General features: G+C 27.2%; 59 protein-coding genes and 1 riboswitch (1 of these 60 running past the window's edge). Of the genes, 52 read left to right on the top strand and 7 right to left on the bottom strand.

Annotated features, from left to right (window positions below; genetic code table 11):
* The 28 genes from saoB to ACYUEW_RS15120 all read left to right on the top strand — a co-directional run.
* Positions 1-632 carry the 3' portion of an ABC transporter substrate-binding (seleno)protein SaoB gene (gene saoB / locus ACYUEW_RS15255; RefSeq protein ID WP_257412590.1) on the top strand. Its footprint begins 175 nt before the window's first position, so only the last 632 of its 807 coding nucleotides appear in the window; its start codon lies off the left edge, out of view; it ends in the stop codon at positions 630-632.
* The gene (gene saoP / locus ACYUEW_RS15250; RefSeq protein ID WP_239591058.1) at positions 581-1,399 is read left to right on the top strand and encodes an ABC transporter permease subunit SaoP; all 819 of its coding nucleotides are present in this window, start codon (positions 581-583) and stop codon (positions 1,397-1,399) included. The genes saoB and saoP overlap by 52 nt, the downstream gene beginning before the upstream one ends.
* Complete coding sequence (saoA, locus tag ACYUEW_RS15245; protein ID WP_257412589.1) at positions 1,399-2,157, top strand: ABC transporter ATP-binding protein SaoA; 759 nt, start codon at positions 1,399-1,401, stop codon at positions 2,155-2,157. Before saoP ends, saoA begins: the two co-directional genes overlap by 1 nt.
* A 117-nt stretch (positions 2,158-2,274) precedes the next feature.
* Positions 2,275-2,607 (top strand): DsrE-related protein SaoD, encoded by a 333-nt coding sequence (gene saoD, locus ACYUEW_RS15240; protein WP_003490540.1) that lies wholly within the window; start codon positions 2,275-2,277, stop codon positions 2,605-2,607.
* Between the two features lie 111 nt (positions 2,608-2,718).
* Positions 2,719-3,867 carry a double-cubane-cluster-containing anaerobic reductase gene (locus ACYUEW_RS15235; RefSeq protein ID WP_257412588.1) on the top strand — a complete coding sequence of 383 codons (1,149 nt, stop codon included), beginning with the start codon at positions 2,719-2,721 and terminating at the stop codon, positions 3,865-3,867.
* Between the two features lie 128 nt (positions 3,868-3,995).
* Entirely contained in the window at positions 3,996-5,255 is a 1,260-nt protein-coding gene (locus tag ACYUEW_RS15230; RefSeq protein WP_460277134.1) for a double-cubane-cluster-containing anaerobic reductase, read from the top strand.
* A 238-nt stretch (positions 5,256-5,493) separates the two neighbouring features.
* The gene (locus ACYUEW_RS15225) at positions 5,494-5,745 is read left to right on the top strand and encodes a DUF3343 domain-containing protein (protein WP_072586122.1); all 252 of its coding nucleotides are present in this window, start codon (positions 5,494-5,496) and stop codon (positions 5,743-5,745) included.
* Between the two features lie 22 nt (positions 5,746-5,767).
* Entirely contained in the window at positions 5,768-6,526 is a 759-nt protein-coding gene (locus tag ACYUEW_RS15220; protein WP_003483351.1) for an acyl-CoA dehydratase activase, read from the top strand.
* A 254-nt stretch (positions 6,527-6,780) separates the two neighbouring features.
* Positions 6,781-7,704, top strand: coding sequence for an aspartate carbamoyltransferase (gene pyrB / locus ACYUEW_RS15215; protein WP_003483352.1), 924 nt, complete (start codon positions 6,781-6,783; stop codon positions 7,702-7,704).
* A 1-nt stretch (position 7,705) separates the two neighbouring features.
* On the top strand, positions 7,706-8,146 hold the full coding sequence (locus ACYUEW_RS15210; RefSeq protein ID WP_003483354.1) for an aspartate carbamoyltransferase regulatory subunit: 441 nt from the start codon (positions 7,706-7,708) through the stop codon (positions 8,144-8,146).
* Between the two features lie 21 nt (positions 8,147-8,167).
* Positions 8,168-9,358 carry a dihydroorotase gene (locus tag ACYUEW_RS15205; RefSeq protein ID WP_265203996.1) on the top strand — a complete coding sequence of 397 codons (1,191 nt, stop codon included), beginning with the start codon at positions 8,168-8,170 and terminating at the stop codon, positions 9,356-9,358.
* A gap of 23 nt (positions 9,359-9,381) precedes the next feature.
* Positions 9,382-10,233, top strand: a complete 852-nt coding sequence (pyrF, locus tag ACYUEW_RS15200) for an orotidine-5'-phosphate decarboxylase (RefSeq protein WP_042384241.1) — start codon at positions 9,382-9,384, stop codon at positions 10,231-10,233.
* A gap of 142 nt (positions 10,234-10,375) precedes the next feature.
* A complete protein-coding gene (locus ACYUEW_RS15195; protein WP_257412587.1) occupies positions 10,376-11,131 on the top strand; it encodes a dihydroorotate dehydrogenase electron transfer subunit in 756 nt (251 codons plus the stop codon).
* Entirely contained in the window at positions 11,131-12,027 is an 897-nt protein-coding gene (locus tag ACYUEW_RS15190; RefSeq protein ID WP_265203997.1) for a dihydroorotate dehydrogenase, read from the top strand. The genes ACYUEW_RS15195 and ACYUEW_RS15190 overlap by 1 nt, the downstream gene beginning before the upstream one ends.
* A 33-nt stretch (positions 12,028-12,060) precedes the next feature.
* Positions 12,061-12,636, top strand: a complete 576-nt coding sequence (gene pyrE, locus ACYUEW_RS15185) for an orotate phosphoribosyltransferase (protein ID WP_003483363.1) — start codon at positions 12,061-12,063, stop codon at positions 12,634-12,636.
* Positions 12,637-12,855: 219 nt separating this feature from the next.
* The gene (locus ACYUEW_RS15180) at positions 12,856-13,668 is read left to right on the top strand and encodes a tRNA (guanine-N1)-methyltransferase (RefSeq protein ID WP_460277129.1); all 813 of its coding nucleotides are present in this window, start codon (positions 12,856-12,858) and stop codon (positions 13,666-13,668) included.
* A 105-nt stretch (positions 13,669-13,773) separates the two neighbouring features.
* The gene (locus ACYUEW_RS15175; RefSeq protein WP_265203999.1) at positions 13,774-14,559 is read left to right on the top strand and encodes a sugar phosphate isomerase/epimerase family protein; all 786 of its coding nucleotides are present in this window, start codon (positions 13,774-13,776) and stop codon (positions 14,557-14,559) included.
* Between the two features lie 177 nt (positions 14,560-14,736).
* Entirely contained in the window at positions 14,737-16,029 is a 1,293-nt protein-coding gene (tig, locus tag ACYUEW_RS15170; RefSeq protein WP_003483370.1) for a trigger factor, read from the top strand.
* Between the two features lie 124 nt (positions 16,030-16,153).
* Complete coding sequence (gene clpP, locus ACYUEW_RS15165) at positions 16,154-16,738, top strand: ATP-dependent Clp endopeptidase proteolytic subunit ClpP (protein ID WP_003483372.1); 585 nt, start codon at positions 16,154-16,156, stop codon at positions 16,736-16,738.
* A gap of 19 nt (positions 16,739-16,757) precedes the next feature.
* Positions 16,758-18,047: an ATP-dependent Clp protease ATP-binding subunit ClpX gene (gene clpX, locus ACYUEW_RS15160; protein ID WP_003483374.1), complete on the top strand. Its 1,290-nt coding sequence runs from the start codon at positions 16,758-16,760 to the stop codon at positions 18,045-18,047.
* Between the two features lie 129 nt (positions 18,048-18,176).
* A complete protein-coding gene (gene lonB / locus ACYUEW_RS15155; RefSeq protein ID WP_042384248.1) occupies positions 18,177-19,856 on the top strand; it encodes an ATP-dependent protease LonB in 1,680 nt (559 codons plus the stop codon).
* 137 nt (positions 19,857-19,993) lie between these two features.
* Entirely contained in the window at positions 19,994-22,312 is a 2,319-nt protein-coding gene (gene lon / locus ACYUEW_RS15150) for an endopeptidase La (protein WP_003483378.1), read from the top strand.
* Positions 22,313-22,329: 17 nt separating this feature from the next.
* Complete coding sequence (yihA, locus tag ACYUEW_RS15145) at positions 22,330-22,914, top strand: ribosome biogenesis GTP-binding protein YihA/YsxC (protein ID WP_080333660.1); 585 nt, start codon at positions 22,330-22,332, stop codon at positions 22,912-22,914.
* A gap of 23 nt (positions 22,915-22,937) precedes the next feature.
* The gene (locus ACYUEW_RS15140) at positions 22,938-23,663 is read left to right on the top strand and encodes a CPBP family intramembrane glutamic endopeptidase (RefSeq protein ID WP_003483382.1); all 726 of its coding nucleotides are present in this window, start codon (positions 22,938-22,940) and stop codon (positions 23,661-23,663) included.
* A gap of 230 nt (positions 23,664-23,893) precedes the next feature.
* Positions 23,894-24,304 carry a hypothetical protein gene (locus tag ACYUEW_RS15135; protein ID WP_061328319.1) on the top strand — a complete coding sequence of 137 codons (411 nt, stop codon included), beginning with the start codon at positions 23,894-23,896 and terminating at the stop codon, positions 24,302-24,304.
* Positions 24,305-24,355: 51 nt separating this feature from the next.
* Positions 24,356-24,598, top strand: a complete 243-nt coding sequence (locus ACYUEW_RS15130) for a hypothetical protein (protein WP_042384252.1) — start codon at positions 24,356-24,358, stop codon at positions 24,596-24,598.
* Between the two features lie 60 nt (positions 24,599-24,658).
* Positions 24,659-25,060, top strand: a complete 402-nt coding sequence (locus ACYUEW_RS15125; RefSeq protein WP_265204001.1) for a hypothetical protein — start codon at positions 24,659-24,661, stop codon at positions 25,058-25,060.
* Positions 25,061-25,274: 214 nt separating this feature from the next.
* Positions 25,275-26,231, top strand: a complete 957-nt coding sequence (locus tag ACYUEW_RS15120) for a helix-turn-helix transcriptional regulator (RefSeq protein ID WP_003483387.1) — start codon at positions 25,275-25,277, stop codon at positions 26,229-26,231.
* Positions 26,232-26,391: 160 nt separating this feature from the next.
* Here the strand turns inward: ACYUEW_RS15120 and ACYUEW_RS15115 are convergent, their stop codons facing one another.
* Complete coding sequence (locus tag ACYUEW_RS15115) at positions 26,392-27,327, bottom strand: hypothetical protein (RefSeq protein WP_265204003.1); 936 nt, start codon at positions 27,325-27,327, stop codon at positions 26,392-26,394.
* A 100-nt stretch (positions 27,328-27,427) separates the two neighbouring features.
* On the opposite strand from ACYUEW_RS15115, the gene ACYUEW_RS15110 reads away from it, so the two are divergent.
* Entirely contained in the window at positions 27,428-28,663 is a 1,236-nt protein-coding gene (locus ACYUEW_RS15110; RefSeq protein WP_042384255.1) for an ABC transporter substrate-binding protein, read from the top strand.
* 68 nt (positions 28,664-28,731) lie between these two features.
* On the opposite strand, the gene perR is transcribed toward ACYUEW_RS15110, so the two are convergent.
* On the bottom strand, positions 28,732-29,160 hold the full coding sequence (gene perR, locus ACYUEW_RS15105) for a transcriptional regulator PerR (RefSeq protein WP_003490580.1): 429 nt from the start codon (positions 29,158-29,160) through the stop codon (positions 28,732-28,734).
* Between the two features lie 225 nt (positions 29,161-29,385).
* Here perR and ACYUEW_RS15100 point away from each other — a divergent pair, with 225 nt between their 5' ends.
* The 7 genes from ACYUEW_RS15100 (at position 29,386) to ACYUEW_RS15070 (ending at position 38,172) form a co-directional block, all read left to right on the top strand.
* On the top strand, positions 29,386-30,000 hold the full coding sequence (locus tag ACYUEW_RS15100) for a hypothetical protein (protein WP_003483395.1): 615 nt from the start codon (positions 29,386-29,388) through the stop codon (positions 29,998-30,000).
* 165 nt (positions 30,001-30,165) lie between these two features.
* Positions 30,166-30,735 carry a 50S ribosomal protein L25 gene (locus ACYUEW_RS15095; RefSeq protein WP_003483398.1) on the top strand — a complete coding sequence of 190 codons (570 nt, stop codon included), beginning with the start codon at positions 30,166-30,168 and terminating at the stop codon, positions 30,733-30,735.
* Positions 30,736-30,953: 218 nt separating this feature from the next.
* Positions 30,954-31,205, top strand: a complete 252-nt coding sequence (locus ACYUEW_RS15090) for a hypothetical protein (RefSeq protein ID WP_003483400.1) — start codon at positions 30,954-30,956, stop codon at positions 31,203-31,205.
* A gap of 103 nt (positions 31,206-31,308) precedes the next feature.
* A riboswitch (ZMP/ZTP riboswitch) is annotated at positions 31,309-31,399 on the top strand.
* Between the two features lie 315 nt (positions 31,400-31,714).
* Positions 31,715-33,943, top strand: coding sequence for a formate C-acetyltransferase (pflB, locus tag ACYUEW_RS15085; RefSeq protein ID WP_085333945.1), 2,229 nt, complete (start codon positions 31,715-31,717; stop codon positions 33,941-33,943).
* A gap of 178 nt (positions 33,944-34,121) precedes the next feature.
* Positions 34,122-34,820, top strand: coding sequence for a pyruvate formate-lyase-activating protein (pflA, locus tag ACYUEW_RS15080; RefSeq protein WP_003483404.1), 699 nt, complete (start codon positions 34,122-34,124; stop codon positions 34,818-34,820).
* Positions 34,821-35,422: 602 nt separating this feature from the next.
* Complete coding sequence (locus tag ACYUEW_RS15075; protein ID WP_003483406.1) at positions 35,423-35,968, top strand: NADH peroxidase; 546 nt, start codon at positions 35,423-35,425, stop codon at positions 35,966-35,968.
* A 197-nt stretch (positions 35,969-36,165) separates the two neighbouring features.
* Complete coding sequence (locus ACYUEW_RS15070) at positions 36,166-38,172, top strand: methyl-accepting chemotaxis protein (RefSeq protein WP_003483408.1); 2,007 nt, start codon at positions 36,166-36,168, stop codon at positions 38,170-38,172.
* A 95-nt stretch (positions 38,173-38,267) separates the two neighbouring features.
* On the opposite strand, the gene ACYUEW_RS15065 is transcribed toward ACYUEW_RS15070, so the two are convergent.
* Entirely contained in the window at positions 38,268-39,023 is a 756-nt protein-coding gene (locus ACYUEW_RS15065; protein WP_460277116.1) for a glycerophosphodiester phosphodiesterase, read from the bottom strand.
* Positions 39,024-39,152: 129 nt separating this feature from the next.
* On the opposite strand from ACYUEW_RS15065, the gene ACYUEW_RS15060 reads away from it, so the two are divergent.
* The 15 genes from ACYUEW_RS15060 to ACYUEW_RS14990 all read left to right on the top strand — a co-directional run bounded on the left by ACYUEW_RS15060 (position 39,153) and on the right by ACYUEW_RS14990 (position 53,791).
* The gene (locus ACYUEW_RS15060) at positions 39,153-39,518 is read left to right on the top strand and encodes a hypothetical protein (RefSeq protein ID WP_085333947.1); all 366 of its coding nucleotides are present in this window, start codon (positions 39,153-39,155) and stop codon (positions 39,516-39,518) included.
* A gap of 12 nt (positions 39,519-39,530) precedes the next feature.
* Positions 39,531-40,025, top strand: a complete 495-nt coding sequence (locus ACYUEW_RS15055) for a metallophosphoesterase (RefSeq protein WP_085333948.1) — start codon at positions 39,531-39,533, stop codon at positions 40,023-40,025.
* A 207-nt stretch (positions 40,026-40,232) separates the two neighbouring features.
* A complete protein-coding gene (gene lgt, locus ACYUEW_RS15050) occupies positions 40,233-40,994 on the top strand; it encodes a prolipoprotein diacylglyceryl transferase (RefSeq protein WP_096045258.1) in 762 nt (253 codons plus the stop codon).
* Between the two features lie 138 nt (positions 40,995-41,132).
* Entirely contained in the window at positions 41,133-41,285 is a 153-nt protein-coding gene (locus tag ACYUEW_RS15045; protein WP_003483417.1) for a small, acid-soluble spore protein, alpha/beta type, read from the top strand.
* Between the two features lie 67 nt (positions 41,286-41,352).
* Positions 41,353-42,249 (top strand): HD domain-containing protein, encoded by an 897-nt coding sequence (locus ACYUEW_RS15040; RefSeq protein ID WP_460277113.1) that lies wholly within the window; start codon positions 41,353-41,355, stop codon positions 42,247-42,249.
* A 240-nt stretch (positions 42,250-42,489) separates the two neighbouring features.
* A complete protein-coding gene (locus ACYUEW_RS15035; protein ID WP_003483421.1) occupies positions 42,490-43,782 on the top strand; it encodes an NCS2 family permease in 1,293 nt (430 codons plus the stop codon).
* A gap of 268 nt (positions 43,783-44,050) precedes the next feature.
* Complete coding sequence (locus ACYUEW_RS15030) at positions 44,051-45,148, top strand: GIY-YIG nuclease family protein (protein WP_003483424.1); 1,098 nt, start codon at positions 44,051-44,053, stop codon at positions 45,146-45,148.
* Between the two features lie 43 nt (positions 45,149-45,191).
* Positions 45,192-45,410, top strand: coding sequence for a hypothetical protein (locus tag ACYUEW_RS15025; protein WP_003483426.1), 219 nt, complete (start codon positions 45,192-45,194; stop codon positions 45,408-45,410).
* Between the two features lie 417 nt (positions 45,411-45,827).
* On the top strand, positions 45,828-46,610 hold the full coding sequence (locus ACYUEW_RS15020) for a short-chain-enoyl-CoA hydratase (protein WP_003483427.1): 783 nt from the start codon (positions 45,828-45,830) through the stop codon (positions 46,608-46,610).
* A 19-nt stretch (positions 46,611-46,629) separates the two neighbouring features.
* Positions 46,630-47,460 (top strand): 3-hydroxybutyryl-CoA dehydrogenase, encoded by an 831-nt coding sequence (locus tag ACYUEW_RS15015; RefSeq protein WP_003483429.1) that lies wholly within the window; start codon positions 46,630-46,632, stop codon positions 47,458-47,460.
* Positions 47,461-47,484: 24 nt separating this feature from the next.
* Complete coding sequence (locus ACYUEW_RS15010; protein ID WP_003483430.1) at positions 47,485-48,663, top strand: acetyl-CoA C-acetyltransferase; 1,179 nt, start codon at positions 47,485-47,487, stop codon at positions 48,661-48,663.
* 193 nt (positions 48,664-48,856) lie between these two features.
* Positions 48,857-49,996: an acyl-CoA dehydrogenase gene (locus ACYUEW_RS15005; protein ID WP_043032537.1), complete on the top strand. Its 1,140-nt coding sequence runs from the start codon at positions 48,857-48,859 to the stop codon at positions 49,994-49,996.
* Positions 49,997-50,007: 11 nt separating this feature from the next.
* Positions 50,008-50,787 carry an electron transfer flavoprotein subunit beta/FixA family protein gene (locus tag ACYUEW_RS15000; protein WP_003483434.1) on the top strand — a complete coding sequence of 260 codons (780 nt, stop codon included), beginning with the start codon at positions 50,008-50,010 and terminating at the stop codon, positions 50,785-50,787.
* 15 nt (positions 50,788-50,802) lie between these two features.
* Positions 50,803-51,807, top strand: coding sequence for an electron transfer flavoprotein subunit alpha/FixB family protein (locus tag ACYUEW_RS14995; protein WP_003483436.1), 1,005 nt, complete (start codon positions 50,803-50,805; stop codon positions 51,805-51,807).
* 358 nt (positions 51,808-52,165) lie between these two features.
* Entirely contained in the window at positions 52,166-53,791 is a 1,626-nt protein-coding gene (locus ACYUEW_RS14990; RefSeq protein ID WP_003483438.1) for a sigma-54 interaction domain-containing protein, read from the top strand.
* 84 nt (positions 53,792-53,875) lie between these two features.
* On the opposite strand, the gene ACYUEW_RS14985 is transcribed toward ACYUEW_RS14990, so the two are convergent.
* The 3 genes from ACYUEW_RS14985 to ACYUEW_RS14975 are packed head-to-tail and all read right to left on the bottom strand — an operon-like array spanning position 53,876 to position 56,824.
* Positions 53,876-54,850: an acyl-CoA dehydratase activase gene (locus tag ACYUEW_RS14985; RefSeq protein ID WP_085333952.1), complete on the bottom strand. Its 975-nt coding sequence runs from the start codon at positions 54,848-54,850 to the stop codon at positions 53,876-53,878.
* Positions 54,831-55,928, bottom strand: a complete 1,098-nt coding sequence (locus ACYUEW_RS14980) for a 2-hydroxyglutaryl-CoA dehydratase (RefSeq protein WP_042384268.1) — start codon at positions 55,926-55,928, stop codon at positions 54,831-54,833. Before ACYUEW_RS14980 ends, ACYUEW_RS14985 begins: the two co-directional genes overlap by 20 nt.
* 2 nt (positions 55,929-55,930) lie before the next feature.
* Complete coding sequence (locus ACYUEW_RS14975; RefSeq protein ID WP_003483443.1) at positions 55,931-56,824, bottom strand: acyl-CoA dehydratase activase-related protein; 894 nt, start codon at positions 56,822-56,824, stop codon at positions 55,931-55,933.
* Positions 56,825-57,066: 242 nt separating this feature from the next.
* Here ACYUEW_RS14975 and ACYUEW_RS14970 point away from each other — a divergent pair, with 242 nt between their 5' ends.
* Entirely contained in the window at positions 57,067-57,261 is a 195-nt protein-coding gene (locus ACYUEW_RS14970) for a ferredoxin (RefSeq protein ID WP_030036802.1), read from the top strand.
* 177 nt (positions 57,262-57,438) lie between these two features.
* On the opposite strand, the gene ACYUEW_RS14965 is transcribed toward ACYUEW_RS14970, so the two are convergent.
* On the bottom strand, positions 57,439-57,671 hold a 233-nt coding region (locus tag ACYUEW_RS14965), incomplete at its 5' end, for an ornithine cyclodeaminase family domain (RefSeq protein WP_458249815.1).

Raw genomic sequence — 57,671 nt, 5'->3', positions numbered from 1 at the left:
ATTTAGATGAAAATTTTGAACCATATTTTATAAAGGACTGCTGAGGTAATACTTCTCAATGGGCTTTAAGCTCAGATGTTTTAGATATAGCAATAATGTGTCCAGAAGCAGCTAAAAATTTAATTGAAAATGATGATAGATTTGAAATAATATGTCCTTTAGTTAGTAATTCGGACATATTTGTTTTAAAGGATGAAAATAAAATTAAAAAAATAGCCATGACACAAAATAGATTTTATCAAGAAAAAATTATTAAAGATGAATGTGGAGAAAAAGTACAAATACATCCGATGATATATTCATCTTTGCCTTATGCATTGGAAAAAGGTAGGGTTGATGGGATTATAATAGATTCAATAAAAGCATTAAAGTTAAATGGACAAAAAAAAGCTTTAAGTATAAATAAAAATTATACAAACTATGTATTAGTTATTAAGAAAAAATTTAAAAAGGATAAAAAATTTAAAGAGTTTATAACTAATTATAATAAGTCCGTTATGGAATTAAAAAGAAAAGATAGAATTAAAAACTCTATAGAAGATTATAAAAAAATTAACTTATCTAATGAGGAGGTGGAACAATGGCTGAAATTGAAAGTAAAGTTCTTTCTAATACCTCAACAGGAATATTAAAAGAAACCAGTAAAAATAAGATTAAAGAATTAATGTACAAATTAATTATGATGGTTATTTTAATAATAGTTTGGTATTTGTTAGCAGAACATTATGGTAATGAATTAATATTACCAACACCTAAAAGAACAGGAAAAGCTTTTATAAAGTGTTTGACTAGTAGTGAAATTATGACCAATTTACTTATTACATTAAATAGGGTTTTAAAAGGTTTTATGTATGCCATGATAATAGGCGTTCCCTTAGGTCTTTTTATGGGAGCTTTTAAAATGGCTAATAATCTTATAGGAGGATTTATAGATTCCATAAGGCAAGTTCCTATAATGGCATGGGTTCCTCTTACGATTGTATGGTTCGGAATAGGGGACGGACCTACCATATTTTTAATTACGTTTTCAGGAATATTCCCAGTAATATTAAATACTATAGCTGGAGTAAAAAATATTTCTAAAGATTATTATAATGCAGCTAGAAGTATGGGAGCAGGCCCTTGGAGCATATTTAGTAATATAATATTACCAGCTTCTATACCTGATATATTAACAGGAGCTAGAATAGCTATAAGTGGAGGATGGATGTCCGTAATCTGAGCGGAGTTTATAGCAACGAGTGCCGGTCTCGGTTTCTCTATGGTAGAAGCTCAAACAAAAATGCAAACAGATATGTTAGTTGCATTAATGATATTAGCAGCTTTAATTGGATTCTTTATAGACAGGGGACTACTTCAATTAAATAAGTTACTTACTAAGTGGAGGTATGTTCAATAATGAGGTTAGAAATAAAGGATGTTAGTAAATCTTACATAAATAATAAGAAAAAAAATAAAGTTTTAGATAATGTAAGTTTTAATATAGAAGAAGGAGAATTTGTAACATTACTAGGTCCATCCGGTTGTGGAAAAACAACGCTTTTAACAATGATTGCAGGTTTTCATAATTCAGATTCTGGTGAAATAATTTTAAATGATAAGAGGGTAATGAAACCTGGTCCAGACAGAGGCTTTGTTTTTCAAAATTATGCATTATTCCCATGGATGACTGTAAAAGATAATATAATGTACCCTATGAAACAACAAAAAATTGCTAAAAAGGAATCTATAGATAGGTTAAATTATTTATTAGAGATGTCTAAGCTAAAAGGAAAAGAAAATTTATACCCTAATCAATTATCAGGTGGTATGAAACAAAGAACTGCAGTAGTAAGAGCACTAGCCAGTAAACCAGAGGTATTACTTATGGATGAGCCTTTGGGTGCTATAGATTTTCAAATGAGGCAAATGATGCAAGAAGAGTTAGAAAGTTTATGGTTAAAGGATAAAACTACAGTTATAATGGTAACTCATGATGTTGACGAAGCAGTATACCTAAGTGATAGGGTAATTGTTTTTGCAGCTAAGGGAGGAAAAATTATAAAAGATATGAAAATTAGTTTACCAAGACCAAGAAATAGGGATAACCATAAATATCTAGAATTAAAAAAGGAATTAACTAAAATATTAAAGGATTCATTAAGTCAAAATTTATAAACAGAGTTTTTGGCTTCAGAGGGAGTTTTTACTCCCACTTTGAAGAAGATGGGAGTATTAGAGCGGGTAGTCATTGGATAAATATATTAAATTAAAAATAATTAGGAGGATTTTAAGATGAAAGTAGCTTATGTATTAGAGTCACCACATGCTCAAAATATTTTAACCAATATGATTATTCCACAAATGGAAAAGGAAATGCATGGTGCAGATGTAGTTGGAATGTTTTTTATAATGGATAATACATATTTCTTAATGGAGGGTACAGAAACAGCAGAAAGATTAAAAAAATTAAGTGAAAAAACTGGACTTGTTTTATTAGCTTGTGATAAATGTGCTAAAGAAAGAAAAATTGAGGACAAGTTAATTAAAGAAGCGGCAATAGGTTGTTTCCCAGTATGTTATGCAGCATTAGATTCTGCAGGAGTAGACCATATAATAACAATATAATAAAAGAAAAGAAAGGGTGTCTCAAAATGAAATAGATTTAATTTTAAAATCCCAAATATAAAATTAAATCTATTTTGAGGTATCCCATTTTTATCTAGAGGGGGATATTATATGAATAAATTACCAGATTTTATTAAGGATTTTAGTGAAGCTAAAAGAAATTCATTTGTAAAAATGAAGGAAATTAAAGATGAAGGTGGAAAAATAGTGGGAGTTTATTGTGGATTTGCTCCCTGGGAAGTTATAGCTGCATCAGGAGCAGTGGGGGCTTGGCTTTGCGGAATGGATGAGGAACCTATAGATGATGCAGAAAAACATTTGCCAAGAAATCTATGCCCACTAATAAAATCAAGTTATGGTTTTGCATTAACAGAAAAATGCCCATTTTATTATTTTTCAGATATGCTTTTAGGAGAAACTACTTGTGATGGAAAAAAGAAAATGTATGAAGCATTAAGTAAAATGAAACCTATGCATGTTATGAATATACCCCAAACCCCTTATGGAAAGGATTCCTATAATTATTACAAGAAAGCAATTATAAAGCTTAAAGAGGAATTAGAAAAGAATTTGAATGTAGAAATTACGGAAGAAAAGTTAAAAGAAAAAATTAAATTAAGAAATAGGGAAAGAACGGCTTTAAGAGATTATTATAGCTTATCTAAACTTTGTCCACCACCTATGACAGGTTATAATTTGAGAAGGGTAATACAGGGAACTTTATATTTATCAGATAAGGAAAAGGAAATAGAGGATATAAATAATATAATAAGAGAAACAATGAAAAAATATAATGAAGGTGAAAGGCCTGTTTCTAAAGAGGCTAAAAGAATACTTGTAACAGGTTGTCCTCTAGGAGATTCTACTGAAAAAATAATTGAGGTTATAGAAGATAATGGAGGAGTAGTAGTTTGTTATGAAAATTGTAGTGGTGCAAAAGATGAAAGTTTATTAGTAGATGAAGAAAAAAATCCAATGGATGCATTAACAGAAAGATATTTAAGAACAGCCTGTGCTTGTATGAGTCCTAATGATAATAGGATAGAATATTTAGATTATTTAATAGATGAATATAGGGTGGAAGGTGTAGTAGAAGTTATATTACAAGCATGTCATACCTATAATGTAGAATCTCATAGAATAAAAACTTTTGTTACAAATAATAAAAAAGTACCTTATTTAAAAATAGAAACAGATTATTCTAAAAGGGATTTAGGCCAACTAAAAACTAGAGTAGAGGCTTTTATAGAAATGTTATAATATGAAAATTAAATTTGTATAAAAAAATATGATAAGTATAACTGTAACCATTACATATTCAAATAACTTGCTATATATTAACTATGGTAAAATTGATATGAAGTAATTGATTTGGAGGGATTTTATTAATGGGAGATTATAGAAAACTATGGACGGATTTAGGAGTAAACCTAGAAAAGCATGATCAATTATGTGCTGTTTTACCAGAATTATATGGCTCTACATATTTGACACAAGAAAATAGACCAGAGGGAATGAATTATTTTAATTTTGTTGTGTCAGAAGTTCATGGACTTAGAATTCAAGAATTAGACGAACATAGAAAAAAAGGTGGAAAAGTAGTAGGAACTTTTTGTGTATTTGTTCCTGAAGAAATTATTGTAGCAGCAAAAGCATTAAGTGTTGGTTTATGTGCAGGTTCTCAGTTTTGGATTGAAGATGGAGAAAAGGTTTTACCAAGAAATATGTGTCCTCTTATAAAGGCTTTTATGGGTGCTAAAATAGGTGGTACATGCCCTTATTTCCAATCCTGTGATATGGTTATAGGAGAGACTACCTGTGATGGAAAGAAAAAAGCATGGGAAATATTAGATGAATATGTACCAGTACATGTAATGGATCTTCCTCAAATGAAGAGAGATAAAGACTTCAAAAAATGGGGAGAAGAAATTAATGACCTTATTAAAAAAGTCGAAGAAGTTACAGGCAATAAAATAACAGTAGAAGCACTAAAAGAAGGTATAAGAGTAACTAATGCTAAAAGAAAAGCCTTAAAAAGATTATATGATTTAAGAAAATATAAACCATCACCAATAAGTGGATTAGACTGCTTATTAATAACTCAAATAGCTTTCTACGATGATCCAAAGAGATTTACAGAAAAAGTTCATGAATTATGTGATGAATTAGAAGAAAGAATTAAAAACTCTCAAGAAAGCAATAAAAAGAGAATATTAATAACAGGAACTCCAATGGCACTACCAAACTGGAAGCTTCATTCAATAATAGAAAGTTTAGATGCTGAAGTTGTAGTAGAAGAAACTTGTACAGGAACTAGATATTTTGAAGGAGAAGTTTCAGAAGAGGGCGAAACTTTAGAAGAATTAATTAAAAATTTGGCAGATAGATATTTAAATATAAATTGTGCCTGTTTTACGCCAAACACAGGCAGAATAGATGATATAATAAAATACACTAAAGAATATGAAGCAGATGGAGTTATAGATACTAATTTATCTTTCTGTCATACTTATGCAGTTGAACATAGGGATGTAGAAGCAAATTTAAAAGAGAAGAATATTCCAATAATGCATATAGAAACAGATTATTCAACAGAAGATTCAGGACAGATAAAAACAAGAGTAGAAGCATTCCTTGAAATGATATAAGATAAAAAGGGATTAAAAATATAATTAATTTAAAAAGTTTGAAATTACATCTACAAATTTTATCCAGGAGATGCACCGCTTTGGTTCTCTCCTGGTTTCTCATGTTTTATAATAAATATATAATGTATAGCTAATAATTATTCAATTTTAGTTACATATTTATTAAATATGGGTTATATTAAAACTAGGTTATTTTTTTAATACATATAATTAAATATTGTGAAAGGAAGTGTATAAAATGGAGCAAACAAATTACTATATTCTTTTTCCTTCACATACAGAAGGTATGAAAATGGATAGTTTACTTAGCAAAAATAAAATAAAACATACTATTGTTCCTACACCAAGAGAACTATCTAAATCCTGTGGTATATGTATAATGTATAATAAAGATGATGAAAATTTTATAAAAAAATTAATAGAAAATAATGGAGTGAAGACTTCGGGATTACATTCATTAGCTAAAACTATAAAAAATTTTTATGCTTAATTGATAGAAAAGGTGGGGTTAAATGTTTTATATAGGTATAGACATAGGATCTACTGCATCTAAGGTTTGTGTATTTGAAAATGATAATATAAAGGATGTATTTGTATTGCCAACAGGTTGGAGCAGTGTTAAAACTGCAGAGGAAATTAAAAATAAATTAAAAGAAATAGGAGCAGATAAAAAAAATTCTAAAATAGTTGCTACAGGTTATGGACGAGTTTCTGTTCCTTATGCGGATAAAACTATAACAGAAATAACTTGTCATGGCAAGGGAGCTTACTATCTATTTAAGAAGGATTGCACAGTCATAGATATAGGAGGCCAAGATACAAAAGTTATAACAGTGGAAGATGGTAATGTTACTAATTTTACTATGAATGATAAATGTGCTGCAGGAACAGGAAGATTTTTAGAACTAATGGCAAATACATTGGGTTTTGATATAGAAGAAATGTGTGAAAGAGCAAAAAATGGAGAAAATGTAACTATAAGCTCTATGTGTACAGTATTTGCAGAATCAGAAGTTATAAGTTTAATAGGTAGTGGTAAGAAAAGAGAAGATATAGCTTATGGAGTATTAGATTCTATAACCGGAAAAGTAAAATCTTTATGCCAAAAACATTCAGATAATGGACAATATTTTTTAACTGGAGGACTAAGCGAAAATAATTACATATTAGAGAGATTATCAGAAAAATTAGGCTCAGAAGTAAAAGCCCATGAACTTGGAAGATATGCTGGAGCTATAGGAGCAGCTTTAATGTCACAAAGATTAAAATAATAGTTGACTTAGTTTAATTTCTGTGCTAACATTACCAATAAAGATTAATAAAATTTTTATAAGACCTTTAAAATTAGTCCTGTGAGACTAAAAAGGAAGAGAAAAGCATATTTTATAAAAAGAGTATAATTATAAATATTATATGAAAGTATAATATTTTAAACTAGAGTATAATTGTGCCTTCCTTTAAAAAAGGAAGGCATTTTTTATACCTTTAAATTTAATCCAGAGAGATTAAAAAGGAGGAATTGTATATGTTAAAAGGAAGAAATTTATTAGACCCAATGGATTTTTCATTAGAGGAACTAGAAGAGGTATTTAAATTAGCAGATGAAATAATTGAGGACCCAGAAAAATTTTTACATGTATGTGATGGAAAAATATTAGCTACATTATTTTATGAGCCAAGTACAAGAACAAGATTTAGTTTTGAAGCTGCTATGCTTAGATTAGGTGGACAGGTAATAGGATTTTCAGAGCCTAATTCAAGTTCAGTAGCAAAAGGAGAAAGTGTTGCAGATACTATAAGAACTGTAGGTTGTTATGCAGATATAGTAGCTATGAGACATCCCAAAGAAGGTGCACCAGCAATAGCTGCAATGTATTCAGAAATACCAGTTATAAATGCTGGAGATGGTAGTCATCAACATCCAACTCAAACATTAACAGATCTATTAACAATAAGATCCTTAAAAGGAGATTTATCTAACTTAACTATAGGTTGCTGTGGAGATCTAAAATTTGGAAGAACAGTACACTCATTAGTAAAGGCCCTATCAAGGTATAAAAACAACAAATTTATTTTTATGTCCCCAGAAGAATTAAAGATTCCTGATTATATAAGAAAAGAAATATTAGAAAAAAATAATATAGAATATAAAGAAGTTTCAAAAATGGAAGATGCTATGGCAGAACTAGATATACTTTATATGACAAGAGTTCAAAGAGAAAGATTCTTTAATGAAGATGATTATGTAAGATTAAAGGATAGTTATATATTAGATGGTGAAAAGATGAAATATGCCAAAAAAGATATGATGGTTCTTCATCCACTACCAAGAGTTAATGAAATAGCTTATGAAATAGATCAAGACCCAAGAGGATGTTATTTTAAACAGGCTAAATATGGAATGTATGTAAGAATGGCTTTAATAGCAAAATTATTGGGGGTAAGATAATATGTTAACAATAAATAGTATAAAAAATGGTATAGTAATAGATCATATACAAGCGGGATATGGTATAAAAATATTTAAATACTTAGGATTAGAAGAGGCAGACTATAGAGTAGCTCTTATAATGAATGCGGAAAGTTCAAAACTTGGTAAAAAAGATATAATAAAAATAGAAAATATTATGGAGATAGATTATAAAGTATTAGGATTTATAGATCCTAAAATAACAATAGATGTTATTGAAAATGAAAAAATAAAGGAAAAAATAAAGTTAGAACTACCTAAAACAATAGAAAATGTTATAAAATGCAAAAATCCACGTTGCATAACATCTATAGAAAATTATATACCTAATGAATTTTACTTAGTAGATGAAGAAAATGGTGAGTATAGATGTAAATATTGTGACGAAATATATTCAGGAGGAGATATAAATAAAATATAAAATTTATGGAGGAGTGCACAAATGAATGAACTACTAATTAAAAATGTCAATATAATAGATTGGTGTCAAAACTTCCATGGAGATATTTATATAAAAAACGGAATTATAGAGGAACTAGGAAAAGATTTAAATAAAAATTGTGAAATATTTGATGGAAGAGGATTAACTCTTCTTCCATCTTTCATAGATATGCATGCCCACTTTAGAGAACCAGGTTTTACATATAAAGAAGATATATTGACAGGAAGCAGAGCGGCAGTAAAAGGTGGGTATACTATGGTAAACTTAATGGCTAATACTAAACCTATATGTAGTTCTAATAAAGAAGTAGAATATGTTTTAGAAAAAGGGAAAGAAATAGGGTTGGTAGATATCCATCAATGTATGTCCATTACAAAAGATTTTTCTGGTGATGATATAAGGCATATAGATTCTATAGATAAGAAAGTAAAAATAATATCAGAAGATGGAAAAGATGTAATGAACACAAGGGTATTAATAGATGCTATGTTTAAAGCTAAAGAAAAAGATCTTATAGTAATGTGTCACTCAGAGGAACATGATGTAACAAATCTAGATACTAGGCTTTCAGAAAATTTAATGACTTGGAGAAACATAGCCCTTTCAGAATTTACAGGGTGTAAGGTCCATATAGCTCATGTAAGCACTAAAGAATCTATGGAATATATAAGTGATGCTAAAAAGAAAGGTTTAAAAGTAACTTGTGAAGTAGCACCACATCATATAGCACTTACAAATAAAATTTTTTATAGAGTAAATCCACCTTTAAGAGAAGAAGAAGATATAAAAGTATTAATAGAGGCAATAAAAGAAGATATAGTAGATTGCATAGGAACGGATCATGCACCTCATAGTAAAGAAGATAAGCTAAAAGGTAGTCCGGGAATATCAGGAATAGAAACTTCTTTTTCTACATGTTATACAAAATTAGTTCATAATAATCATATTAGTTTAAGCAAACTTTCAAAAATAATGTCTAAGAATCCAGCGGATATTCTAGGTGTAAATAAGGGAGAAATAAAAATAGGAAGAGAAGCAGATTTAGTTTTAGTAGATACAAAAGAAGAATATAAAGTAAAATCTGAAGAGTTTCATTCAAAAGGGAAAAATACTCCTATGGATGGTATGTGCCTTAAAGGAAGAATTAAAGTTACATTTAAAGCAGGATGTATAGTATATAGTGAATTTTAATATAAGAAGAAAGGATGAATAAATTGATTATAGATAAATTGTATGAAAGTGTAGAAAAAAAGGGATGTGTTTGTGTAGGTCTTGATACAGATATAAGTTACATACCAAAAGGATTTTTAAATAAATTTACCAATATAGAAGATGCTATATTTGGATTTAATCAAAGGATAGTTGATTCAACTTTTGATGTGTCAGCTTGTTATAAAGTTCAGATAGCTTATTATGAAGCTATGGGAATTAAAGGAATGATTTTGTACAAGAAAACTTTAGAATATATAAGAAAAAAAGGCGGTATAGTTATAGCAGATATAAAAAGAGGAGACATATCTGCTACAGCTAAAATGTATGCAAAAGCTCATCTTGAGGGAGATTTTGAAAGTGATTTTATAACATTAAATCCGTATATGGGAATGGATACTTTAGAACCCTATAAAGATTATTTCAAAAATAAGGATAAGGGAGCCTTCTTGTTATTAAGAACTTCTAATGAAGGTTCAAAGGATATACAATATTTAGATTTAAAAGACAATAAAAAGGTATACAACAAAGTAGGAGAAAAGATAGAGAATATAGGAAAAGAATTTTTAGGTAATTGTGGATATAGCTCTATAGGAGCAGTAGTTGGATGTACAGCAGAAGAAAATAATATTAGAAAAGAATTAAAACATACATTTTTTTTAATACCTGGCTATGGAGCTCAGGGAGGAAAAGCTGAAGTTGCTAAATCTTATTTAAGTGAAGGTAATGGAGGTATTATAAATTCTTCAAGGGGAATATTGCTTGCATATAAAAAATATGATGAAGAAGGAAAAAACTTTGAAGAATATGCGAGAGCAGAAGTTATAAATATGAAAAAAACTTTACAGATTATATAGATTTACATTAAGTGATTTTAAGTATTAGAAGAACTTATTGAGGAGTGTATTAGCAGTTGATTCCTATTTAAATAAAATAGATGAAGAGCTTGTAGCCATGACATAAATATATTTTTATAGTATTAGATCACGAGAAAGAGTGGTGTGTAAAATAAAGTCTAAAACTTTTAAAGTAAAGGTAATAGAAAATAAAAGTATATCAACAGGTATATTTAAAATGACCTTAGATGGTACTTTTAAAGGAAAGCCAGGACAGTTTTATATGATAAGGGCTTGGCAAGATGAACCTATTTTATGGAGACCTATAAGCATACATGATATAAATGATAATTCCATAGAATTTTTATATAAGTTAGAAGGAAAGGGAACTAAAATTTTATCTAAAATAAAGTCAGAAGAAGAAGTTGAGATAATGGGACCCTTAGGAAACGGATTTGATTTAGAGAACATAAAGGGGAAAATAGCTATAGTAACTGGTGGTATAGGAATAGCTCCTATGAATTATTTAATAAAAAGTATAAAAAATATAAATATGGATATTTATGCAGGATTTAGAGACCAGGCTTATTGCACCGAAAATTTTAGTGATTTAGTAGATAATGTAGTTGTAGTTACAGAGGATGGGAGTGCTGGAGAAAAAGGATATGTAACAGATTATTTTCATGCAGAAGATTATGATTTGGTTCTATGTTGTGGACCAGAAATAATGATGGATAAGGTTATATTAATGTGTAGAGAGAAGAAAATTTCTTTATATGTATCTATGGAAAAAAGAATGGCCTGCGGTATAGGAGCATGTCTTGTGTGTACTTGTAAAACTAGATTTGGTAATAAAAGAACTTGCAAGGATGGTCCCGTATTTAAAGGAGAGGACATTCTTTTGAAAGGAGATATATAATGCTTCAAGTAAATTTATGTGGTAAGATTTTTAAAAATCCTATTATAGCTGCATCAGGAACTTTTGGCTTTGGAGAAGAATATGGGGAATTTTATGATGTTTCTAAATTGGGGGGAATTTCAAGTAAAGGATTGACCTTAAATCCTAAAGAAGGAAATAATGGCATAAGAATTTATGAAACTAGTTCCGGTATAATGAATAGTGTAGGGCTTCAAAATCCAGGGGTAGATAAATTTATAAAAGAAGAGTTACCTAAAATGAAAAAGATAGACACAGTAACTATCGCAAATGTAGGTGGAGGATGTATAGAAGATTATATTGAAATCATAGAAAAATTAAATAAAACAGATGTAGATATGATAGAACTAAATATATCCTGTCCAAATGTAAAGCATGGAGGTATGGCTTTTGGAATAAAGTCAGAAATAGCTTATGAAGTAGTAAAAAAAGTTAAAGAAATATGCCAAAAGCCACTTATAGTAAAGTTATCTCCTAATGCAGAAGATATAGTAGATATGGCTATAAAATGTGAGAAGGCAGGAGCAAATGCAATTTCATTGGTAAATACATTTAAAGCTATGGCTATAGATATAAAAAGAAAAACTCCTGTATTTGAAAATGTAACTGCAGGTTTATCAGGTCCATGTATTAAACCTATAGCATTAAGAATGGTATATGAAGTATGTAAGCAGGTAAAAATACCAGTTATAGGTATAGGAGGAATATGTAATTATAAAGATGTAATAGAGTTTATTATGGCAGGGGCTACTGCAGTACAAATAGGAACAGCTAATTTTATGCATCCATATTCAGCCTTAGATATAATAGAAGAATTAGAAAATTATATGAAAGAAGAAGGCATTCAAACTTTAGAAGAAATAAGGGGAATTATTTAAAATAAATTTTGTGAGTATAAGGAGAAGATATAAATGAGTAATATAAATGTTATAGATATATTAAAAGAATCAAATGCATTATTAGAAGGGCATTTCTTACTATCATCTGGAAGACATAGTAATAGATATTGTCAATGTGCGAAACTACTTCAATATCCACAAAAAGCAGAAAAAGTTATTAGTGTAGTAGCAGAAAAGCTTAAAGATGCAGACTTTAATATAATAGTAGGACCAGCTATGGGTGGTGTAATAGTATCTTATGAATTAGCAAGGCAAACTAATAGACCAGGCATATTTGCAGAAAGAAAAGATGGAATTATGTGTATACGAAGAGGATTTGAAATAAAAAAAGGAGATAAAGTTATAATATCAGAGGATGTAATAACTACAGGAAAATCTTCTTTAGAAGTAGCTAAAGTTATAGAAGAAATGGGTGGAGAAGTAGTAGGTATAGCATGCATAGTTGATAGAAGAGCGGAAGGTATAAAAACAAACTACCCAATATATAGTGCTTGTAAATTAGAAATAGAAACTTATGAAAAAGATAATTGTGAGTTATGTAAAAAAAATATACCTTTTGTAAAACCAGGTAGTAGAGAACAAAAATAAATTTAAAAATAAGGAGTGTCTCAAAATAGATTTAATTTTGAGACATCTTTTTTAGTTTTAACAAATATTAAACAAAAACTTAATTTTACTTTAATAATTATGAAAATGGTTATTAATTTTTGTTGTTTTGAGTTATAATAGTGTTAATTATATATTATAATAATTGATACATTTTATTTATTTTAGTATAGATAGGTATTATATATAGGAGGAATTATTGTGGCAAAACCAAGTATTTTTAGCAAAGATTATGAAAATAGAATGAAAAAGAGAAAAAGAAGGACATTTTTTTCAGTTATAGTTATAATAGTAATTTTTTTAGGAATAATATTCACTAATAATGGTATTGGTAAAAAAATAAAAAACAGTTTAAATCAAATAAAAGAAGAAACTAAGGCTGAAGAAGAACAAAAAAATAAACAACAAGAACAAAAGGAAAATAAAAAAGAAAATGAAAATAAAAATGCAGCCACAGTAAAAAAAGAAAGTGAAGTTCCTAAAGATAATAATATAGAAGTTCAATTAGAAGACAATATAAAAATAAAGTTGATATATATAGAAGATACTAATAAAAATAAGACTATTAAGTCTATAGATTTAAATAAAAATAATTTATTATATGATATAAATCCTTCAAAAAATTCAATAGTTATAACAAATCCTAAAACTCAAAATATTTATTTAGTAAATTTAAATGGTGAAAAGCAAGATATAACAAATAAGCAGTATACATCAACATCTGGAACAACTTTTCAAAAGGATGCTATATTAGCGTCAAAACAAGATTATTTATGGGGAGTTTTACCTAAATTCATAGATAATGATAATATAGCCTATATTTCTCAACTGCCATGGTTTAATAAAACCACTAAATATGTATGGATGTATAATATAAAAAATAAAACTCATTTGTATAATCAAAATATATCAGGAGAAGACATTAAGTTTGATAAATTAACAGAAAAAGGTCTTACAGTAATTTCAGATGGCAAAACTTTATTTTTAAAAGCAGATGGAAGTATAGCTCAGTAAATTAAAAATATTAAATAACTAAAAGTTAATAAGTAGCAATTAAAATATAAAATTTTTAAGAGTGTATGAAATATATACACTCTTGCTTTATTTAAGGAGGTAAATATGGAAATAGGAATGTCTTCTGCTTGTTTGTATCCTAAAGTACCAATAGAAGAAAGCATATCAGTTATGAAAAGTTTAGGATTTAACATTGGGGAAATTTTTTTAAATACTTATAGTGAATATGATGAAAATTTTATAAAAATTTTGCAAGAACAAAAGGAAAAAAATAATTTTTTAATAAATTCAATTCATGCATTTTCAAGTGCTTTTGAGCCATATTTATTTGACCCATATAAAAGAAGGCAAAGAGATATGCTAAAAATATTTAAAAAAGTATGTAGGGCAGGGAGCTTATTAAAAGCAAATTATTATACATTTCATGGTATGAGAAGAAGTAATTTATTAGATTTAAATATGGATCATATTATAGATGTTTATAATGAATTAAATTATATTGCTAATGAAGAGGGAATAAAATTAGCTCAAGAAAATGTAGCTTGGTGTATGTCTTCAAATATAGATTTTTTAAATATATTAAATGAAAAGTGCAGCAGCAAGTTACATTACACATTGGATATTAAACAAGCTTTTAAAATAGGTAAAGATCCTATGGAATACATAAATGTAATGGGAAACAAAATAGTTAATGTTCATATAAATGATAGAGATGAAAATAATATTTGTCTTCTACCTGGAAAAGGGAATATAAATTTAAAAAAAATATGTTGTAAATTAAAGGAAATGGGGTATAATAATGTTTATACTATAGAAGTTTATAATGATAATTATTCCTCATATTCAGAAATAATAGATTCAAAAGATTTTCTTCAAAATATTTTATTATGATGAAAAATATTGTAAACAATATGGAATATGATATATAATAGTTAATAAAGTGTAATTTAGGTAACTATAAGCTATTTTATTTTATGTTAGTGTAATCTATGTTAATAGTTCTAAATATATGATATAATGATATAGTTAAAATGAGCATATAACAAGGAATTGGGAGGAAGAAGTATAATGAACGTTAAAGTGGAAAATATAGAAAAGAATGTTGTAAAATTAGAAATAACAGTTGATAGTGAAAAATTCAATGAAGCTGTTAAAAAATCATTTAAAAAGAATGCTAAAAGATTTAATGTGCCAGGATTTAGAAAAGGTAAAGCACCTTTAAATATAATAAAAAAATACTATGGGGAAGGTGTTTTATTTGAAGATGCTATAAATTTCTGTTGTGAAGATACATATCCTAAAGCTATAGAAGAAAACAACATAAAACCAGTGGATTATCCTCAAATAGATGTAGTTCAAATAGGAGAAGGAAAAGATTTCATATATACAGCAGAAATTACAACTGTTCCTGAAGTTAAACTAGGAGAATATAAGGGTGTAGAAGTTAAAAAAGTTTCATATGAAGTAGAAGATGAAGCTGTAGAAAATGAATTAAAATCTATGCAAGAAAAAAATGCAAGAGTATCCCTAAAAGAAGAAGGAGAAATTGAAAAAGGAAACATAGCAATAATTGATTTTAAAGGATATGTAGATGGAGAAGCTTTTGAAGGTGGAGAAGCTAAGGACTATGAATTAGAAATAGGTTCAGGCACTTTCATAGGAGATTTTGAAGATCAATTAGTAGGTCTTAAAAAAGATGAATCAAAAAAAGTAAATGTAAGTTTCCCAGAAGAATATGGTAGAGAAGATTTAAACGGGAAACCAGCTACTTTTGAAGTAACAATTAAAGATATAAAGGTTAAAGAACTTCCAGCATTAGATGATGAATTTGCAAAAGAAGTTTCAGAATTTGATACATTAGAGGAATTAAAATCAGATATAAAGGATAGAATGAAAAAAGAGCTATCTGATAAAGCTAAAGCAGAATATGAAGAAGCAGTAGTTGAAGCAGTTGCGGCAAATGCTGAAATAGAAATACCAAAAGTTATGATTGAAAAAGAAATAGATAATATGGTAAGAGATTTAGAAATGAGATTAAAATATCAAGGTCTAGACCTTAAATCATATTATGAATTTACAAATAGCTCAGAAGAAAAAGTAAAAGAATATATGAAAGAAACAGCTGAAAAAAGAGTTAAAACAGATTTAATAATGCAAGAAATTGCTAAAGTAGAAGATATAAAAGCTACAGAAGAAGAATTAAAAGAAAAAGCTATGGAAGTAGCTAAACAATATGGTCAAAAGGATGTAGAAAAAACTGCTGAATTAATAGTAAACGCTCAAAAAGCATACTTAGAAATTGATATAGTTAATGGAAAAGTTTTAGATTTATTGGTAGAAAATAGCAAAGAAATAGCTTAGTTCATTTATAATGATAGATAATAATATAGTTGCCAGGATATATTTTCTGGCAACTAAGTTTTAATAATTATAAATATCACATAGGTATCATTAGTATCTTATTTTTATAAAGGAGGAGATATATATGAGTTTAGTACCTGTAGTTGTAGAACAAACTAATAGAGGGGAAAGATCTTACGATATTTATTCTAGGTTGTTGAAGGACAGAATAATAATGCTAAGTGAAGAGGTTAACGACACAACCGCTAGTTTAATAGTGGCACAGCTATTATTTTTAGAAGCAGAGGATCCAGATAAAGATATATATCTATATATTAATAGTCCGGGAGGCTCTATAACTTCTGGAATGGCAATATATGATACAATGCAATATATAAAACCAGATGTTTCTACTATATGTGTAGGAATGGCAGCATCTATGGGCGCATTTTTACTTGCAGCTGGTGCAAAGGGAAAAAGATATGCATTGCCTAATAGTGAAGTTATGATACATCAACCACTAGGTGGATTTAGAGGTCAAGCAACAGATATAGGAATACATGCTGAAAGAATTCTAAAAATGAAGAAAAAATTAAATACTATACTAAGTGATAGAACAGGAAAACCATTAGAACAAGTAGAGCTTGACACAGAAAGAGATCATTTCTTAAGTGCAGAAGAAGCTAAAGAATATGGTTTAATTGATGAAGTTATTGATAAAAAGAAATAACCTTTAGTGAGGTGTAGGAATGTCTAAATTAGATGAAAAAAAACAGTTGAAATGTTCATTCTGTGGCAAAACACAGGATCAAGTAAGACGACTGATAGCAGGCCCAGGGGTATATATATGCGATGAATGCATAGAACTTTGTTCTGAAATAATAAGTGATGAGTTTGAAGATGATATACAAGTGGATTTAACATCATTACCAAAACCTACAGAGATAAAGACTTATCTTGATCAATATGTTATAGGTCAAGAAGATGCTAAAAAATCATTATCTGTGGCTGTGTATAATCATTACAAAAGAATAAATTCAAATACAAATAATGATGATGTAGAACTTCAAAAGAGTAATATTCTTCTTTTAGGACCTACAGGTTCAGGAAAAACATTATTAGCACAAACATTAGCTAAGTTTTTAAATGTACCTTTTGCTATAGCAGATGCTACAACACTTACAGAAGCTGGTTATGTAGGAGAAGATGTAGAAAATATTCTTTTAAAACTTATCCAAAATGCTGATTATGATATAGAAAGAGCAGAAAAAGGAATAGTGTATATAGACGAAATAGATAAAATAGCAAGAAAATCAGAAAATCCTTCTATTACTAGAGATGTATCAGGTGAAGGAGTACAACAAGCATTATTAAAAATTCTTGAGGGTACTGTAGCAGCTGTTCCGCCACAGGGTGGAAGAAAGCATCCACATCAAGAGTTTATACAAATAAATACTACAAATATATTATTTATTTGTGGTGGAGCTTTTGATGGTGTAGATAAGATAATAGAAAGAAGAACAAGAACTAGTTCTTTAGGATTTGGAGCTGAAATTCAATCTAAGAAAGAAAAAGATTTAGGTAAGCTTTTAAAAGATATTATGCCAGGAGACTTATTAAAATTTGGTTTAATACCTGAATTTATTGGAAGATTGCCTATAGTGGTTACTTTAGATAAATTAGATAGAGAAGCTCTAATAAAAATATTAACTGAACCTAAAAATGCTCTTGTAAAACAATATAAGAAATTGTTTGAACTAGATGATGTAGAATTAGAATTTAACCAAGAGGCATTAAAGGGAATTGCTGATGAAGCAATAAATAGAAATACTGGAGCTAGAGGGCTTAGAGCTATAATAGAAGACATGATGAGAGAAATTATGTTTGATATACCATCTCAAGAAAATATAAGTAAGGTAATAGTAAATGAAGATTGTATAAAAACTAGAAAACCAGAGCTTATAGAGGCTGAAGGTGGTAAAAGATTACCTATCAAACCTAAAAAAGGTAAGAAGAGAAAAGATTCTGAAACAGCATAAAAATAACACCAAGATTTTATCTTGGTGTTATTTTTTTATTATTACATGGAACGAATAAGATACTATTTTTGAATATATAAGATGGAAAAAGAACATAATAATAAAAAAAGTATTAAAGGGGTTTTGGATATGACGCAAACATTAATATTAATAGAAATATTTTTTACAGTTATTATGGGATTATATTTTATGAATGCATTAAAGAGTCAAAAATCTAATAAGGTGGTAATTGACAAAGAAAATAAGAAAGAAATAGACACATTAAAAAAGTTGAGAAGCATAAAATTAACAGAACCTTTAACAGAAAAAAGTAGGCCTTCATCTTTTGATGAAATAATAGGTCAAGAAAATGGAATAAAAGCATTAAAAGCTGCTATATGTAGTCCTAATCCACAGCATGTAATAATATATGGACCTCCAGGAACAGGAAAAACAGCAGCAGCTAGATTAATTTTAGAAGATGCAAAGAAAAAAGAATATTCTCCATTTAATCAACAATCTAAATTCATGGAGATAGATGCTACTACAGTGAGATCAGATGAAAGAGGAATAGCAGATCCTTTAATAGGTTCAGTTCATGATCCTATTTATCAAGGAGCAGGAGCATTAGGTCTGGCAGGAGTGCCTCAACCAAAGGCAGGAGCAGTAACTAAGGCTCATGGAGGAATATTATTTATAGACGAAATAGGAGAGCTTCATCCTAGTGAAATGAATAAATTGTTAAAAGTTTTAGAGGACAGAAAAGTTTTTTTAGATAGTGCTTATTATAATTCTTCAGATAATAATATACCAAGTTATATAAAAGATATATTTGAAAACGGTTTGCCAGCGGATTTTAGATTAATAGGGGCTACCACAAGAAGTCCAGAAGAAATAACTCCAGCCTTAAGATCTAGATGTGTAGAAGTATTTTTTAGGGCTTTATTACCAGAAGAAATAAAGAAGATAGCTATGAATGCCATTAAAAAATTAAATTTTACTATAGAAGAAGAGGCTTGTGAATTAATATCTAAATATTGTAATAATGGTAGAGATACTATAAATTTAGTGCAATTATCTGCAGGTTTATCAATAAATAGTAATAGAAATAAGATATTAATACAGGATGTAGAATGGGTTATAGAAAATGGTCAATATTCTCCAAGAATACAAAAGAAGATACCATTAGAACCTAAAGTTGGATATGTAAATGGATTAGCAGTGTATGGAGCTAATATGGGCATGGTTATGGAGATAGAAGCAACCGCTAAGAGAATAAACTTTAGAAAAGGAAATTTATCTATAACTGGGTTAGTTGAAGAGGAAGAAATTAATAGTTCTAATAAAAAAGCAATTAGAAAAAGTACTGCATGGTGTTCTGTCCAAAATGTTATTACTATAATGAAGCAAATATTTGATTTAGAGTGTGATGAATGTGATATACATATAAATTTTCCAGGTGGTATACCTGTAGATGGGCCATCGGCGGGGATAAGTATAGCTACAGCAGTGTATAGTGCTATTACAGGTAAACCTGTAGATAACACCGTAGCTATGACTGGAGAGATATCTATTCATGGGGAAGTAAAACCTGTAGGGGGAGTAAGTTCTAAAGTAGAGGCTGCTATTAAAGCTGGAGCCAAAAAAATTATAATACCTAAGGAAAATTGGCAGGATAAATTTGAAAAATTAGATAAGGTAAAAGTAATACCTGCTTCAAATATAAAAACAGTAATAAAAGAAGCTGTTTGTGTTGGAGAAGAGGATAAATTATTTTTAAATATAGATAAGAGTGTAGAATTTTTATCAGCAGAATCTATGACTAAATAAAATTCATATAGTTAAGTATAATTTTAAAAAAATAATAAATAACCTTATAATAACTATTTGAAAAAAAGTATTTTTATAGGTATAATATATTAGTCTAGCTATATATAAAGCTAAATTTATCAAAGCGAGGGAGATATATGAAAGAAAACTTAGAAGTTCTTCCTTTAATTCCATTGAGAGGAATAATTATATTTCCGTATATGATTTTACATTTTGATGTAGGTAGAGAAAAATCTATTTTAGCTTTAGAAGAAGCTATGGAAAATGAACAAAAAATATTTTTATCTGCTCAAAAAGAGGCTGAAACAGAAGAACCAATTGTAGAAGACATATATGATGTAGGAACTATATGTGAAATAAAACAAATACTAAAATTGCCAGGAGATACAGTTAGAGTTTTAGTGGAAGGAAAAACTAGAGGTAGAATAGTTAATTATTTAGAAGAAGAACCATTTTTAAAAGTGGAGATAGAAGAGATAGAAGATAATCAATATGAAGATGATAAGGAAGTAGATGCTCTTATACGATTAGTAAAAACTAATTTTGATGAGTATATTAAGCTTTCAGGTGATTCATCTTCAGATTTAACTGTAGGAGTAGAAGATTTAGAAGAACCAGGTAAAATAGCAGATGTTATAGGTTCATACATAAATATAAATCAAGAAGAAAAACAAGATCTCATAGGAATTATTGATTCTAAAGAGAGATTAGAAAAAATATTAATCATTATAAATGAAGAGATAGAAATACTAAAAATTGAAAGAAAAATAGGAATTAAAGTAAAGAACAAAATAGATAAAGTACAAAAGGAATATTATTTAAAGGAACAATTAAAGGCTATACAAGAAGAGCTAGGGGAAGAAGAGGAAGATAAAAAAGAAATAAATTTATATAAAGAGAAAATAAATAAAGCAAAACTTCCTAAAGAGGTAAAAGAAAAAGCTATATATGAATTAGATAGGCTAAAAAATTCTGGTAATTTCTCTGCAGAGGGGGGAGTTATTAGGACTTATTTAGACTGGATATTATCATTACCATGGAATAAAGATACTAAAGATAATCTAGATATAAAAAAAGCTAGAGACATATTGGATAAAGAACATTATGGATTAAAGGATGTAAAAGATAGAATAATAGAATATTTAGCAGTAAGAAAAGTTAGTAAAACTCTAAAAGGACCTATATTATGTTTAGTAGGACCACCAGGAGTGGGAAAAACATCTATAGCTAAGTCTATAGCACATTCTTTAAATAGGAATTTTGTAAGAATGTCTTTAGGTGGAGTAAGAGATGAAGCAGAAATAAGAGGCCATAGAAAAACTTATGTAGGAGCAATACCAGGAAGAATAATCTATGGTATGAAGCAAGCAAAATCTAGAAATCCATTATTTTTACTTGATGAAATAGATAAAATGAGTAATGATTTTAGAGGGGATCCAGCAGATGCATTATTAGAGGTATTAGATGCAGAACAAAATGCTACTTTTAGAGATCACTATTTAGAATTAGATTTTGATTTATCTAAAGTGTTGTTTATAACAACTGCAAATACTTTAAGTACAATACCCGGGCCATTGTTAGACAGAATGGAGATTATAGAAGTATCTGGATATACTTCAGAAGAAAAGTTTTATATAGCTAGAAACCATCTTATTCCTAAAAAATTAAAAGAGCATAATATGGAAGATGGGAAAATTACTTTTTCTAACTCCTCTATATATTATATTATAGATAATTATACTCGTGAATCAGGAGTTAGAGGGTTAGAAAGAAAAATATCCTCTATTATAAGAAAGTCTATAACAGAAATGATCGAAAAAAATAAAGATACAACTAACGTTACAGTAAACCATGTTAAGAAATATTTAGGACCAGAGGTATTTTCCTATGAAAAAGCAGATAAAGAGGATAAAGTTGGTGTAGTAACAGGATTAGCTTGGACTGCTTATGGTGGAGATACCCTACCTATAGAAGTTACCGTCATGGAGGGTAATGGCAAATTGCAACTTACAGGAAAATTAGGAGAAGTTATGGTAGAGTCCGCGAAAGCAGGATATAGTTATGTAAGATCAAATGCTAGTGAATATGGAATAGATACTAATTTCTATAAAAATAAGGATATCCATATACATGTACCAGAAGGAGCAGTACCAAAAGATGGTCCTTCAGCGGGAGTAACTATGATAACTGCATTAATTTCTGCTTTAGGTGATAAAAAGGTTAAACATAATGTAGCTATGACAGGAGAAATTACATTGACAGGAAGAGTGCTACCTATTGGTGGATTAAAAGAAAAGTCATTAGCGGCATATAGGGCTGGAATAGATACAATAATAATTCCTAAAGCTAATGAAAAAGATTTAAGAAATATTCCTAAAACTGTAAAAAGTAAAATTGATTTTATTGTAGCTGATAAAATAGAAAAGGTTCTTGATAATGCTTTAATAAAAGAATAATAATGGAGAGATTAAATATGGAAATGGAAATAAAAAAAGCAGAATTTGTAATATCAGCAGTGAAAAAAGCTCAATATCCTGAGGATGGTAGACCAGAGATTGCTTTTGTAGGAAGATCTAATGTAGGTAAGTCTACTCTTATAAATACATTGACTAATAGAAGAAAGCTAGTAAAGGTTAGTTCTACTCCGGGGAAGACCAGATTAATAAATTTTTTCTTAATAAATGAGAATATGTATTTTGTAGATTTACCTGGCTATGGCTATGCTAAAGTTTCAAAAAAAGAAAAAGAAAACTGGGGATATATAATGGAACAGTATCTTGTAGAAAGAGATCAACTAAAAAAAATAGTTTTATTAGTTGATAGTAGGCATAAACCAACCAGTGATGACATAAATATGTATAACTGGATAAAACATTATAATTATGAAGTATTAGTAGTGGGAACTAAACTTGACAAATTAAAAAGAAATGATATAAATAAAAACAAAAAAATTATACGAGATACGTTAAAGATGGACAAAGACGATAAGATTTTGTTAATATCTTCATTAAATAAAGAAGGAAAAGAAGAAGTTCTAGAACAAATATTAGTTTACTAGATTAGATTTAGGGGGAAGATATAATGGAATTAATAAAAAGCATACTTACATTTATAATACTATGGATGCCCCCTATAATATTATTTTTTAGAATAAAGCCAAAGAAAAATAATATATTTATAAGTGTTATTATTTTTATAGTTTATATAATAGGATCTTTATTTACACAAAATCTTTTTCCATTTGTATTAACGCTGATGAATATATTTCAATTAAGAAAACGGCAGGAAATGTCTGAAGAATTACATGAGTTTAGATACAATGATGATTACCATAGGTTTAAATTTAATATATCTAGTTTTTCATTTATAAAGGGTATACAATATGCCCTAATATCCTATTTAGGATATATTCTAATAATGATTATATTTTATATCATTTTTAATTCATTAAAGTTAGATTTAAAAGATCAGGATGTGGTTACCTGGCTTTCTAATATGCCTTTAAATAAATTTTTAATAGTTATACCTGTAACTGTTATATTTGCTCCAGTGGCAGAAGAATTTGTTTTTAGGTGGTATATATTTGAAAAGTTATTAAATAAAAGATTAGGTATAGTATTAGCATCTATTATAAGTAGCATACTTTTTGGGATTGTTCATTTTAATGTAAAAGTATTTCCTGCTCTAGTATTTATAGCTTTATTTAATTGCTATTTAATACATAAAGAAGGGTTTTGGTATGCTGTATTTAATCATTTTGTATTTAATCTTGTTAATACAGCTATGATATTTTTAACTAAGTTATAACATTAAAAATAATATATGTTTATTATAAATTTAATAATATGTTTATTTATTGGATAAAAGCAATAAAATATCTATTTTATGGATATTTTATTGCTTTTATTTTTAAAAATTTTTCAATTATAGTTTTGTGTCAAAAATACATTAGTAGAATACTATATATTAAGAACAAAAGATAATAAAGAAACTAGGTTTAAAAAATAATAAACTAACCTTTGAAGGGGGGATGTAAAGTGGATTTTAATGACATAGCAGGTTTATTAAATGGAGTTACAAATGATAAAGATTGCAAAATTCCAGGCTGTGGACCAGGACTAGGATTTGGTTTTGGCAGTTCGTTTATTTTTATTATAGTGCTTATACTATTGTTCTGTTGCAATGGAAGTGGCTTTGGAGGTTTTGGAAATTTTGGAAACTGTTGTGAATGCGAATGCCGCTGTAGAAGAAGAAGACATAAGAGAAGAGATTGTTGTGATTGCTGTGATGATGATAATTGTTGTTGTGACTGGTCATTTATAATAATCTTAATCTTAATATTATGTTGTTGTTGTAGACAGTCAACATGTACGACAATAAGAGAAGTAAGAGAACCTAGATCATCTGGTAATATAATCAATGTAGATGCTAGGGAAGAAGAATGCTAAGGAAGAAAAATAAAATACAAAAAGCCATAGCCCGGGAAAGGGGGGTTTAGCATGTCAAAAAGATGTAAATGCAAATGCAAATGCAGAAGCAAAAGCAGATGCAGAGAAAGAAGAGGCTCAGGTAATGGGCTAATAATATTAATATTAATATTACTACAATTTGGATGCTGCACAAGAGGTCATGATGACCATCACATAAGCAGAAGAGGGTGCTGTGAAATAGATAATAGTATATTATTTATAATAGTATTATTCTTCTTAAGCTGTTGTGGAGACTTTTCATTGTGCTGCTAATAACTTAAGCAAGGAGGGTTTATTAACCCTCCTTACCATTAATTTAAATGGAGGTATTTAATGTCTAAGCATAAAAAAAAGCATAAACATAAATATGACAATAGAAATGGAAATAACTTAGATATGAATAATATACAAAATATGTTAAATAATATAGATATGAATCAGTTGTCTAATATAATGGCATCATTAAATAAAGGAAATAATAATAGTAATGATGATGATTACGATGATGACTATGATGATGAAAAATATGATAATAATAATGTATTTAATAACATGAATAACAATATGAATAACAATATGAATAATAATATGAATAATATGAACCTTAATCAAATGCAAAATGATTATACATTACAATTTTTAAATATGTTAAGACCTATGGTTAATCCAGATAAGAAAGACCTCGTAGATAAATTAATACAGATATATTATGTCAGTAGATTGATGAAAAAATAAATAGTGCTTTTTATAGAAAGACTTAAAGTTCTTTCTATTTTTTTAGCATAATAATTATAGGAATATAATTATTTAAAAAATTAATCATTATAAATTGTATGTTTATAATAAAATATGTTTATTATATGTAATTAATTTAAAGATATTATTTGGTAAAACTAAAAAATATTATAAATATAACGATATAACTAAAGAATAGAAAAGAGGTGATAATATGTCAAAAATTTCTCATATATTACAATTATTAATTATACTTCAATATAAAGAATTTGTAACAGCTGGGGAACTTTCAGATTTTTTAATGGTGGATAAAAAAACAATATATAGATATATAAATAGTTTAAATTTAGCCAATATACCTATATACGCTAAAAAAGGAAGATATGGAGGTTTTTATATAGATAAAAATTTTTATATGAAAAGTCCTGAGTTAAATGAAAATGAAATAAAAGCATTGTTAATGGCAGGGGAAATTTTAACAGAAGAAAATGGCTTTATTTATGAAAAAGAATATAAAACAGCTTTAGGAAAGATAAAAAATAATTTAAGTAGTAAGGATATAGAATTAGATAATATATATAATTTTAATGATTTTAGGATAAACAGTATAGGAAATAATAAAATTTCACAGGATAAAATATTTAAAATATGTAATTCTATAATGAACAATAAATCTATAAATATAAGTTATTTTAGTATAAATAAGAACGAAATTACTTTTAGAAAAATAGATCCCTATGATATTATGTTTAAATATGGGAAATGGTATATTGTAGGATATTGTCATTTCAATAAATACATAGAAATATTTGATATAAACAGAATTAAAGATATAAAGGATACAAAGGATACTTTTGTTATTTCTAAAAGTTTTTCAATAAATAGTTTTTTAGAAAAATATAAAAGTATATTTATACACAATAAGGTGAAAGTTGAACTAAAGTTTAGTAAAAATAGGGCAGATTTCATAAAAGGGAATAAATGGTATATAAATGAAGAAATAGAGGAACTTGAAAATGGTGAAGTTTTATTTAAAGTATATGTAGAAAATTTACAGGAAATAAAGAGATGGATTTTAGGGTTCGGAAAAGATGTACAGGTTTTAGAGCCTAAAGAATTAAAGTTCCAGCTGATAGAGGAGATATCTGAATTAAATAATATATATAATTAATAAAGTTTTAATAAATTTGAATAATTTTATTTAAATTGGCAATTATATAAATGTAGTTAGGCGAGATAATCTCCCTAATGCATCAAATATATAAAATTTATATATTTGATGCAACAACCCCCCATCCCCCTTGGGACCGTAAAACGGTCCCTTTTTGTTTTTAATTTAAAATAATGGAATAAATCTTAAATCTATAATTATCATCAGGATTATCCACTAACTTTAATAGAACATCTATGTTATAATTTTTTATTAAATTATTGTCTTGTTTTGACATACCTTTAAAATTTAAAGACCATTTTATTTCACTAATTTCTCCATCTCTATTATTTTTTATATCCTTAAAATTGGCATCTTGAAAAGTGTATATGTTATTTTCTTTTACAAGATTGCCTATAACAGATGTGTCTTTGCCACTTATGCTATTTATAAGTATATTTTCAGGTCTATTTTCTTCAGATATAGGAAGACTTTGAATATAATTTATAAATTCTATAATAGTATTGCTTCCCATAAAATCCTCATTAAAGTTATAGTCAAATCTTTGAAGATTGTCTTCCATAAACATAAATGAATCAAAAACTATTTTGCCATTTTTAAGATTGCCAGATATAATTTTGGGAGTTTTATTATTATTATAATCCATTAATCCAATAATATTGTTATTAGATGAATATAGTTTTTTAAATTCATTATTTTGCCATGTAAAAATATATTGTACAGGCATTTTATATTGAGAACATTGTATAAATATTTCAGGAATTTTATCTCTGGAAATATCTTCAAAATTAATACTAATAGGCCAAAATTTATTATGATCTCCTATAAATTTTTTGTTTTCATTGTTTTTTAATGTGTAGTTTTTATTTTGAGATTTTATAGTTATAGAATATTTGTTATCTTTACTAGTAATATTTATACTATCCTCATTTCCATCACCAGTTAAATCTTTTCTTATAGTTTTATTGGATTTTAGTAAGTTAAAAGCAGAAGTATTTTTATACTTAATAGTGGTTAATAAAGTTATTAAGATTAAGCTTAAAAGCAAGAAATAATAAATAGATTTTCTTTTTAGGAAAAATACCCTCATTTTCATATAATTCACCTCTAATTAATTATATGAAGCTATTATATATTTAATTAATTTGTACAAAATAAAAATAGAAGAATATACTTCCGATGGAGGTGAAGTGTTGTTGAAATTTAAAAAAATAATATGTTTCATTCTTATATTAATATTGCCAATAACTTTTGTTTCTTGTAAAAAAGAAAATAAAACCAATAATAAAGAGTTAAATATGTATATAGATATTAAAGATGAAAATTCTTTAAATATATTAAAAATTATTATGGAAGAATATAAAAAATCTAATGAAGATGTAAAAATAAATATAAATAATGCATTAGGTAGTAATGTGGAAGAAGAATTAAAAAAGGAAAAATCTCCTGACTTAATATTTGTATCAAGAAATGAAATGATAAAGCTATCCCAAAAGGGTCTTTTGGATAACATGGAAACAAGTTATGAAAAAAATGATATTACTAAAGATTATTATAATGTTTTTAATAGCTATGGTAGATTTAAAGATAAATATTATGGATTACCTATTATACCTTATACTATAGAAGTTTTATATAACACTGAGGCTTTAGATAAACTAAAAATAGAGGAACCTAAAAATATAAATGATATAAAAAATGTTATGAAAAAGTTAAAAACTTCATCAACTAAAGTACCTGTTATGTTAACAAATGATTTAGATATAAATTCAGTTATGTTTTCAATAATATCAAATAATATAACAAATTCTATGGAATTAGAAAATATTTATAATAAAGAAAAGAAAGAATACCAGAATTTAAAAAATATGCAGGAACCTTTCAATATTATAAATAATATGGTTAAAGATAATACCTTAGATGAGAATTCTTTTGAGGAAGGCAAGGAAGTTACATTAGAAAAATTTAATAATGGAGATATTCCCATTATAGTAAGTACTTCTTATTATAATAATCAAATAAAAAATCCTAATATAAAATCTGTTAAACAATTGTATAATGTAGATAAATTAAATAACACAGAACCTGTAATTATAAATTCTATAATGTGTTTGCCATTAAAAGCTAAAAATTCAGAGGAAGCAAATAATTTTATAGATTTTACTTTTAGTGAAGAAACTCAAAAATATTTATTGAAAAAGGGTTTTGTAACAGGAAATAAGAAAATTAATAAAGAAAAAGAAGGAGAGCTTACTAAACTGAATAAAACTACTGTAGAGAAATTAAGTAATTTAAATGAAAATAGTATATTGATATTATATAATTTACCAAATACTTTTAAGTCTAGCATTTCAGCTTCTATTGATAAGATATTAAACAATGAGTATACAGGAAAAGAGTGGAATAAAATTGTAGAAGATAATTTAAAATAAAATATTACTAATTAAAGTAGCAATATAATAAGCACTTAAATTAGATAAATTTAAGTGCTTATTAATTACTAATTTTCTGAATCTGATTTATTGCTGCAACATTCACATATACCATAAAAGTAAACACGATTATACAAAACGTTATATTTTGTGAAATTTTTTATTTCATCATTTAAGTTTGAAAAAGATACTTCTTCTATATCATCTACTCTTCCACAGTTAACACATTGTATATGTGGATGTGAATGAGTATTGGCATCGTATCTAAAATTACCTTCACCTACATTTAACTCTTTAACTAAATTTACTTCTACTAAGGTTTTTAAAGCTTTATAAACTGTAGCTAAACTCATAGTAGGATAGTCTGGTTGTAAAGCTTTATATATAGTTTCAGCGGAAGGATGTTCTTTAGTAGATTTAAGATACTTGTAGACAGCTATACGCTGAGGTGTTAATTTTAGATTTTTTTCTCTGAAAATACTTGCGATTGTATCCATATTCACCATCCTTTACTCTAAATATAATTAATTATATAATAAAAAAAATTATTTGTCAAAAATGATTATTGTCAAATAAACATTACAATTAATCAAATTATACATTAAGATGACATAACAACAGTTTATCATAGTTATTAACGTAATATTAACATTTTTATAAAAATATAATTATTTCAATTAATAATTTTCAGATTGAAAATTTAATAGAAAGGATGTATTGTTATGCCTAAAGCTTTAATAGGAACTGCTATTTCAGCTACAGCTATAATAATAGGGTCTATAATAGGTGGAATATGGAGTTCTTGCATTAATAGAAAAACTATTACTAAGAATGAAGAAATACAAAAGCATATATTAGAAGAACATAAAAAAATAGATAAAATATATTATAAAGATAAATTTAAGGAAAGTGGAAGAACTGTAAGGCTAGATATATGTACAGCAATTTTTGAGGGAATAAGAACTATAAAAAAGATTAAACAAAATAAAGAAGAGTATTATCCTGTTTGTATTTCTATAAATAGAAACTATTATAAAGATATAGCTGTATTAACTAAAAAATTTACTTTAAGAGAAATAAGCTATATAAATCAATTATATGGAATAATAGATAAAATAAATTATGATGTAAAAAAAATAGATTATAGTAATAAAAATAGTTGGCTTAATATATTGATGGATTATGAAATATTATTAAAAAAAGTATATGGTAGTAATTATAAAAAAATATTAGAGATAGACATAGAAAAATGTAATTATGATAACTTAATAGATAATAATATAATAAAGGAAGGATATAGAGAAGTTCTTATAAAACTGAATGATATTATAGAATAACTATATACATTATAAATGAAGTGTTACTAATATATGAATAAACAGTAAATGTTTGGGAGTTTATATTGAAGTAATTTAAATGTAAATTATACTTATATATAACGATTATAATCTAACAAAAATATAATTACTATGATTTTTGCAATGGGATAGGAGGAGTTTTATATGAGTAATACTTCAATGACTGCTATAATAAGAGAAAAAAGTGGTAAAAAATGCAGAAAAGAAGGATTTGCACCAGGAATAATTTATGGAGCAGAAATGAAAGAAGCTATAAAGGTTAAATTTGAAGTCCCTAGCCTTTTAAGATATTTAAATAAAGCTGGTATCAATTCAAGATTATGGCTTAATATTGGAGATAAAAAAGAGTATGTATTAATTAAGGAAATACAAAAGGAACCAACAACAGGTGAAATACTTAATATAGATATGCAAGCTGTTTCACATGATGAAGTTATAAAAAATAGTATACCAGTAAAATTTGAAGGAAAAGAACAATTAGAACATAAAGGATTTTTACTAGAGGAATTTACTCCATATATAGAGGTAGCTGGGAAAGTAGGGATACTTCCAGAAATAATAGTAGTAAATGTTGGAGAAAATCAGCCAGGAGATAATATAAAAGTATCAGATATAAAATTAGATGAAGATATAAAATTATATACAGATCCAGAAGAATTACTAGCTACAGTATCTTATAATGGAAAAGGTACAGCTGAAGAAACAGTAAGTTAAAATATAAGAAGTTTTAAAGATTAGGTTTTCTAATTTATTTTATGAGATTTATATAGATTTGCTTTTACTTCTCGTAAATAAAATTAGAGAACCTAATTTTATTTTTTTTAGTTTATATATAAAATAAGTTTAGAAGTATTTATTAGATAAGTTAACATTTCTATAAATATACAAATTTATTTTACAAAGTTTAAAATATTTAGAAAGAAGGAAAGTTTATGAAGTATAAAATAGGGCAAGAGATAGAATTTACAAATAGTTTTGTGGTGGAACTACGCAAAGGTGGGGCAGTTAAAGTTGCTCCAGGTGATAAGGCTATGATAGTAAGAAAAATAGATGATAATACAGGAGAGATTGTATACACTAAAGGTAATGCTAAGGGATTAAGTCAAAACATACAGATAGAAGTTGATGAAGCTTTAAATGAGGAAGAGTTAGCAAAAAAAATATTAGAGGGGATATATAAATAAGATATATAATGTGTAATAAATTTCATAAAAAGGGATAGTATGAATAAAATTATTTTATATTGACAGAATGTTCGTAATGATATAAAATAAAATTAAATTTTAGAATAAATCATATGACTGGCGGAGGTGGATTTAACCACAGGGAGTATGATTTAGAAATTTAAGTTAGAATGTCGACCGCCTGGGCAACAAAAAGTCCAGGGGGTTTTTTTATCTTTAAAATACAAATATAAGGATTGAGGAGGGGGATTATGTTTTTTAGTTCATGGGGAAATTTTAATAAAGGTTTATGGAAAAAAATATAGACATAATGCAAGGATATGTATAAAATAGAGAGAAAGATTTGTAATTGACAAAGATTATCAAATGATATAAAATGAAATTAATTAAAAAAGCATAGAGCTGATAGATGTAGAATTTGATTTATAAATTAAAGTTAATACCTGAATCTCTTAGGTAATATAGGCTCTAAGCGGTTTTTAAATATATTAAGTTTTAGGAGGTTTACTATGTTTTATGATTCATGGGAAAAATTTAATGAAGGTTTATGGGAAAATAATATAAATGTAAGAGAGTTTATACAAGATAATTATACTCCTTATTATGGAGATCATACTTTTTTAAAAGATCCTACTAAAAAAACAAAAGATCTTTGGGAACAATGCGAAACATTAATAGCGGAAGAAATAAAAAAAGGAATATTAGGTGTAGATCTAGATAATATTTCTGCTATAAATGCTTTTAATGCAGGATATATAGACAAGGAAAATGAAACCATAGTAGGTCTTCAAACAGATAAACCACTAAAAAGAATTATAAATCCTTTTGGTGGTATAAGAATGGTAAAACAAGCTTTAGAAGCCTATGATTATAAGTTAAAACCAGAAATAAAAGACATATTTACTAAATATAGAAAAACTCATAATGATGGTGTTTTCGATGCTTATACTGAAGAGATGAGAAAAGCTAGAAGTGCAGGATTATTAACAGGACTTCCAGATGCCTATGGAAGAGGAAGAATAATAGGTGATTATAGAAGAATACCATTATATGGAGTAGATTATTTAATAAAAAATAAAGAAGAAGATTTAAAAGCTGTTAAAGGGGAAATGAATGAAACTACTATAAGAAAAAGAGAAGAGATAAGCGAGCAAATAAGAGCTTTAATAGCTATGAAAGAAATGGCACTAAAATATGGAATAGATATAAGCAAACCAGCTAAAAATGCAGAAGAAGCAGTGCAATTTTTATATTTTGGCTATTTAGCAGGAGTTAAAGAAAATAATGGGGCTGCTATGTCTTTAGGAAGAGTAAGTTCATTTATAGATATATATATAGAAAGAGATTTAAACCAGGGAATATTAACAGAAGAAAAAGCACAAGAAATTATAGATCAATTTGTTATAAAACTAAGATTAGTAAGACATCTTAGAACACCAGAGTATAATGATCTTTTTGCGGGAGACCCTAATTGGATTACAGAAGCTATAGGAGGAATGGGGTTAAATGGTGAAACTTTAGTCACTAAAACATCCTATAGATTTTTAAATACTTTAAATAATTTAGGACCGGCACCAGAGCCTAATATGACAGTATTATGGTCACAAAACTTACCAGAAAACTTTAAAAAATTTTGTGCGGATATGTCTATAAAGACGGATTCTATTCAATATGAAAATGATGATTTAATGAGATATATATATGGAGATGATTATGGTATAGCTTGTTGTGTATCTGCTATGACTTTAGGAAAACAGATGCAATTTTTTGGTGCAAGGTGCAATTTGGCTAAAGCTTTATTGTATTCTATAAATGGTGGAGTAGATGAAAAGAAAAATATTAAAGTAATAGATAATATAGATGCAATAGAAGATTCCGTATTAGACTATGAAAAAGTTAAGGAAAATTATTTCAAAGTATTAGAATATATAGCAGATTTGTATGTAAATACTATGAATATAATACATTATATGCATGATAAATATGCTTATGAAGCTGGACTTATGGCACTTCATGATACAGAAGTAGAAAGACTTATGGCCTTTGGGGTAGCTGGATTGTCTGTTGTAGCGGATTCATTAAGTGCTATAAAATATGCAAAAGTGAAACCAGTAAGAGAAAATGGTATTGCTGTAGATTTTGAAATAGAAGGGGATTTCCCTAAGTACGGTAATGATGATGATAGAGTTGATGAAATAGCAGTGGAGATAGTTAATAAATTTATTAATGAATTAAAGAAAAATAAAACTTATAGAGATGCAAAACATACACTTTCAGTTTTAACAATAACTTCTAATGTGGTGTATGGCAAGAAAACAGGTTCAACACCAGATGGAAGAAAAGCAGGAGAAGCCTTTGCTCCAGGAGCCAACCCTATGCATGGAAGAGATAAAAATGGTGCTTTAGCATCATTAAATTCTGTAGCTAAAATACCTTACAAAAATATTTGTGAAGATGGAGTATCAAATACATTTTCTATAGTTCCAGATGCATTGGGTAAAAGTGAAGAAGAAAGAATAAATAATTTAGTATCTATATTAGATGGATATTTTGTACAAAATGCTCATCACTTAAATGTTAATGTGTTAAATAGAGAGTTATTGATAGATGCAATGGAACATCCAGAAAAATATCCATCGCTTACTATAAGAGTATCAGGCTATGCAGTTCATTTTAATAGATTGACTAAAGCACAACAATTAGAAGTTATAAGCAGAACTTTCCATAAGGATATGTAAATTATTTTTGTATTATGGATATTAGGACTATTATTACCAGTCTTTTTAGGAGATATATATTTATAGGGTGTTATACTGTATATAAGGGATACTATAGCCCTAGATAAGTTTTTAATACTCAGGTGGAGAGCAATGTTCTTCATCTGAGTATTATAATTACTTCATAAGGAGATTTAATATGGGTAAAATTCATTCAATAGAAACTATGGGACTTGTAGATGGTCCAGGTATTAGAGTAGTAGTATTTTTTCAAGGCTGTCAATTAAGATGTATTTATTGTCATAATCCAGACACATGGGACTTAAATGCGGGTATAGAGATTAGTAGTGATGAAATATTAAAAAAAGTATTAAGATATAAGCCATATTTTAAGCAAGTTGGAGGAATAACTTGTTCAGGAGGAGAACCTTTAATGCAACCTGAATTTCTTTTAGAAATTTTAAAAAAATCTAAAAATCAAGGTATTCATACAGCACTAGATACATCAGGAGTAGGAAAAGGAAATTATGAAGAAATACTTCAATATGTAGATTTAGTTATATTAGATATTAAGCATATAGAGGAAGAAAAATATATTAATATCTGTGGGAAAGGAATGGAAGAATTCAATAAATTTAAGCATGTTCTAAATAAACTTAATAAAAAATTATGGATAAGACATGTAGTTGTTCCAGGAATAAATGATACTGTAGAACATATATATAAATTTAAAGATTATATAAATACTTTTAACAACATAGAAAAGATTGAACTATTACCCTATCACACATTAGGTGTAAATAAATATGAAAATATGGGAATAGAATATAAACTTAAAAATGTAAGTCCTTTGAGTAAAGATAAGCTTGAAGAATTAAAGAAAATTATTTCAATATAAAAATTATATTTAAATGATTATATTAAAATATAGTAAATGCTTATAAATTTATAAAAATTTAGAGCTTCTTATTTGTTTTTTTTATATATTATATAAAATTATTATTAAGACAGACTTAGTTTTATTTTATAATAATATATTTTAATGAAAAACAAATTAGAAGCTCTTATTAATTTGAAAATTATATATAACAACAAAATGTTCATATAACTAGATTTAAATTCAATATATATTAACCAATAGATTCCTGGAGGCATTCCTCAATAACATCTTCTGTAATTTCAAATTCCTCTTCTCTAGTCATAATATTTCCCCCTAACTACTATTAATACATTAATATATTCTAATAGTTAAAATTTGTTACAAAATATAAAAAGTATTTTAATATGATAATATTTTTTACTTAGTTAGATTAAAAGCTTATAATAGAATTAGTTTTAAAAATTTAGTAATTTTAAAATTGCAGGAATTTATTACATATTTAAAATAAATTTTAGAAAAAGGGTTGATTATTTGTAATTACTATTATATAATAATAATTGTTAACAAGGAAAAAATTAATTAAATAAATTTAAATAAATTTATAGTAGGAGGATGTTAATATGAAAAAATTTATATGTTCAATATGTGGTTATGTTTTTGAAGGAGAGGAAGCACCAGAAAAATGCCCTCAATGTAATGCGCCAAAGGATAAATTTGTAGAAAAGGTAGAAGGAGAAATGGCTTGGGCTGATGAACACAGAATAGGTGTAGCAAAGGATGTAGATCCAGAAGTTATGGAAGGATTAAGAGCTAACTTTATGGGCGAATGTACAGAAGTAGGAATGTATTTAGCTATGAGTCGTCAAGCAGATAGAGAAGGATTTCCAGAAGTTGCAGAGGCATATAAAAGAATAGCTTTTGAAGAAGCAGAACATGCTGCTAAATTTGCTGAATTATTAGGAGAAGTTGTTACAGATAGTACAAAGAAAAACTTAGAAATGAGAGTAGAAGCAGAACATGGTGCCTGTCAAGGGAAAAAGGATTTAGCAACATTAGCTAAAAAATTAAACTATGATGCTATTCATGATACAGTACACGAAATGTGTAAAGATGAAGCTAGACATGGATCAGCATTTAGAGGATTATTAAATAGATATTTTAAATAAAATCTAAATATAATTATAAAAGAGTTACTATTGATTTAGTAGCTTTTTTATTTTTTGTTTTTAGAATTTTGATGAATTAATGGTAAATATAAAAAAATAAAGATAAAAATGTAATTTATGTATTAATTTTTGTAGAATTTAAACGATAACATAAATATTATTATTATTATTTTAACAAAGTTGGGGGAGAAATATATATGAAAAGTATAAAGTCTAAGATAGTAACAATTATAGCTATAGTTTGTGTAGTAAGTGTAGCTTTATGTTCTTCTATAAGCTACTATTTTTCTTATAAAGCTATAATGGCAGAATCTACAAATAAAGTAAGCATGGCATCCCAAAAATATTCAGAAATGATAAATGGATGGCTTTTAACTAAAGCTAAATTAATGGATTCAATGGCGGTAGATTTTCAATATAATAATAAATATGATCAAAAATATATATATAGCTATTTTCAAAGTCAATTAAAGGATAATAAAGACGTTATAGGCATGTATGTTGGATTTGAGGATAAAAAATTTATATCCGGTAATGGATGGATACCAACTAAAGATTATGATTGTAGACAAAGAGATTGGTATAAAGAAGCTGTTAAAAAAGATGGAATAATATATTCGGCCCCATATATAGATAAGAAATTTAATAGTATGGTAATAACTGTAGCTAAACCCATTAGAAAAGATGGAAAGATAATAGGCGTTGTAGGTATGGATGTAGTTGTAGATTACCTTAAAACTCTAGTACAAAAAGCAACACCAGTAAAAAATAGTTATGGTTTTTTATTAGATAGTAATAATGACTTTATTGTTCATCCTAATAAAGAATTTCAACCTAAAGATGAAAAAGTGATTAATGTAAGCAAAATTATGGATGGAAAATTAAAAGATTTAGCACAGTTAGATTCTAGCAATAATAAAGTTTTAAAGTCAAAAGACTATGATAATAAAGAAAAAATATTTACAAGAAGTAAGATACCATCATCAAATTGGTCAGTAGGATTTTCAGTACCTGTAGAAGAGTTTAAAAAACCTTTAAATAATATTATTATAGGCTTTCTATCAGTTATAGCGATATCCTTAGTGGCAGCAGTAATTTTTGCCCTATATGCAGGTAAAAAAATATCTGATCCTATTTTAAAGATAACAGAGTTAGTAAATGAAACAAAAGATCTAGATTTAACTAGCAGGAACAACTATGAAACTATAGCTTTATATAAAGATGAAACAGGAGTAATAGGTAGGGCAGTTATAGATTTAAGAGAAGAATTAAAAAATATTGTAGAAGAACTAAAAAAATCATCAAAGGATGTATTAAAATATTCAGAAATAGTAAATGGAGCTACGGATGAAACAGTTCAATCTATAGAAGCAATATCAACAACAGTAGATGAACTAGCAAAGGGATCTGTAGATCAGGCTAAAGATGCACAAAATGGGTCAGAAAAATTGTTTAGTTTAGCAGAAGAAATTAAAATAACACATAATAGTACGAATTTAGTCAAAACATATTCTTTGGAAACTAAAGAAAATAGTGAAAATGGCATATTATCTATGGAAGAAACTATAGATAAATTTAAAGAGAATAATAGGGTGAATAAAGAATTAGGCAAAAATGTAGAGATGTTATCTAGTAAGTCAGGATCTATAGGAGAAATAATAAATTCCATACAGTCTATTGCAGAACAAACAAATTTATTAGCTTTAAATGCGGCTATAGAAGCAGCTAGAGCAGGGGAAGCAGGGAAAGGCTTTGCCGTTGTGGCTGAAGAAATAAGAAAATTAGCAGAACAAACATCTATTTCAACTAAAGAAATAGAAAATATAGTAAGGGAAATACAATTTGAAATAGATAATACAAAAAATAATATGGATTTATCAGAGAAAGTTGTGGGAGAAGTAAATGATGCTATGAAAATATCAAAGAAATCCTTTGATATCATAACAAAATCTATAGTAGATATAATAAATCAAATAGAAATTTTAGTAGAAAATGTTAATAAGGTAGATTCAGATAAGGAAGAAGTATTAACTGCAATACAAGGAATATCTGCTATAGCTGAAGAATCAGCGGCTTCTACAGAAGAAGTATCAGCTTCCGTTGAAGAACAAACAGCGTCTATGGAAAGTATTTCACAAACAGCTAAAGATTTAAAAGAAATAACAAGTACATTGGATGAATTAGTTAACAAATTTGAAATTTAGAAATAGAAGTAATTCAAATTTTAATAAAAAGGCCTTTCTTTAGTCGGATTTTACATGAATTAGATTTATTAGAGAAAGACCTTTTTATATAATTTTTACTTAAATTTTATAAAGTTAAAGGGATTATATTTAAATAAGTTTAATAATTGTGGTTTATTAGTTATAATGCCATCAACTTTATGTTTAATCATGTATGCCATATCATCCTTTCTATCTACTGTGAAAGTTAGTATTTTTAAATTATTTTTTTTAAAAGTATCAATATTATTTTGTGAAAGTAGTTTAATATAATTTACATCCATGCATAGATAATCTATTTTTAATTTTTTTTTCATGTCTAAAGGGTTAGTTTGAAGGAAGAAAACTAAAAGACCTGTTTTAATATCCTTGCAAATTTCTTTGCATTTTAAAACCGACATTGGATTAAAAGATGTTATTATAGTTTTTTTCTCATAGTTATAATTTTGTATCATAGTTATCACATTTTTTTCTATTCCAGGTTCCCATTGCTTAATTTCTACATCAAGTAAAATGTTAGAAGGAACTATTAAATCTAATGCTTCTTTAAGAGTAGGGATTTTAGAGTATTTAAATTTATTACTAAAATGGCTTCCAGCATCTAATTTCTTTATTTCATTAAGGGTTAAATTTCTAACGGATCCAGTACCATTAGTAGTCCTATCTAAAAATTCATCATGTATAACTATTAATTGATTGTCTCTTGTCATATGAACATCTAGTTCTATTCCATCACATTTCAGCTCTATAGCCTTCTTAAAGCTTTCTAAGGTGTTTTCTGGAGCTAAAGAACTAGCACCCCGATGAGCTATGTTAAGTGGAAAAATTTTCATTATTACCTCTCTTTCCTATTTTTCTATAATATTATTAATATATTATATGATTAACATCATTTTTATGATTAATTATTTGTACATTAAAGTTTGATAACTCATATTATAGAATTACAAAGGGGGGATATAATGACTTTTAAAAATAAATTTTCTAAAATAAAAGACAATATCCAAAAGGAAGGATATAACTTAAAAGAAAAATCAGAGAATGTATATGAGGCTTCGAAAATAACATTTAAAATAAAATCTTTACAAGAAGAGATAGATTATTATTATAAAAGAATAGGAAAAAGAGTATATAAAAAATATAACAAGGGGAAGAATGTAGAGGAAGATTATAAAAAACATTGTAAATCAATAGAAAAAATAAAAAAGGAAGTAAAAGAATTAGAAGAAAAAAGATTAAAATATAGTGACAAAAAATTATGTAAGCACTGCGGAAAGGAAATTTATTTGTATTCTGATTTTTGTAACCATTGTGGTAAAGAGCAGTAGGAAGGTGATATTATCAAAATAGGTGTTGTATCAGATACTCATATGGATAAGCATACTAGTAAAATAGAGAAACTTATAGATAAATGTTTTAAAGATGTAGATTTAATAATTCATTTAGGAGATTTTACTTCCCCAAGGGTTTTAGAAAAAATAAAGAAAAAGAAAAAAGTTATAGGAGTTTGGGGAAACAATGATAGAAGTGGATTAAGACAAGAGTTAAAGGAAAAAGAAATAGTTACTTTAGATGGATATAAGATAGGCTTGTTTCATGGTCATGGAACAGAAAAAAATACATTAGATAGAATTTATAATATTTTTAAAGATGACAATGTAGATATTATATTATTTGGACATAGTCACCAACCTATGATAAAAACTAAAAATAAAACTCTTATTATAAATCCAGGATCACCAAGTAAAAAAATAAGAGAAAGATGGTTTTCTTATGTGGTTTTAAGTCTAAAAAAAGATAAAATAGAAGCTAAAATTTGTTTTTATAATAAGTAAGTAAAATATTATAACATTTCCTTGGAAATAATTAAATATTTGTAGTATTTTATAAAAATTTTAAAAAGGATAATAAGGTTAGAGTTTAATAAATATTAATTTTATGATTAAAATTAATATTTATTAAATTTTAATTATAAAATTTTTATTCATATGGTATTTATAGTATAATTACCATATAAAATATATAGAATAAAGGTGATATAAATGAATCCAATAGCATTTCATGTAGGAAATTTAGCAATTAGGTGGTATGGTGTAATAATATCTATAGGAGCAGCTTTAGGGTTAATATTGGCTATGTATAGTTGTAAAATAAGAGAGGCAAGTTATGATGAATTCATAAATATGTTTTTAATAGCTTTTCCATCAGCTATTATAGGAGCTAGATTATATTATGTAATTTTTGAATTTGAGGATTATAAGGATAATTTAATTAATATTTTTAACATAAGACAGGGTGGTTTAGCAATTCATGGAGGAATAATTTTTGGAGTATTGGCAGTATATATATACCTAAAATACAGAAAAGAAAGTTTCTTTAAATATGTAGATGTGGCTGCCCCTTCTATAATACTAGGTCAAGCTATTGGAAGGTGGGGAAATTTTTTTAATTCAGAAGCTCATGGAGGACCTGTTACAAAAGAATTTATAAGTAAATTTCCCCAGTTTATACAAAAAGGAATGTTTATTGAGGGGACTTACTATCATCCAACATTTTTGTATGAATCAATTTGGAACTTTATAGTATGCATTTTTCTTATTTATCTTTTAAAAAAGACAAGAAAGAAAGGTATAGTTTTTATGGCTTACATAGGATTATATTCTTTAGGAAGATTTTTTATAGAGGGGTTAAGAACAGATAGTTTATATTTGGGATCTATAAGAGTAGCACAATTGATGAGTATAGCAGGTATAATTTTGTCTATATTTTTTATATACAATATTATGAAAAAAGAAGAGAAATAATGATAAATTAGTAGTTTTGAATGATATAATCTAAAATAAACCTTATTTAAAATTTATTTTGTTATACTTCTAATATATTTACTAATAGTGGTTAAAATAAACATATAAAAACTATTATTATATGGGAGGTATAATAATATGGCACATAAGAATAATAAAAATAGTAAAAATAATAAAAAAGTAGGACAAAAGACTAAAAAGGAATTAGCTAAAATGAAAATAGAAACCTCAAATGAGCTGGGAGTTTCTAATGAATCTAAAAAATTAGGGAAGAATAAAAAAAGTAAATAAGATAAAAATAAAGGTGATTTTATATTACCTTTATTTTTTTACAAAATATAAAAGGAGAGCTGAAACAATGAAAAAAATATACATAAAAGAAGTAAAGCCCGGTGAAAAAATAAATTCTCAGTTTATGATACTAAAAAAAATATATAAAGATGGAGATAGCATTATAGCTTATATAGGAGATAGAACTGGAGATATTAAAGTTAAAATTTTAGATAAAAAAGCTGTTCTAGATGCAGGAGATGTTATAGAATGTAGTTTTATATTTTCTAATAACAGTGAGATATTAAATTTTAAAAAAATGGAAAAATTTTTATTGGAAGATTTTTTACCTACTGTAGATAGACCTATAGAAGAAATAATGAATGAAATAGAAGAAATATCAAAAGATGAATTTAAGAGCAAGGAGTGTATAGAACTAAATAATTATTTTTTTAAAGATGAAGAATTTTTAGAGAAATTTAAAAGAGGAATAGGTGGAGTAAGTCAACATCATAATTATATAGGCGGATTAGCGGAGCATACATTGAATGTAATGTATTTAGCTAAAATGTTATGTTATAGATATAATGTTAAGAATAAAGAATTAGCTATATTAGCAGCTAAACTTCATGATATAGGGAAAACAGAAGAATTAAGTACCAGTGGTCCTTTTACTTATACATTAAAAGGAGAAATGGAAGGACATATAGTTATAGGGGTAGAAATGCTTCAAAGAGCATTTAATTATAATGTAAAAGCATATAGTGAAGATTTCAAACAAAGAGTAAAAGCCTGTATAATTCAGCATCATGGAAAAGTAGAATATGGTTCTCCAAGATCGCCTAAATTAGAAGAAAGTTATGTTGTTCATTATGCAGATTATATAGATGCTAATATGAATAAAATTGCTATAGTAAAAAAGGATGTAAAGGAAAATACTTGGAGTCAATATGACAGAAGAATTGAAGGAAAGATATATGTGTAATATATTAAAAATATAGTAATATTCAATATACAAAGATATCTAATATTTCATATTTTTTTGCTGTTGATAGGATTGTTTTATCAACAGTTTTTATTTTTTCAAATTTAAATAATATTCATTTATATAAAAATAATAACAAAGAAAACACTGCTAATGTTCGTATTTTTCATTGACTTTGAAATAAGTATTTGATACTATTTATTAGTGTCAAAAAAAGAAGAAAAATAGAAGGTGAACTATATGGAAAACTATTTTAAGTTAAAAGAAAATGATACAACTTTTAAAACTGAAATATTGGCAGGTATAACTACTTTTATGACTATGGCTTATATTTTAGTAGTAAATCCAGGGATTTTATCTCAGGCAGGTATGGACTTTGGAGCAGTATTTACAGCTACTGCTTTATCAGCAGCTTTGGCTACAATGTTAACAGGTTTATACGCCAAATTACCTTTTGCTCAAGCACCTGGAATGGGATTGAATGCATTTTTTGCTTTTACCATAGTTAAACAAATGGGATATTCTTGGGAATTTGCTTTAACAGCAGTGTTTTTAGAAGGAATAATATTTATATTATTAACAGCATTTAATGTTCGTGAGGCTATAGTAAATTCAATACCAAATAATATAAAGAAATCTATATCTGTTGGTATAGGATTGTTAATAGCTTTTATAGGGTTAGATAATGCTCATGTAGTAATTCATCCTAAAGATGGAGGAACTATAGTAGCTTTGGGGAATATAACCAGTGGAGATGCATTATTAGCTATTATAGGTATATTAATAACTGGGATTTTGTTAGCTAAAAATATAAGAGGAGCTCTCTTAATAGGTATAGTTATTACTACATTAATAGGGATACCTATGGGTATAACTAAAGTTCCAACAAGTTTTTTTAGTATGCCACCAAGTTTAAGTCCAATATTTTTAAAGTTTGAATGGCATAATATATTTACTCCTAATATGTTTATTGCGTTGTTTACATTATTATTTATGGATATGTTTGATACAGTAGGAACATTAGTAGGGGTAGCTACTAAAGCAAAGATGTTAGATGAAAATGGTAATGTGCCAAGAGTTAAAGAAGCTCTATTTTGTGATGCTATAGGAACTACCTTAGGAGCTTGTTTAGGCACAAGTACCGTTAGTACTTTTGTAGAGAGTGCATCTGGAGTAGCAGAGGGTGGAAGAACAGGATTAACAGCAGTATCTACAGCAACTATGTTCTTAATAGCACTATTTATATCACCACTATTTATAATGATACCAGCACCAGCTACAGCTCCATCATTAATATTAGTTGGATTATTTATGATGTCTCCTATAAAAGAAATAGAGTTAGAAGATTTTACAGAAGCTATTCCAGCCTTTCTAACTATAATAATGATGCCATTATCTTATAGTATATCAGATGGTATAGTTTTTGGTGTAGTTTCTTATATAGTAATAAAAACATTAACTGGAAAAGTTAAGGATGTAAGCTTAACTACATTCATAGTAGGAGCATTATTTGTACTAAAATTCTTTATATAAATTCTTATATTAATTAGTAATTGATATTTTAATAAAGAGCTATTAATTTATAAATTATAAAATGTATTTTTTAGAGTAGACAATTAAAAAATCTACCCTGTAGAGTACATTTTAAATTGAACTTAAATTAATAGCTTTTTATTATTGAAAAAATTACGATAAATATATGATTATATTATCTTGGTTAGATAGTTGCAGATTAAAAAAATTGTATTTACATGTAGTTATATATTATAATATTAATTAATTTATATATGGAGTTGGTATATTGAATTTAAAAGATAAAGCTAAATTATTGCCACAGTCACCGGGAATATATATTATGAGAGATTCTTTAAGTAATATAATATATGTTGGTAAATCTAAAAATTTAAGAAAAAGAGTATACAGTTATTTTATAAAATCAAATAATATTACTTCTAAAGTTGAAAAATTAGTAAAAAATATTAAAGATTTTCAATATATATGTACTGATACAGAATTAGAAGCTTTATTACTAGAATGTACTTTTATAAAACATATAAAACCTCAATATAACAGATTGATGAAAAATCATGAAAGATATGTTTATATACAAATAAATATTGAAGACAAATATCCTATAATTAAAGTAGTTTCAGAAATAATAGATGATGATTTATTATATTATGGACCTTTTATAAGCTATAATAGAATTTTAAAATTTATAGAGGGTTTAAATGAAATTTTACCTTTAATAAAATGCAATAATTATCTAAAGCATAAATCAACTTGTATAAACTATGCTATAGGAAAATGTGAAGGACCTTGTATTGAAAGTATAAGTTCTAAACAATATAAAAAATACGTAGACAAAGTTATAAGTTTTTTTCAGGGAGAAAAAGATTTAATTATTTTATTAGAAAAAGCTATGATAGAGCATTCTCAAACTCTAGAGTTTGAAAAAGCTAAAATATTTAAAGAGTATATAGATGTATTTAGTAGTGTGTTTCAGGAATATAAACATATCATTCCATTAAATAATTATAATAAATTTATTATAATTGATGCTACAAGAAAGAATATATTTAAAGTGATTTTTATAAATAATCATAATATAGAGTACATTGATACTATAACTATAGATAATATATCTAAAGAAAATTTAGAAGAATATTTTAAGAATATATATTTAGGATTTTATTTAATAAATTATAATAATAAATCAAAAAATATTGTAAACAAAGAATTTATAGATTATGTGCATATAATATTTTCATATATAAATATGAAAAAGGAAGATATAGTATACAGTAATATAGAACAAGATGATAATGTTTGTGATTTAGGAGAAAAATCCTTAAAATGGTCTAATTATATGATTGATAAATTAAATAAATTTATATAAAATATTATTAATAAAATATAAAATAGGATTAGGGGAGAAGAAGATGCCAATAGTTATAAGTAAAGAAAAAGATGATGACGATAGGCTCTATGTAACTTTTAATTATACTCATAATAGGGTAGAGAGAATAAAGAAAATAGAAGGGCACAAGTGGAATGCTATAAAAAAACATTGGAGTATTCCTAATAACAGAGAAACAATTGATAAAATAGTTTTAACTTTTTATGATGAAGAAGTGATGTTAGACGCATCTTTAATATAAAAATTTTTAAAATAACTTAGAATAAATATATTTATTCTAAGTTATTTTTTTATAGAAAAATAATTGTATAATAAATAAATTTATTGTGATTTTTATAGTAATAACTTAGTTATTTTTTTGTTATTCAATAAAACAGTATATGTAAAAAAGATAAACATGTAATAAATATATACAAAGGCTTATTGAATGGCTGTATATCAAGATATATATATAATTATATCAGTAAAACTAAAGAAGTGTATACATTGTATACAACTTAAAACATGAAAATTAAAGATTTTATAGATAAATTTTTATCATAAATATATTGGAAAATAGGCTATCATTGTTAAAATAATAGCTATCAATTCTGAATAAAAAATAAATTCCATATGCTGGCACGAAAGTTGCTTCTTATAAAAATAAGGGGGTGGTTAAGTGGAAAGTAAAAATATCTTATTAGATAAAAAAAATCATATTGCTATTTTAAGTTTAAATAGAGAATCTGTACTTAATGCTTTAAACACTCAGGTATTAAAAGAAATTAATACAATTTTAGATGATATAGAAAATGATGAAGATATTTATGTAGTTATAGTAACTGGAAAAGGAAAGGCCTTTATAGCTGGAGCTGATATCTCAGAAATGAAAGATAAAACTCCTAAGGAAGGAAGAATATTTGGAGAATTAGGACAGAACATATGTAGAAAAATAGAAACCATGGAAAAGCCAACTATAGCGGCCGTAAATGGATATGCTTTAGGCGGTGGATGTGAATTAGCAATGAGTTGCGACATAAGAATAGCTTCAGAAAAAGCTAAATTCGGTCAACCAGAAGTAGGTTTGGGAATAACTCCAGGATTCGGGGGAACACAAAGGCTTTCACGCTTAGTAGGGTTAAGTAAGGCAAAGGAATTGATACTTACCACAGATATTATAAAATCTGAGGAAGCATTAAATATAGGGCTTGTTAATAAAGTAGTACCAGCAGAAAGCTTATTAGAAGAAGCAATAACGTTGGCAGAAAAAATAGCATTTAAACCTCAATCTGCCATAAGATATGCTAAATCAGCAATAAATAGGGGTTATGAAACAGATATTGAAACAGGAATGGTAATTGAGAAAGATGTATTTGGTTTATGTTTTGCAACAGAAGACCAAAAAGAAGGAATGGAAGCTTTTTTAGAAAAAAGAAAACCAAATTTTATTAATAAATATTAAATTTTAAGGGGGTATAAAAATGAAAGTATTTATTTTAGGCGGAGGAACAATGGGAGCAGGCATCGTTGAAGTTTTTGCTAAAGCTGGCCATGAAGTTGTTTTAAAAAGATTCGTTGGTAGGGGAATGGATAAAATAATAAAAAGCTTTGATAAGCAAGTTAAAAAAGGAAAAATGACAGAAGAAGAAAAAAATGATTGCATCAAGAGAATAACAGTTACAACAGATATGGATTTAGCTAAAGATGCTGATCTAGTTGTTGAAGCATCTAAAGAAGATATGGAAATGAAAAAAGATATATTTAGTCAATTAGATAAGATTTGCAAACCAGAAGCTATATTTGCAACAAATACATCTTCTTTATCAATAACAACAATTGCTAGTAGTACAAATAGACCAGATAAAGTAATAGGAATGCATTTCTTTAATCCAGCTCCTGTAATGAAATTAATAGAAGTAATAAAAGGAATAGCAACTTCAGAAGAAACTAAAAACACTGTAATTGAAATATCAAAGAAATTAGGAAAGGAACCAGTAGAAGTAGAGGAGGCACCAGGATTTGTAGTTAATAGAATGCTTATACCTATGATAAATGAAGCTATTGGTATATATGCAGAAGGAATTGCTACTGTTGAGGATATAGATTTAGCTATGAAATTAGGAGCTAATCATCCTATTGGACCATTAGCTTTAGCAGATTTAATTGGTAATGATGTATGTTTAGCAATAATGGATGTATTACACTCTGAATTTGGAGATTCAAAATATAGACCTCATCCATTACTAATAAAAATGGTTAGAGGAAATTTATTAGGAAGAAAAACAGGAAAAGGATTTTATGAATATAAATAATAATTAAATTTGGGGGTATGGAAAATGAAAAATGTTGTTATTGCTAGTGCTGTAAGAACACCTATAGGAAAATTTGGAGGAACATTAAAAAGTGTTTCAGCTATAGAATTAGGAAGTATTGTTATTAAAGAAGCTTTAAAAAGAGCTAATGTAAAACCAGAAGATGTTGATGAGGTTATAATGGGTAATGTACTTCAAGCAGGTCTTGGTCAAAACTCAACAAGACAATCTGCAGTAGCAGCAGGTATACCAGTAGAAGTACCAAGCTTTACAATAAATAAGGTTTGTGGTTCAGGACTTAGAGCAGTAAGTTTAGCAACTCAATTAATAAAACTTGGAGATGACGATATAGTAGTAGCAGGTGGTACAGAAAATATGTCTGCAGCTCCATATCTTTTAGAAAAAGCAAGATGGGGACAGAGAATGGGCGATGGAAAAATTGTAGACGAGATGATAAGAGATGGACTATGGGAATCTTTTAATGACTATCATATGGGAATTACAGCTGAAAATATAGCAGAGCAATGGGGAATAACAAGAGAAGAGCAAGACGAATTTTCAGCTAAATCACAACAAAAAGCAGAGAAAGCTGTAAAAGAAGGAAGATTTAAAGAGGAAATAGTACCAGTAGTTATTAAAAGTAGAAAAGGCGAAATAGTATTTGATACTGATGAATTTCCTAGATTTGGTGCTACTAAAGAGAGCCTTTCTAAATTAAAACCAGCTTTCAAAAAAGATGGAACAGTTACAGCTGGTAATGCTTCAGGTATAAATGATGGAGCAGCTGCTTTAGTTATCATGAGTGAAGAAAAGGCAAATGAATTAGGAATTAAACCTTTAGCTAAAATAGTTGCTTATGGTACAAGTGGAGTAGATCCAAAGATAATGGGGTATGGACCATTTTATGCAACTAAAAAAACTTTAGAAAAAGCGAACCTAAAAATAGCAGATATGGATTTAATAGAAGCAAATGAAGCTTTTGCAGCTCAAAGTTTAGCAGTAGCTAAAGATCTAGGTTTTGATATGGATAAAGTAAATGTAAATGGTGGAGCTATAGCTTTAGGACATCCAATTGGATGCTCAGGGGCTAGAATATTAACTACTTTATTATATGAAATGGAAAAAAGAGATTCAAAACATGGCTTAGCTACCTTATGTATAGGCGGTGGAATGGGAACAGCTATTATTGTTGAAAGATATTAATATATTTTTATTAAAGATATATAATTACTAGCTTAATAATATAATACAATTTATAAGATAACATTAACATTGCATCATTAAAATAGATTTATTTTAATGATGCAATTAAATATAATACAAATTTTTTATTATGATTTTAATATTAAAGCTTTATAGCTAAAATAAAGTTTCAGAAATAATAGGGGGATTAAATATGGAATTTGGTTTATCACAAGAACAAAAGCTTGTTAAGCAGATGCTAATGGAATTTGTAGAAAATGAAGTGGAACCAATAGCTGCTGATATAGATAAAACAGAGAGATATCCAATTGAAACAGTAGAAAAAATGGCTAAATATGGAATGATGGGAATGCCATTTCCAAAGGAATATGGAGGAGCTGGCACTGATTATTTAAGCTATGTTATAGCAGTAGAAGAACTTGCAAAAGAATGTGCAACTACATCTGTTATTTTATCAGCACATACATCTTTATGTTGCGCTCCAATATTTGAATTTGGGACAGAAGAGCAAAAGAAAAAATATTTACCAGATCTTTTAAGCGGTGAAAAAATAGGTGCTTTTGGTTTAACAGAACCTAATGCTGGTACAGATGCATCTGCTCAACAAAGTGTAGCTGTTTTAGAAGGAGATCATTATATATTAAATGGATCAAAAATATTTATAACTAATGGTGGAGCAGCAGATACATTTGTAATATTTGCTATGACAGATAGAAGTAAGGGTGTTAAAGGAATTTCTGCATTTATATTAGAAAAAGAAATGTCTGGATTTAGCATTGGTAAGACAGAAGATAAAATGGGAATAAGAGCATCATCGACTACTGAACTTATATTTGAAGATGTAAAAGTTCCGAAAGAAAATTTACTTGGTAAAGAAGGAAAAGGATTTGGTATAGCCATGAAAACTTTAGATGGCGGAAGAATTGGAATAGCAGCTCAAGCATTAGGAATAGCAGAAGGAGCTTTAGATCACGCTGTTGCATATATGAAAGAAAGAAAACAATTCGGTAAAAATCTTACTAAATTTCAAGGCTTACAATGGTATATAGCAGATATGAAAGTGAGAGTAGAAGCTGCTAAATATCTTGTTTACAAATCAGCATGGAAAAAATCTACAGGAGAAAATTACACAATGGATGCAGCTGAGGCTAAACTGTATGCAGCTGAAACAGCTATGTATGTAACAAATAAATCTCTACAAGTATTGGGTGGATATGGATACACTAAAGATTATCCATTAGAAAGAATGTTAAGAGATGCTAGAATAACTGAAATATATGAAGGAACTTCAGAAGTACAAAAAATGGTTATAGCTAATAACTTATTACACTAGGAGGAGTTTATATGAATATAGTTGTTTGTTTGAAACAAGTACCAGATACAAATGAAGTTAAGATAGATCCCATAAAAGGAACTTTAATAAGAGAAGGGGTTCCATCTATTATAAATCCCGATGATAAAAATGCTTTAGAGGAAGCTTTAATATTAAAAGAAAATAATGGTGCAAGAGTTACTGTAATAAGTATGGGACCACCACAAGCTAAAGATGCATTGAGAGAAGCTTTAGCTATGGGAGCTGATGAGGCAATACTTATATCAGATAGAGCTTTTGCAGGAGCGGATACATTAGCAACATCCTATGCGCTAGCAACTGCTGCAGAAAAATTAGATTACGATATAATATTTGCAGGAAGACAAGCTATAGATGGAGATACAGCGCAAGTAGGACCAGAAATGGCTGAACATCTAAATATACCTCAAGTTACTTATGTAGAAAAAGTAGAAGTACATGATGATGAATTAGAGGTTAAAAAATCATTGGAAGATGGATATGAAATAGTATCTGTAAAAATGCCAGTACTTCTAACTGCTATAAAAGATTTAAATACTCCACGATATATGCATATGGCTAAAATATTCGAATGCTTTAATAAAGAAATAAAAGTATGGAATGCAGAGGATATTGAAGCTGACAAATCACTATTAGGGCTTTCAGGTTCACCAACTAAAGTAAAAAAATCTGTTACAAAGGAAACAAAAAGAGAAGGTGTTTTAATAAATAAGCCTTTTAAAGAAGCAGCACAATATGCAGTAGAAAAATTAAAAGAAAAACACTATATTTAGGTTGGGGGAGATATGATGAATTTATCAGATTTTAAAGGCATATGGATTTTTGCAGAGCAGAGGGAAGGAAAGCTTCAAAAAGTAGCTTTAGAGTTAATAGGTCAAGGTAAAGAGTTATCTAAAAAATTAGGAGTAGAATTGACTGCTGTTTTATTAGGTTATGATATTGATGATATACCAAGGCAGTTAATAAGTTATGGTGCAGATAAGGTATTGTATGTAAATAATCCTTTATTAAAAAATTATAATACAGATGGATATACAAAAGTTATATATGATTTAATACAAGAAAGAAAACCTGAAATATTATTAGTCGGAGCTACTTATATAGGAAGAGATTTAGCACCTAGAATTTCATCAAGATTAGGGACAGGACTTACAGCGGATTGTACAGGATTGGATATAGATAATAATACAAGGAATCTTTTAATGACAAGACCTGCTTTTGGTGGTAATTTAATGGCTACAATAATTTGTGACAGCAATAGACCTCAAATGTCTACAGTAAGACCAGGCGTTTTTCAAAAGTTAGAAAAAGATGCTAATAGAGATGGAAGTATTGAAAATATAAAAGTAAATTTAAAAGAATCAGATATAAAAATAAAAATAAAAGAAATTGTTAAATTAGCAAAAGAGATAGAAGATATAAGTGAAGCAAAAATATTGGTTTCAGGTGGAAGAGGACTTGGAAGCCCAGAAGGATTTAAATTATTAAGAGAATTGGCTGATTTAATGGGAGGAGCTATATCAGGTTCTCGTGCAGTTGTAGATAGTGGATGGATAGATAAAGCTTATCAGGTTGGACAAACAGGAAAAACAGTTAGACCTAATTTATATATAGCTTGTGGAATATCAGGAGCTATTCAGCATCTAGCAGGAATGCAAGACAGTGACTATATTATAGCTATAAATAAAGACGAATCAGCACCAATAATGCAAGTAGCAGATTTATCTATAGTAGGAGATTACAAAAAAATATTACCTTCTATGATAGATGAAATAAAAAAGATTAATAATTAGATAAAATAGTAATGGTTACTTTTAAATTTGATTATAAAATATATTGTAATCATATAAAAAAAGAATGTGAAATATAAATAATATATCACATTCTTTTTTTATTCCCATGCTATATTATATATAAATACATAATTTTTTTTAGAGAATGTTTTTGTAATTATTAGTGTTAAGGTAAATATGGTATTTAAGAAAATCAATTAATTTTTTAGACTTATTTAATTATAAAGTTATATAATTTAAATATAGATCAAGACATTTTTTTAACAATGTAAAGATATGTATTATAAAAGAATATTTGTCAAATATTGCATCAAGGTATATAATGAAGTTATAGGTAATTACTTAGGGGGTATATTCTATGTTTATGGAAGAAGACTTTAAAATTATAAGTGAAAATATTAACAAGGGTACAATTAATATCAATAATAAAAATAATGTACTATCTGATAAATATTTATTAAAAAATAAAAGTAATAATAGGCATGTGGATATATTAAAAAATAAAGAAACCCATAAAAAGATTAATAAAAATTCTAAGGTAGAAAGTAAAATAAGTATAAATGAATCAGAATGTGCAACTACTTTAGATTATAAACTATACAGCGAAATGAAAAAAGATATAAAATATTATAAATCAGTTTTAGATGTTGTTAATAAAGTACTATATACAATAAACGAATGTATAGTAGTTGTGGACGAAAATGGAATAATTATAATGATGAGTGAATGCTATAAAAAGTTTATTAATTGCAAAGATCCAGAGGGGAAATATGTGGGGGATGTTATAAAGGATACTATGTTACATAGAGTTTTAAAAACAGGGAACATAGAAAGTGGAGAAGTACAAAAAATTAATGGCAAACAAGTAATTACTATGAGGATACCATTGAAAAAAGAAGATAGAATTATTGGAGCGATAGGGAAAATAATGTTTAAAGATGTGAATGATTTTTATTTTTTATATGGAAAGTTAAATAAGTCAAAAAATACACATAAATGTTACGATAATAAATTAGAAAAAAATAGACGAGCTAAATATTTTTTTAAGGATATTGTTGGGGATTCTTCTGAAAGTAATAATATTAAAAGTTTAGCTAAGAAATCTGCAAATACAAATTCGAATGTTTTAATAGTAGGAGAAAGTGGAACAGGTAAAGAATTATATGCTCATTCAATTCATAATGCTAGTAATAGAAGATTAGGGCCTTTTATAAAAATTAACTGTGGGGCTATACCAGCTGAATTGTTAGAGTCTGAATTATTTGGATATGAAGATGGTGCTTTTACAGGAGCTAAAAAAGGGGGAAAAAAAGGAAAATTTGAGTTGGCAAATGGAGGTACTATATTTTTAGATGAAATTGGTGATATGCCAATGTGTATGCAAGTTAAGCTTCTAAGAGTCATTCAAGAAAGAGAAGTAGAAAAAGTGGGGGGCAATATACTAAAGAAAATTGATGTTAGGATAATTGCAGCTACAAATAAAAATCTTGAAAAGTTAGTCGAAAAAAATAAATTTAGAGAGGATTTATATTATAGACTTAATGTTATAAGGATTAATGTTCCATCACTAAGAGAAAGAAAAGAAGATATATTATTAATATCAGATTTTTTAGTAAAAAAAGTATCTGATAGATTAGGCATATGTATAAAAGGAATATCTAAAGAAGCTAAAGAATATTTATGTAATTATAATTGGCCAGGAAATATTAGGGAGCTTGAGAATGTAATAGAACGATCTGCAAATTTATTAGACTCAGATTTAGTTATAAAGCCAAAACATTTACCAAAAGAAATATTAAAAGGCTATATTGTAAAAGCTTCCACTAAAGAAAATAAATATTTAAAAGACATAATTTCGGAAGTAGAAAAAGAAGTTATTTGTAACTGTTTAGAAAAAAATAATGGAAATAAAAATAAAACCTCTAAGATATTAGGAATAAGTAGAGCAAATTTGTATAAAAAAATATCAGAATATAATATATAATCAGAATATAATATATAGTCTGATGCAATGTAAAACAACAGAGTTATTATTTTTATAATACTCTGTTGTTTTATATTAGATTTTTTAGGAAGATGTTTTTCTATATTCTAAGGTATTACTCCATTTACCACACCTATCACCAAAAGAACCTAATGTAATATTATTGTCCAATATTTTTACTACTTCACAAGCATTAGCACAGCCATTACATTCAAAAGTTTTAGAGATAAAATTTTTATTATATATGTCAAACCCTCTAAAATTTGTAGTAGAATTTGATTTTTCTAAATTATTTTTGGCTATTAAAGCTACTCCTATAGATCCCATTATTTTATGATGTTTAGGTACAATTATTTCATATCCTAGAGCTCTTTCAAAAGAATCTTTAATTCCTTTGTTAGAAGCTACACCACCTTGAAAAAATATTTTAGGAAGAATTTCTTTGCCTTTGCCAACATTATTTAAATAATTTCTAACTAATGCATCACAAAGGCCTCTTATTATGCTTTCTTGACTGCAACCTAATTGCTGTTTATGTATCATATCTGATTCAGCAAAAACGGCACATCTTCCAGCAATTCTTACAGAAGAAGTTGCTTTTAAAGAGTAATCACCTAAGTCTTCTATGGGTATCCCTAATCTTTCTGCTTGTCTGTCTAAAAAGGAGCCTGTTCCAGCGGCACATACCGTATTCATAGCGAAATCTGTAACTATCCCATTTCTTAGAAGTATTATTTTAGAATCTTGACCACCTATCTCTATTATTGTTTTAACATTCTTATCTAAATTTAAGGAAGCTATAGCATGAGCAGTTATTTCATTTTTTACTGCATCAGCACCTATTAAATAAGAACCTATAATCCTTCCACTACCAGTAGTACCTACAGCACCTATTTGTTTACTATCATATTTATTACTTAATTTTTTTAATCCTTCTTGTATAGTTTTTATAGGATTTCCTCTGGTTCTTAAGTACAGAGCATCAATAACATTTGAATTTTCATCAATAATTACAATATCTGTACTTACAGAACCTATATCAACTCCCATATAGTACATTTTCTTCTCTCCTTTCTAATAAATCTATAAAGGCTTCTATACGAGTTGAATAGCCTGCTTCTCCTGTCATCTCATCTACCACAAGAGACATAATAGGAAAATTTTCATTTTTAGATATAGTAGGGAGTATGGATTTAGAAACAATTTCTGGCATGCATCCTAAAGGAAAAATTTGAATAGCTCCATGAAATCCATTTTTTTTAGCAAGAACAGCTTCACCAATACATTCTCTTCCATAACCACCTATACCTAATGATAAATATTTCTTAGAAGCTTTTTTTAATGAAAGACAATCTAAATTAAGAGGGGATAAAGCGGTATTTTTTACCCACCAACTAGGATATAAAATTTTAGAAGTACAAATACCATAATCCATTAATTTATCTTCAATATAAAGATTTGAAAAAGGTTCAATTATGGTATAAATTTCTCCTATTATAGCTATTTTCAATGGATTTTTTGATTTATCAATGGGTACTTCTTTTAATTTTTTATGATGATGTTTCACTAAGCTAATCATTTCTTTAGCAGTTTTACAATTTAAAATCTGATTTTTACAATCCCAAAGAATTTTTTTTGAGTCTCCATTATTTATTTCATAACCAGCTTTTATTTTTGCCTTTTTATCTAAAGAATCCATTAAGTTTATTATTTTTAAACCATATATTAATGAAGAAAATTTTTTCGTAGAACTTACGTTACTGTGAATTGCTATTTTGTTTATTCTTGTTAAAAATTCATCTTTACCTATATCTTTAGGAGAATCTATTACTATAAAATCCAAATCATAACCTAATTTTTTTAATGTGTTCATTTGAAGTTCACAGTATTCTCCAAACCTACAAGGACCACAACTACCTGCTATTACAATAGTATCAGCACCTTCTTCTATACTTTGAATATAGTTTCCAATCATTATTTTAAAGGGAAGACATATTTCATCTGGAGAATAAAGAGAACCTATTTCTAAAGCTTTTTTATTACTAGCTTTAGGAATTATATATTTAATTCCTAAAGTATCAAAAATTGCTTTAGCTGCGTAGCAACTATTACCTAGGTGTGGAAACGTAACTTTCAAGATTAAATACACTTCCTTTCTAACATATCTGTAAAGGCCTCAATTCTAGTATGAAATCCTGCTTGGCCTGTTTGTTCATCTATCTTTAGAATTAATATAGGAAAATCCCTTAATTTATCTTTTATGAGATCTATTATTATAGAATCTATTCCACAACCGAAAGAGGATATATATATTATGCCATCTACCTTATGTTCACTACCCAAATAAGCTGCAGCTCCATAAGAATTTTTAGCGAAACTCCAAAAGGGATTTTTAAATAATTCCTTTACGTATTTGTTTTTATCATCTTCACTTACAAATTCTTCAGTTATTATACCTATATTTAAATTTTTAAGAATATTTACTATATTCATATTTACGTAATTATCATAAACATTATAAGGATGACCTAATAGTGCTATATTTAAATTAGATGATAATATGTTTATACCTGTATCATAGTTTTCTTGATTTTTTATAGCTATATTATAAGATCTAAATATTTTAGGAATATTTTTAGTTATATTTAGACCAGCCTTTAAAGCCCAATTTTTAAGGCTATATTTTGAATGATAGTAAATAGGATAAGTAATGGTTTTAGGCATATTAGGTATATTATTTATAACCATTTCTGGTAATCCACAAAACTTAGGGCATATATATTTGTTTTTTTCTATTTGCATTATTCTAGGAAGTAATATAATATCGCATTTATCTTTAATGGATGATACATGTCCATGAAAAATTTTTATAGGGAGACAAGCTTCATCCACAGAAAGTTTTACTCCATTATTTAATATATTTTTATTAGTATTTGAAGAAGTTATAATTTCGGCACCTAATTCTTCAAAAAAACTATGAAAAAAAATATTATATTTACAATAAAGTAATCCTCTTGGTATTCCTACTTTCATAAATCCTACTCCTTTAATTCATAATTCTTTTTAAATTATTGACAAATATATATTAACTATTCATATATAAAGTAATAATATTTTTTCATTTGCAGAGAATATATATAAGCCTTTATTAAAAATGTAATAATGAGAAGTATTTAAAAAAATATAAATAATAAAAGGTGATTATTTAGTATTGTTAATTATAAATTTTGAAAGGTAGGTGAAAAATCGTAGTTTTTATTTAAGCTACGATGATTATGAAAGCTTATGTAGATAAAGATACTTGTGTTGGATGTGGGTTATGTCCTAGTATATGCAGTGAAGTATTTGCAATGCAGGATGATGGAAAAGCTCATGTTATAGTAGAAAATGAGAATGTCCCTGAAGAATTGACACATTTAGCTGAAGAGGCTAGAGATTCTTGTCCTGTAGCAGCTATAGAAGTTGAATAATAAAACGAGTTTAGTTTTAAGAGACTTTTTTGTCGTATACCACTTATAAGTGGATGGTATAAAAATTTATTTAGAAATAAAAATGTGAATTTTATAAAATAATAAGAAAGATTAATATATAGTGTATAAGTAAAATTTAAAAATGAACACCTATTAATAGGTGTTCATCCTAAAAATCTATTTAACTAATGCTTTAGCTATATTTGTAATAAAGTCTTGAGCATTTGTAACTAGAGTTTTAACTTCTAGAGTACCTCTATCTGATAGTTTATTAACAGAGAATTCTTGTATATCTATAGAATAGATATATACAGGTCTAACAACACCATCTCTTACTGTGTAAGATGGAGTCATATTTCCTGAAGCTATTGTATGTAGTACTGTAGATAAACATATAAGCATTGTAGATT

It is taken from the genome of Clostridium sp. CTA-1 (assembly GCF_054768215.1).
This window is presented reverse-complemented; position numbering and strand designations above follow the sequence as displayed.

Coding starts and splice junctions, on each gene's coding strand:
- saoA (WP_257412589.1), top strand. CDS start 1,399: ATGAGGTTAGAAATAAAGGATGTTAGTAAATCTTACATAAATAATAAG.
- saoD (WP_003490540.1), top strand. CDS start 2,275: ATGAAAGTAGCTTATGTATTAGAGTCACCACATGCTCAAAATATTTTA.
- ACYUEW_RS15235 (WP_257412588.1), top strand. CDS start 2,719: ATGAATAAATTACCAGATTTTATTAAGGATTTTAGTGAAGCTAAAAGA.
- ACYUEW_RS15230 (WP_460277134.1), top strand. CDS start 3,996: ATGGGAGATTATAGAAAACTATGGACGGATTTAGGAGTAAACCTAGAA.
- ACYUEW_RS15225 (WP_072586122.1), top strand. CDS start 5,494: ATGGAGCAAACAAATTACTATATTCTTTTTCCTTCACATACAGAAGGT.
- ACYUEW_RS15220 (WP_003483351.1), top strand. CDS start 5,768: ATGTTTTATATAGGTATAGACATAGGATCTACTGCATCTAAGGTTTGT.
- pyrB (WP_003483352.1), top strand. CDS start 6,781: ATGTTAAAAGGAAGAAATTTATTAGACCCAATGGATTTTTCATTAGAG.
- ACYUEW_RS15210 (WP_003483354.1), top strand. CDS start 7,706: ATGTTAACAATAAATAGTATAAAAAATGGTATAGTAATAGATCATATA.
- ACYUEW_RS15205 (WP_265203996.1), top strand. CDS start 8,168: ATGAATGAACTACTAATTAAAAATGTCAATATAATAGATTGGTGTCAA.
- ACYUEW_RS15190 (WP_265203997.1), top strand. CDS start 11,131: ATGCTTCAAGTAAATTTATGTGGTAAGATTTTTAAAAATCCTATTATA.
- pyrE (WP_003483363.1), top strand. CDS start 12,061: ATGAGTAATATAAATGTTATAGATATATTAAAAGAATCAAATGCATTA.
- ACYUEW_RS15175 (WP_265203999.1), top strand. CDS start 13,774: ATGGAAATAGGAATGTCTTCTGCTTGTTTGTATCCTAAAGTACCAATA.
- tig (WP_003483370.1), top strand. CDS start 14,737: ATGAACGTTAAAGTGGAAAATATAGAAAAGAATGTTGTAAAATTAGAA.
- clpP (WP_003483372.1), top strand. CDS start 16,154: ATGAGTTTAGTACCTGTAGTTGTAGAACAAACTAATAGAGGGGAAAGA.
- clpX (WP_003483374.1), top strand. CDS start 16,758: ATGTCTAAATTAGATGAAAAAAAACAGTTGAAATGTTCATTCTGTGGC.
- lonB (WP_042384248.1), top strand. CDS start 18,177: ATGACGCAAACATTAATATTAATAGAAATATTTTTTACAGTTATTATG.
- lon (WP_003483378.1), top strand. CDS start 19,994: ATGAAAGAAAACTTAGAAGTTCTTCCTTTAATTCCATTGAGAGGAATA.
- yihA (WP_080333660.1), top strand. CDS start 22,330: ATGGAAATGGAAATAAAAAAAGCAGAATTTGTAATATCAGCAGTGAAA.
- ACYUEW_RS15140 (WP_003483382.1), top strand. CDS start 22,938: ATGGAATTAATAAAAAGCATACTTACATTTATAATACTATGGATGCCC.
- ACYUEW_RS15130 (WP_042384252.1), top strand. CDS start 24,356: ATGTCAAAAAGATGTAAATGCAAATGCAAATGCAGAAGCAAAAGCAGA.
- ACYUEW_RS15125 (WP_265204001.1), top strand. CDS start 24,659: ATGTCTAAGCATAAAAAAAAGCATAAACATAAATATGACAATAGAAAT.
- ACYUEW_RS15120 (WP_003483387.1), top strand. CDS start 25,275: ATGTCAAAAATTTCTCATATATTACAATTATTAATTATACTTCAATAT.
- ACYUEW_RS15115 (WP_265204003.1), bottom strand. CDS start 27,327: ATGAAAATGAGGGTATTTTTCCTAAAAAGAAAATCTATTTATTATTTC.
- perR (WP_003490580.1), bottom strand. CDS start 29,160: ATGGATACAATCGCAAGTATTTTCAGAGAAAAAAATCTAAAATTAACA.
- ACYUEW_RS15100 (WP_003483395.1), top strand. CDS start 29,386: ATGCCTAAAGCTTTAATAGGAACTGCTATTTCAGCTACAGCTATAATA.
- ACYUEW_RS15095 (WP_003483398.1), top strand. CDS start 30,166: ATGAGTAATACTTCAATGACTGCTATAATAAGAGAAAAAAGTGGTAAA.
- ACYUEW_RS15090 (WP_003483400.1), top strand. CDS start 30,954: ATGAAGTATAAAATAGGGCAAGAGATAGAATTTACAAATAGTTTTGTG.
- pflB (WP_085333945.1), top strand. CDS start 31,715: ATGTTTTATGATTCATGGGAAAAATTTAATGAAGGTTTATGGGAAAAT.
- pflA (WP_003483404.1), top strand. CDS start 34,122: ATGGGTAAAATTCATTCAATAGAAACTATGGGACTTGTAGATGGTCCA.
- ACYUEW_RS15075 (WP_003483406.1), top strand. CDS start 35,423: ATGAAAAAATTTATATGTTCAATATGTGGTTATGTTTTTGAAGGAGAG.
- ACYUEW_RS15070 (WP_003483408.1), top strand. CDS start 36,166: ATGAAAAGTATAAAGTCTAAGATAGTAACAATTATAGCTATAGTTTGT.
- ACYUEW_RS15065 (WP_460277116.1), bottom strand. CDS start 39,023: ATGAAAATTTTTCCACTTAACATAGCTCATCGGGGTGCTAGTTCTTTA.
- ACYUEW_RS15060 (WP_085333947.1), top strand. CDS start 39,153: ATGACTTTTAAAAATAAATTTTCTAAAATAAAAGACAATATCCAAAAG.
- lgt (WP_096045258.1), top strand. CDS start 40,233: ATGAATCCAATAGCATTTCATGTAGGAAATTTAGCAATTAGGTGGTAT.
- ACYUEW_RS15045 (WP_003483417.1), top strand. CDS start 41,133: ATGGCACATAAGAATAATAAAAATAGTAAAAATAATAAAAAAGTAGGA.
- ACYUEW_RS15040 (WP_460277113.1), top strand. CDS start 41,353: ATGAAAAAAATATACATAAAAGAAGTAAAGCCCGGTGAAAAAATAAAT.
- ACYUEW_RS15035 (WP_003483421.1), top strand. CDS start 42,490: ATGGAAAACTATTTTAAGTTAAAAGAAAATGATACAACTTTTAAAACT.
- ACYUEW_RS15025 (WP_003483426.1), top strand. CDS start 45,192: ATGCCAATAGTTATAAGTAAAGAAAAAGATGATGACGATAGGCTCTAT.
- ACYUEW_RS15015 (WP_003483429.1), top strand. CDS start 46,630: ATGAAAGTATTTATTTTAGGCGGAGGAACAATGGGAGCAGGCATCGTT.
- ACYUEW_RS15010 (WP_003483430.1), top strand. CDS start 47,485: ATGAAAAATGTTGTTATTGCTAGTGCTGTAAGAACACCTATAGGAAAA.
- ACYUEW_RS15005 (WP_043032537.1), top strand. CDS start 48,857: ATGGAATTTGGTTTATCACAAGAACAAAAGCTTGTTAAGCAGATGCTA.
- ACYUEW_RS15000 (WP_003483434.1), top strand. CDS start 50,008: ATGAATATAGTTGTTTGTTTGAAACAAGTACCAGATACAAATGAAGTT.
- ACYUEW_RS14995 (WP_003483436.1), top strand. CDS start 50,803: ATGAATTTATCAGATTTTAAAGGCATATGGATTTTTGCAGAGCAGAGG.
- ACYUEW_RS14990 (WP_003483438.1), top strand. CDS start 52,166: ATGTTTATGGAAGAAGACTTTAAAATTATAAGTGAAAATATTAACAAG.
- ACYUEW_RS14985 (WP_085333952.1), bottom strand. CDS start 54,850: ATGTACTATATGGGAGTTGATATAGGTTCTGTAAGTACAGATATTGTA.
- ACYUEW_RS14975 (WP_003483443.1), bottom strand. CDS start 56,824: ATGAAAGTAGGAATACCAAGAGGATTACTTTATTGTAAATATAATATT.
- ACYUEW_RS14970 (WP_030036802.1), top strand. CDS start 57,067: ATGAAAGCTTATGTAGATAAAGATACTTGTGTTGGATGTGGGTTATGT.